The 57,671-nt window shown below is 42.1% G+C and carries 54 protein-coding genes and 1 tRNA gene (2 of these 55 cut by a window edge); 31 read left to right on the top strand and 24 right to left on the bottom strand.

What is annotated here, in order from left to right:
- From U5J89_RS07960 to U5J89_RS07935, 6 genes are all read right to left on the bottom strand, one after another.
- On the bottom strand, positions 1 to 2,183 hold the 5' portion of the coding sequence (locus tag U5J89_RS07960; protein WP_322575077.1) for a S41 family peptidase. The gene continues 1,105 nt to the left of window position 1, outside the view; the window shows 2,183 of its 3,288 coding nt (coding positions 1-2,183); the start codon lies at positions 2,181 to 2,183; its stop codon lies beyond the left edge, outside the window.
- A 113-nt stretch (positions 2,184 to 2,296) separates the two neighbouring features.
- Positions 2,297 to 2,683, bottom strand: coding sequence for a VOC family protein (locus tag U5J89_RS07955; RefSeq protein WP_322575076.1), 387 nt, complete (start codon positions 2,681 to 2,683; stop codon positions 2,297 to 2,299).
- Positions 2,684 to 2,749: 66 nt separating this feature from the next.
- Positions 2,750 to 3,307: a tetratricopeptide repeat protein gene (locus U5J89_RS07950; protein WP_322575132.1), complete on the bottom strand. Its 558-nt coding sequence runs from the start codon at positions 3,305 to 3,307 to the stop codon at positions 2,750 to 2,752.
- A gap of 120 nt (positions 3,308 to 3,427) precedes the next feature.
- Positions 3,428 to 3,682, bottom strand: coding sequence for a hypothetical protein (locus U5J89_RS07945; RefSeq protein WP_322575075.1), 255 nt, complete (start codon positions 3,680 to 3,682; stop codon positions 3,428 to 3,430).
- 158 nt (positions 3,683 to 3,840) lie between these two features.
- Positions 3,841 to 4,065, bottom strand: a complete 225-nt coding sequence (locus U5J89_RS07940) for a class I SAM-dependent methyltransferase (RefSeq protein WP_322575074.1) — start codon at positions 4,063 to 4,065, stop codon at positions 3,841 to 3,843.
- Positions 4,062 to 5,228, bottom strand: a complete 1,167-nt coding sequence (locus tag U5J89_RS07935; protein WP_322575073.1) for a BtaA family protein — start codon at positions 5,226 to 5,228, stop codon at positions 4,062 to 4,064. The genes U5J89_RS07940 and U5J89_RS07935 overlap by 4 nt, the downstream gene beginning before the upstream one ends.
- Before the next feature lie 143 nt (positions 5,229 to 5,371).
- On the opposite strand from U5J89_RS07935, the gene U5J89_RS07930 reads away from it, so the two are divergent.
- The 4 genes from U5J89_RS07930 (at position 5,372) to fbp (ending at position 8,481) form a co-directional block, all read left to right on the top strand.
- Positions 5,372 to 5,626, top strand: a complete 255-nt coding sequence (locus tag U5J89_RS07930) for a hypothetical protein (RefSeq protein ID WP_322575072.1) — start codon at positions 5,372 to 5,374, stop codon at positions 5,624 to 5,626.
- 56 nt (positions 5,627 to 5,682) lie between these two features.
- Positions 5,683 to 6,802, top strand: a protein-coding gene (gene prfB / locus U5J89_RS07925) for a peptide chain release factor 2 (RefSeq protein WP_322575131.1) whose coding sequence is annotated in 2 segments (ribosomal slippage) — positions 5,683 to 5,742 and positions 5,744 to 6,802 — 1,119 coding nt in all. Because the reading frame shifts where the segments join, the coding sequence is not laid out codon by codon here.
- Positions 6,802 to 7,392 (top strand): dephospho-CoA kinase, encoded by a 591-nt coding sequence (gene coaE / locus U5J89_RS07920; protein ID WP_322575071.1) that lies wholly within the window; start codon positions 6,802 to 6,804, stop codon positions 7,390 to 7,392. Before prfB ends, coaE begins: the two co-directional genes overlap by 1 nt.
- A gap of 57 nt (positions 7,393 to 7,449) precedes the next feature.
- Entirely contained in the window at positions 7,450 to 8,481 is a 1,032-nt protein-coding gene (fbp, locus tag U5J89_RS07915; RefSeq protein ID WP_322575070.1) for a class 1 fructose-bisphosphatase, read from the top strand.
- A 56-nt stretch (positions 8,482 to 8,537) separates the two neighbouring features.
- Here fbp and U5J89_RS07910 read toward each other — a convergent pair whose 3' ends face one another.
- Genes U5J89_RS07910 through U5J89_RS07900 form a run of 3 tightly spaced genes read right to left on the bottom strand, consistent with a single transcriptional unit; the run spans position 8,538 to position 11,812 of the window.
- Positions 8,538 to 8,993: a DUF192 domain-containing protein gene (locus U5J89_RS07910; protein ID WP_322575069.1), complete on the bottom strand. Its 456-nt coding sequence runs from the start codon at positions 8,991 to 8,993 to the stop codon at positions 8,538 to 8,540.
- Positions 8,932 to 9,309, bottom strand: a complete 378-nt coding sequence (locus U5J89_RS07905; protein ID WP_322575068.1) for a hypothetical protein — start codon at positions 9,307 to 9,309, stop codon at positions 8,932 to 8,934. The genes U5J89_RS07910 and U5J89_RS07905 overlap by 62 nt, the downstream gene beginning before the upstream one ends.
- Positions 9,275 to 11,812 carry a WD40/YVTN/BNR-like repeat-containing protein gene (locus U5J89_RS07900; protein WP_322575067.1) on the bottom strand — a complete coding sequence of 846 codons (2,538 nt, stop codon included), beginning with the start codon at positions 11,810 to 11,812 and terminating at the stop codon, positions 9,275 to 9,277. Before U5J89_RS07900 ends, U5J89_RS07905 begins: the two co-directional genes overlap by 35 nt.
- A 235-nt stretch (positions 11,813 to 12,047) precedes the next feature.
- On the opposite strand from U5J89_RS07900, the gene rimP reads away from it, so the two are divergent.
- The 13 genes from rimP to U5J89_RS07835 all read left to right on the top strand — a co-directional run bounded on the left by rimP (position 12,048) and on the right by U5J89_RS07835 (position 26,701).
- Positions 12,048 to 12,509 (top strand): ribosome maturation factor, encoded by a 462-nt coding sequence (gene rimP / locus U5J89_RS07895; protein ID WP_322575066.1) that lies wholly within the window; start codon positions 12,048 to 12,050, stop codon positions 12,507 to 12,509.
- 24 nt (positions 12,510 to 12,533) lie between these two features.
- Positions 12,534 to 13,787: a transcription termination factor NusA gene (gene nusA, locus U5J89_RS07890; protein ID WP_322575065.1), complete on the top strand. Its 1,254-nt coding sequence runs from the start codon at positions 12,534 to 12,536 to the stop codon at positions 13,785 to 13,787.
- Positions 13,788 to 13,887: 100 nt separating this feature from the next.
- Positions 13,888 to 16,785 (top strand): translation initiation factor IF-2, encoded by a 2,898-nt coding sequence (infB, locus tag U5J89_RS07885; RefSeq protein WP_322575064.1) that lies wholly within the window; start codon positions 13,888 to 13,890, stop codon positions 16,783 to 16,785.
- A 24-nt stretch (positions 16,786 to 16,809) separates the two neighbouring features.
- Positions 16,810 to 17,190, top strand: a complete 381-nt coding sequence (gene rbfA, locus U5J89_RS07880) for a 30S ribosome-binding factor RbfA (RefSeq protein ID WP_322575063.1) — start codon at positions 16,810 to 16,812, stop codon at positions 17,188 to 17,190.
- An 8-nt stretch (positions 17,191 to 17,198) separates the two neighbouring features.
- Complete coding sequence (gene truB, locus U5J89_RS07875) at positions 17,199 to 17,960, top strand: tRNA pseudouridine(55) synthase TruB (protein ID WP_322575062.1); 762 nt, start codon at positions 17,199 to 17,201, stop codon at positions 17,958 to 17,960.
- Between the two features lie 26 nt (positions 17,961 to 17,986).
- Positions 17,987 to 18,922 carry a bifunctional riboflavin kinase/FAD synthetase gene (locus tag U5J89_RS07870; RefSeq protein ID WP_322575061.1) on the top strand — a complete coding sequence of 312 codons (936 nt, stop codon included), beginning with the start codon at positions 17,987 to 17,989 and terminating at the stop codon, positions 18,920 to 18,922.
- A 96-nt stretch (positions 18,923 to 19,018) separates the two neighbouring features.
- Positions 19,019 to 19,288, top strand: coding sequence for a 30S ribosomal protein S15 (gene rpsO / locus U5J89_RS07865; RefSeq protein ID WP_322575060.1), 270 nt, complete (start codon positions 19,019 to 19,021; stop codon positions 19,286 to 19,288).
- Positions 19,289 to 19,440: 152 nt separating this feature from the next.
- Positions 19,441 to 21,561 (top strand): polyribonucleotide nucleotidyltransferase, encoded by a 2,121-nt coding sequence (gene pnp, locus U5J89_RS07860; RefSeq protein WP_322575059.1) that lies wholly within the window; start codon positions 19,441 to 19,443, stop codon positions 21,559 to 21,561.
- Between the two features lie 206 nt (positions 21,562 to 21,767).
- A complete protein-coding gene (locus U5J89_RS07855) occupies positions 21,768 to 23,027 on the top strand; it encodes a pitrilysin family protein (protein ID WP_322575058.1) in 1,260 nt (419 codons plus the stop codon).
- An 87-nt stretch (positions 23,028 to 23,114) separates the two neighbouring features.
- The gene (locus U5J89_RS07850) at positions 23,115 to 24,611 is read left to right on the top strand and encodes an asparagine--tRNA ligase (RefSeq protein WP_322575057.1); all 1,497 of its coding nucleotides are present in this window, start codon (positions 23,115 to 23,117) and stop codon (positions 24,609 to 24,611) included.
- A 67-nt stretch (positions 24,612 to 24,678) separates the two neighbouring features.
- Positions 24,679 to 25,737, top strand: coding sequence for a DNA polymerase III subunit delta (holA, locus tag U5J89_RS07845; protein WP_322575056.1), 1,059 nt, complete (start codon positions 24,679 to 24,681; stop codon positions 25,735 to 25,737).
- Positions 25,738 to 25,811: 74 nt separating this feature from the next.
- Complete coding sequence (locus tag U5J89_RS07840; RefSeq protein WP_322575055.1) at positions 25,812 to 26,426, top strand: sigma-70 family RNA polymerase sigma factor; 615 nt, start codon at positions 25,812 to 25,814, stop codon at positions 26,424 to 26,426.
- A gap of 62 nt (positions 26,427 to 26,488) precedes the next feature.
- Positions 26,489 to 26,701, top strand: a complete 213-nt coding sequence (locus U5J89_RS07835) for a hypothetical protein (protein WP_322575054.1) — start codon at positions 26,489 to 26,491, stop codon at positions 26,699 to 26,701.
- A 104-nt stretch (positions 26,702 to 26,805) separates the two neighbouring features.
- Here U5J89_RS07835 and U5J89_RS07830 read toward each other — a convergent pair whose 3' ends face one another.
- Positions 26,806 to 27,774 carry a phosphoribosylaminoimidazolesuccinocarboxamide synthase gene (locus U5J89_RS07830; protein ID WP_322575053.1) on the bottom strand — a complete coding sequence of 323 codons (969 nt, stop codon included), beginning with the start codon at positions 27,772 to 27,774 and terminating at the stop codon, positions 26,806 to 26,808.
- A gap of 172 nt (positions 27,775 to 27,946) precedes the next feature.
- On the opposite strand from U5J89_RS07830, the gene U5J89_RS07825 reads away from it, so the two are divergent.
- The 10 genes from U5J89_RS07825 to U5J89_RS07780 all read left to right on the top strand — a co-directional run bounded on the left by U5J89_RS07825 (position 27,947) and on the right by U5J89_RS07780 (position 37,135).
- Entirely contained in the window at positions 27,947 to 28,924 is a 978-nt protein-coding gene (locus tag U5J89_RS07825; protein ID WP_322575052.1) for a phytoene/squalene synthase family protein, read from the top strand.
- A 99-nt stretch (positions 28,925 to 29,023) separates the two neighbouring features.
- Complete coding sequence (locus U5J89_RS07820; protein WP_322575051.1) at positions 29,024 to 29,734, top strand: alpha/beta hydrolase-fold protein; 711 nt, start codon at positions 29,024 to 29,026, stop codon at positions 29,732 to 29,734.
- A 9-nt stretch (positions 29,735 to 29,743) separates the two neighbouring features.
- Positions 29,744 to 31,255 (top strand): acetyl-CoA carboxylase biotin carboxylase subunit, encoded by a 1,512-nt coding sequence (accC, locus tag U5J89_RS07815; RefSeq protein WP_322575050.1) that lies wholly within the window; start codon positions 29,744 to 29,746, stop codon positions 31,253 to 31,255.
- Positions 31,255 to 31,608 carry a DUF4260 domain-containing protein gene (locus tag U5J89_RS07810; protein ID WP_322575049.1) on the top strand — a complete coding sequence of 118 codons (354 nt, stop codon included), beginning with the start codon at positions 31,255 to 31,257 and terminating at the stop codon, positions 31,606 to 31,608. The genes accC and U5J89_RS07810 overlap by 1 nt, the downstream gene beginning before the upstream one ends.
- 120 nt (positions 31,609 to 31,728) lie before the next feature.
- The gene (gene murQ, locus U5J89_RS07805) at positions 31,729 to 32,658 is read left to right on the top strand and encodes an N-acetylmuramic acid 6-phosphate etherase (protein WP_322575048.1); all 930 of its coding nucleotides are present in this window, start codon (positions 31,729 to 31,731) and stop codon (positions 32,656 to 32,658) included.
- Positions 32,659 to 32,807: 149 nt separating this feature from the next.
- A complete protein-coding gene (locus U5J89_RS07800; protein ID WP_322575047.1) occupies positions 32,808 to 33,491 on the top strand; it encodes a hypothetical protein in 684 nt (227 codons plus the stop codon).
- Positions 33,492 to 33,536: 45 nt separating this feature from the next.
- A tRNA-Ser gene (locus U5J89_RS07795) sits at positions 33,537 to 33,624 on the top strand.
- Between the two features lie 266 nt (positions 33,625 to 33,890).
- Positions 33,891 to 34,580, top strand: a complete 690-nt coding sequence (locus tag U5J89_RS07790; RefSeq protein WP_322575046.1) for a hypothetical protein — start codon at positions 33,891 to 33,893, stop codon at positions 34,578 to 34,580.
- 565 nt (positions 34,581 to 35,145) lie between these two features.
- Positions 35,146 to 35,625 (top strand): hypothetical protein, encoded by a 480-nt coding sequence (locus U5J89_RS07785; RefSeq protein ID WP_322575045.1) that lies wholly within the window; start codon positions 35,146 to 35,148, stop codon positions 35,623 to 35,625.
- A 19-nt stretch (positions 35,626 to 35,644) separates the two neighbouring features.
- Positions 35,645 to 37,135 carry a DUF5723 family protein gene (locus U5J89_RS07780; protein WP_322575044.1) on the top strand — a complete coding sequence of 497 codons (1,491 nt, stop codon included), beginning with the start codon at positions 35,645 to 35,647 and terminating at the stop codon, positions 37,133 to 37,135.
- Positions 37,136 to 37,138: 3 nt separating this feature from the next.
- Here the strand turns inward: U5J89_RS07780 and U5J89_RS07775 are convergent, their stop codons facing one another.
- From U5J89_RS07775 to U5J89_RS07765, 3 genes are read right to left on the bottom strand one after another with little or no spacing between them, the layout of a single operon-like run.
- Positions 37,139 to 38,245, bottom strand: a complete 1,107-nt coding sequence (locus U5J89_RS07775; RefSeq protein ID WP_322575043.1) for an FAD-dependent oxidoreductase — start codon at positions 38,243 to 38,245, stop codon at positions 37,139 to 37,141.
- An 11-nt stretch (positions 38,246 to 38,256) separates the two neighbouring features.
- Positions 38,257 to 38,871 carry a bifunctional nicotinamidase/pyrazinamidase gene (gene pncA / locus U5J89_RS07770; RefSeq protein ID WP_322575042.1) on the bottom strand — a complete coding sequence of 205 codons (615 nt, stop codon included), beginning with the start codon at positions 38,869 to 38,871 and terminating at the stop codon, positions 38,257 to 38,259.
- 10 nt (positions 38,872 to 38,881) lie between these two features.
- The gene (locus tag U5J89_RS07765; RefSeq protein ID WP_322575041.1) at positions 38,882 to 40,318 is read right to left on the bottom strand and encodes a nicotinate phosphoribosyltransferase; all 1,437 of its coding nucleotides are present in this window, start codon (positions 40,316 to 40,318) and stop codon (positions 38,882 to 38,884) included.
- Positions 40,319 to 40,572: 254 nt separating this feature from the next.
- On the opposite strand from U5J89_RS07765, the gene U5J89_RS07760 reads away from it, so the two are divergent.
- The 4 genes from U5J89_RS07760 to U5J89_RS07745 all read left to right on the top strand — a co-directional run bounded on the left by U5J89_RS07760 (position 40,573) and on the right by U5J89_RS07745 (position 49,177).
- Positions 40,573 to 42,195, top strand: a complete 1,623-nt coding sequence (locus U5J89_RS07760) for an Ig-like domain-containing protein (protein ID WP_322575040.1) — start codon at positions 40,573 to 40,575, stop codon at positions 42,193 to 42,195.
- Positions 42,196 to 42,221: 26 nt separating this feature from the next.
- Entirely contained in the window at positions 42,222 to 44,774 is a 2,553-nt protein-coding gene (mprF, locus tag U5J89_RS07755) for a bifunctional lysylphosphatidylglycerol flippase/synthetase MprF (protein WP_322575039.1), read from the top strand.
- Positions 44,775 to 44,867: 93 nt separating this feature from the next.
- Positions 44,868 to 48,362: a methylmalonyl-CoA mutase family protein gene (locus U5J89_RS07750; RefSeq protein ID WP_322575038.1), complete on the top strand. Its 3,495-nt coding sequence runs from the start codon at positions 44,868 to 44,870 to the stop codon at positions 48,360 to 48,362.
- A 26-nt stretch (positions 48,363 to 48,388) separates the two neighbouring features.
- Positions 48,389 to 49,177 carry a prolyl oligopeptidase family serine peptidase gene (locus tag U5J89_RS07745; RefSeq protein ID WP_322575037.1) on the top strand — a complete coding sequence of 263 codons (789 nt, stop codon included), beginning with the start codon at positions 48,389 to 48,391 and terminating at the stop codon, positions 49,175 to 49,177.
- 95 nt (positions 49,178 to 49,272) lie between these two features.
- On the opposite strand, the gene U5J89_RS07740 is transcribed toward U5J89_RS07745, so the two are convergent.
- The 11 genes from U5J89_RS07740 to thrS all read right to left on the bottom strand — a co-directional run.
- Positions 49,273 to 49,962, bottom strand: a complete 690-nt coding sequence (locus U5J89_RS07740; RefSeq protein ID WP_322575036.1) for a tetratricopeptide repeat protein — start codon at positions 49,960 to 49,962, stop codon at positions 49,273 to 49,275.
- Positions 49,963 to 50,031: 69 nt separating this feature from the next.
- Positions 50,032 to 50,715, bottom strand: coding sequence for an ABC transporter ATP-binding protein (locus U5J89_RS07735; RefSeq protein WP_322575035.1), 684 nt, complete (start codon positions 50,713 to 50,715; stop codon positions 50,032 to 50,034).
- A gap of 9 nt (positions 50,716 to 50,724) precedes the next feature.
- The gene (locus U5J89_RS07730) at positions 50,725 to 51,546 is read right to left on the bottom strand and encodes a TIGR00282 family metallophosphoesterase (RefSeq protein ID WP_322575034.1); all 822 of its coding nucleotides are present in this window, start codon (positions 51,544 to 51,546) and stop codon (positions 50,725 to 50,727) included.
- Positions 51,547 to 51,635: 89 nt separating this feature from the next.
- Positions 51,636 to 51,929 carry a cell division protein ZapA gene (locus U5J89_RS07725; protein WP_322575033.1) on the bottom strand — a complete coding sequence of 98 codons (294 nt, stop codon included), beginning with the start codon at positions 51,927 to 51,929 and terminating at the stop codon, positions 51,636 to 51,638.
- Positions 51,926 to 52,183: a hypothetical protein gene (locus tag U5J89_RS07720; protein WP_322575032.1), complete on the bottom strand. Its 258-nt coding sequence runs from the start codon at positions 52,181 to 52,183 to the stop codon at positions 51,926 to 51,928. Before U5J89_RS07720 ends, U5J89_RS07725 begins: the two co-directional genes overlap by 4 nt.
- 9 nt (positions 52,184 to 52,192) lie before the next feature.
- Positions 52,193 to 54,601 (bottom strand): phenylalanine--tRNA ligase subunit beta, encoded by a 2,409-nt coding sequence (gene pheT, locus U5J89_RS07715; RefSeq protein WP_322575031.1) that lies wholly within the window; start codon positions 54,599 to 54,601, stop codon positions 52,193 to 52,195.
- Between the two features lie 115 nt (positions 54,602 to 54,716).
- Positions 54,717 to 55,727 carry a phenylalanine--tRNA ligase subunit alpha gene (pheS, locus tag U5J89_RS07710; protein ID WP_322575030.1) on the bottom strand — a complete coding sequence of 337 codons (1,011 nt, stop codon included), beginning with the start codon at positions 55,725 to 55,727 and terminating at the stop codon, positions 54,717 to 54,719.
- A 190-nt stretch (positions 55,728 to 55,917) separates the two neighbouring features.
- Positions 55,918 to 56,265 carry a 50S ribosomal protein L20 gene (gene rplT / locus U5J89_RS07705; protein ID WP_095606598.1) on the bottom strand — a complete coding sequence of 116 codons (348 nt, stop codon included), beginning with the start codon at positions 56,263 to 56,265 and terminating at the stop codon, positions 55,918 to 55,920.
- Positions 56,266 to 56,301: 36 nt separating this feature from the next.
- A complete protein-coding gene (gene rpmI, locus U5J89_RS07700; protein WP_322575029.1) occupies positions 56,302 to 56,499 on the bottom strand; it encodes a 50S ribosomal protein L35 in 198 nt (65 codons plus the stop codon).
- A gap of 231 nt (positions 56,500 to 56,730) precedes the next feature.
- Positions 56,731 to 57,294 carry a translation initiation factor IF-3 gene (gene infC, locus U5J89_RS07695; protein ID WP_322575130.1) on the bottom strand — a complete coding sequence of 188 codons (564 nt, stop codon included), beginning with the start codon at positions 57,292 to 57,294 and terminating at the stop codon, positions 56,731 to 56,733.
- A 34-nt stretch (positions 57,295 to 57,328) separates the two neighbouring features.
- Positions 57,329 to 57,671, bottom strand: the final stretch of a protein-coding gene (gene thrS / locus U5J89_RS07690; protein WP_322575028.1) for a threonine--tRNA ligase. The gene runs 1,604 nt beyond the window's last position; only the last 343 of its 1,947 coding nucleotides appear in the window; the start codon falls outside the window, past its right edge; its stop codon occupies positions 57,329 to 57,331.

Raw genomic sequence — 57,671 nt, 5'->3', positions numbered from 1 at the left:
ATATGGTCGACCCATGGGCTGTACCAATCATATATTTTTTGCCAGGGGGCACCGTGTATGTTATCCACATAAAGAAAATCACGCTGAAAACGCCATCCTTCGCGGAAGATTTGCTGCCATTCTTTTTCGGGTTCAACGCGAATGCGGATACCACTGACATCAATTTTGCCATCACCCGGCTTTTGTGGTCCACCTACAGTAGACACTATGCCCCAGGTTTCTCCACTCCGATACAGGAGATTCTTGCGATCTTGCGAAACGGTGGCTCTCTGAATGGGAGAGAGGAATGATTCAGATTTTCTCTCCTTAACATTGTATCGGTGTAAGGTAGTTCCAGGCTGATCGGGCACATTTTCTTCATAAAAGACATGATCTTCAGGCCCTTTAATTAAGCCGGTATAATTTTTCTGAGGAATATCAGCGGCTACGATTCGATCTTTAATTCCCTCCGGATCTATTGTTACATTCGAGTCATCATCTCCTGCATCAGAATCCCCATTCTTATTTTCCTCGTTTTCCTGGACGGGTTCTTCATCGCTTTCGGGCAAGAATGGAGATTTCGTATTGTCATCCAGCATTACCATATAAAGTCCTCTTGTGGTCGACATATCATACGAACTCATATCCAGCCATCCGGTATTGAGTCCAAAGTCGGTACTGGATAGGAAATAGATATATTTTCCGTTTTTATCCCACACAGGATCGATTGAATCGGCCATACCGTCGGTAATTTGATAGCTTTTGCCAGTTTCTACGTTGTATATTTTAATAACGTGATATTGGCTTTGTAACCGTTTGGAGTAGGCTATCCATTTGCTATCCGGTGACCAATTGGGATGCATCGTGCGGTTAGGATGCGCGTAACCATCGGTATCAATATGTGTAGCGTTGCCCGTTTGGGTATTCACGTACCAAAGTCGGAAGTGGGTATCGGTGTAAGCAATATATTTGCCGTTGGGAGACCATTTTGGTTCATAGAAAAATGTTGGCTCGGGCAGGTCGATTTTACGGGGTTCTTCAAGTCCTTTTTGATCAGAAATATAGAGCTGGTACTCTCCGCTTTTATCGGAAAACCAAGCAATTTTTTGTCCATCGGGAGACCAGGCAGGATATCGATTAGCAACCCCTGAACTTTGGGTAAGATTGCGCCAGCTTCCCTTTTCTTTAGGTACTGAAATCACTTCTCCGCGATGCTGAAACAGTGCTCTCTCACCGGTTGGAGAAAGCGATGCATTGTCAAGTTGTGTGGGCTGGACATCTTCCCAACGGGGTCGAGCTTGCGTCATATCACCCTTGACATGAATATCGATTTGTTTGTGATTGCCGGTAGCTGGATCCAGTTCATAAATATAACCTCCTTGTTCGTAGACGATAGCTCTACCGCCCGAATCGAGATTTTTTACATCAAACTGGGAGTGAAAAGTCTGCTGCTCACTGTTACCGGTTGCAGGGTCGTACGACCAGATGTTCATCGTATAATCTCGCTCCGACAGAAAATAGACTTTATCATTCAACCATATAGGATTTATGTGTCGTTCTTTGTTAGCGCGTGGTGTTCTTTGCAGATCATTGGTCTCGAGATTCACTACCCATATCGGTTTTGCTTGACCACCGCGATAGTTCCGCCATTCACTATCCGAAAGACTGACAGGCTGATACGCAATGTGGGTGCCATCACTGGAAAACGCTCCGGATGCAGCCCGGGGAATCTTGTGTTTCTGGGGTAGTTCGCCTTCAAGACTTACGGTGTAGAACGTAGTCTCTTGTGTAGGATGTCCTTTTCTTCCGGAAATAAAAAGTACTTTTTCCCCATTGGGCGTCCAACCAGTTACCTTGTCATCACCGGGATGCCAGGTTAATCGTTTAGCTTGACCACCTTCTGCTGACACCACATAAACATCTGTGTTACCGTCGTACTGGGCTGTAAAGGCAATTTTGGATCCATCAGGCGAAAAGTGGGGATGCGTTTCACCGCCTTTTCCGCTGGTAAGTCTACGTGCTTCGCCGCCATCGCGATCGGTTATCCATAAGTCATTGGCATAAACAAAGACGATGTGATTTTCGCTTACAGTAGGTTCCCGCAGGAGCCGGGTACCGTCATCCTGTGCAAAAATATCCCTGACTGGCGTGAGTATTAACAAGACAGTGATAATCCAAAGAAAAGTAGTGGCTATTTTTTTCATAAGATGGTAGGGTTTGGAAAAAGGATTTGCAACAACTAATTAACAAACAAGCAAAATTTCAATGTTGCCGTAAGCTTTTGAAGAGTAAATAAACTGAGTGATTCTAAGAAGTGTTATTCTTCAGCAGGCTCCCAAAGTTCAACTTTGTTTCCTTCTGGATCCATAATCCAGGCAAACAGCCCAAATTCGGTATCTTCGACATCTCCAATCAGGTTAATCCCTTCAGACTTTAATATCTCGACCAGCGCCTTTAGATCATCCACAATAAAGTTGAACATAAAGTTTTTCTTGCTGGGCTCAAGGTATTCAGTATCATTATCGAATGGACTCCAGATGGTATATCCTTTTGAAGGGCGTTCGGAGTTACTGTTCCAATTAAACGTATATCCGCCGTAACTTTCGTCGATTGGGATATGAAGATGTGTTTTGTACCAAGAGGCTAATTCTTTGGGATTTTCAGCTTTGAAAAATATTCCGCCAATGCCTATAACTTTTTTCATAGTAACCTCTTAGGTTGATTAAAATGATGTAACTATTGCGACATAGGCAAGTGTAAATGTTGCTGTTCAGGAGTTTTGCAATGCTTTTTTGCAGGCTTCTAAATCTTTCTTTGCCGGCTCATAATCGGGTTTGATTTCAAGACACTGCTCAAAATAAGAAATGGCCTCTTCGTATTGTTCCAGGTGTTTCAACAAAAAGCCGATATTATTATAGGCCTCGTGAAATTCGGGTTCCAATTCTATCGCTTTTTTGTAGCAGCGTCCCGCTTCCAGGCTATCATTGTTTCGCAGATGATGGTTACCTAAATTGAAATATCCCATGGGATCTTCGGGATTTATCTCAGTGATGTGCTCAAATAATTCTCTCGCTTTTTCATCTTCATTAGCCAACTCATAAATGTCAGCCAGATTATTTAAGGCCGGCACATAATCGGGCTTTATATCCAGTGCATTCATGTAGTGATTGATAGCCTTTTCAATATCCTTTTTTTCATAAAAGGTATTGGCTAGGTTAAAATGGATCTTGGCAGCTTTGGGTTGTTGATTGAGTGCCTGTTGATAGTATTCAATGGCTTGATCATAATCTCCGAGCATGTGATATCCAATGCCCAATTCGTTGAGCAGGTCGCCATCATTGGGCGAATTTATCCAGCTCTTCTTTTATTTGCGTGATCTGTTGTTCAATTTTTTTCATAGTTGCATAAAATAAGAAAAGCTGCAGATGAACTCATTTCTAAAAAGAACCTAATTTGGTGTCCCTATAAACTGGAAATAGTTCCAAAGTCCGAGATAGGCGTTCTGGAAATTTGTTTGTATGGATTTAAAATTCTTTTCTAAAAAGGGATACAAATCACCGGTAAAATCCACATGATTCATTCCCATCCATTTTCTGAACCAAGAAAAGGGAGAAGTATAGAAATCGACTACGGCAAGATATCCGTTTGCCCTGAGATCATTTTTTAGTCTTGTTATTATTTGTGGATATCCTGCTGCCATCATGGTAAGCGAGTAGGAGAGTAAGATCAGGTCGTAGTTATTTTTATTTAGATTGCCAGCACCATAACGAATTTCTTGTAAGGTTTATAGAAGGATCCGTGATTTTTTTCCGGGCTTTTTCGAGCATATCAGGAGAAACGTCAATGCCGGTAATGTGTGCCTCAGGAAATCTGCTTTTTTAGCTGAATTAGATTTTTGCCTGTGCCACATCCTACTTCTAAAATTTGGGCATTGGCCGGTAAGGCGGGAATTTGTTTGATTAGTTTCGTTCGTCCGAATAAGAAACTCCATCGGGTGGCGTCATAAATAGGGGCATGGAGCTGATAATATTGCGCTACATTTTTCACGTGTTCCTCGGCAACTGGAATTTCTGATAGGTTGTTCATAATACGGTGGCAAGATGTGTAGATTCGTAGGTCCCAACGCGATCTTTTTTGTGCAAGGGTTCTGTTAATTCAGGATGAAAACTAATGTTATCAAAGACAAACTCCGGCAGGAAATTGGGCTCGGGCATGGCTGATCGAAATAATATGCGAGCACCACTTTGGGCATGGTCCAATATTTGTCTCCATTGTTTGGCAAGTTGATCAGGTTGCGTAAATGCCATCCAGTCCTGATGATCCAATAATACAAAATGCGAATAGGTTGTGTCACTTTGTTGTAGGGCTTTCAACAGGGAGGAGGTTTGGGTTTCAATCCGATGAATCCGGTTTCGTAAAATCCGGAAGTTTTTTTCAAGCAGATAGTTGGGGCAGCAATCAGGAGTATAGTGTCCCGTGAGATAAACGCGCCAAAAGTAATTATCTCCGATTGGTAACTTTGTGAACACCTGTTGCAAAGATTGACGAATAAATTCCAGTAGTCCGTCTTCGTACTGCTGTTCAATCATCTTGCGTTGACTGGCCGGAACGCCAAGCATTGTCATGGTAGCGTGACGCCGAATTAGCCATTCCGAAAAGGGGTTCCAGAGCTGGGGTTCAATTTCATGGAAATAATATGCTTGTTCTTCCAAATTTTTGGCGGATAAAAGATTTTCGACAGCTGACATTAATTCTTTTCGTTGAATCTGGTTAAAAACAGTACGCGCGATCTTTCCGGAAGTACCGCTAAAGTAGAAGCTGTCATTTGTCGATCTGGGACTAAAATTGTGGATGTTTCTATCCCAGAATTGCTGGGCTGGCTTTGGTAATAATGTTCGTAATTGCTGATGATAGATGATTTCGGCTCCGGATTTTCGTCCTTCTCCAAAAAAGTCCCACAAGATGGTATAGTTGCCATTTTTAAAAATAGCTTTTTTAAGTTCCAGCAAGGCATTTTGGGCGGGATTAATATCTACACATTGAATATGTTGAACATCATCAAGCAGATAATCAAGTGCGTTATCACCGGCGCTGGTAAGCATTAAAACATTACTGCTGGAGTCCAAGTTTAGGAGTTTTCGATCGATCCGCGGGTCTTCCCAGCAGGTATTATATACCAGGTTGCCCGAGGTGATCGTATCAAAGATACGACGCTGTATCTGTTGTACAATGTCGGATATTAATTTCATGGACGGAATAAAACTAACGTTTGCATATGTAAATAATATGAATCCTCTATTGGAGTTTTAGATAGTAAAAAAATATAATTTAAAAATGTGATTCGGTGCAGAATTTGTATCTTTGAGTAACCCTAAAATAAAGAATTACAACTATGGCTGATAACAAGAATAAATCAGAAGAGAAGAGTGAAGCAAAAACCGAAGAGAAAAAACGCGAAAAAATTAAAGGTTATGAAAAGCTGATTAATCGGTTGAAGAAAGAACGAGCCGAACTCGAGGACGAAATAAACAGAGATTATCGCGAAGCACGGCGTTATGTTCGTTCTCATCCCGAAGAGGGCGTGCTTATAGGTTTTGTAGGTGGTATTGCTTTAGGGTATCTCCTGGGCAAACTGGGACGAAAGTAAAGGTAGTAAAATTTTAAATTTGAACACAAAGAAGGATTATTGTGAGTACTACGACGATCAATTCGGAACAACTTGCTGAATTATTTGAGCGCGTGGATGCGCTCAGGGGGTATCTTTGACTATGATCAGCGTAAGGTAAATATCATCGAGCTACAAGAGCAGACGCAGGATCCCAATTTCTGGAATGATCCCGACGAGGCCCGTCGAATTATGAAAAAGCTGGATCACGAAAAGAATATGGTCAAAAGCTGGGATCGTCTGGATGAACTGCGCGAAAGCATTAAAGTCTATCAGGAATTTTTGGATGAAGGTGAAGAGGTAGGAGATGAGTTGCAACAGGAGATCAAAAAACTTGAGAAAGGAGTTGAAGATCTTGAGCTGCGAAATATGTTGCGTGGCGAAGATGACCATCGTGATGCTATTCTTACGTTTAACCCGGGGGCCGGCGGTACCGAGAGCCAGGATTGGGCCGAAATGTTGTATCGCATGTATACCCGGTGGGCAAAGAAGCACGATTACGATATTTCAGTAATGGAGTATCAGGAGGGCGATGTTGCTGGATTGAAAAGTGCAACGATACAGGTTGAGGGAGAGTTCGCTTACGGATTTTTGAAAGCCGAAAGCGGTGTTCACCGGTTGGTACGTATTTCTCCCTTTGATAGCAATTCGCGTCGACATACCTCATTCTGCTCAGTATTTGTATCACCTGTAGTGGATGATACCATTGAGGTTGATATTGATGAAAGCAAAGTTGAGCTGCAGCGCTTTCGTGCCAGCGGCGCGGGTGGACAGCATGTGAATAAAACAGAAACCGCAGTTCGACTTATTTGGGAAGGAGAGCTATCCGATGGTACCGAGCAGCGGGTTGTATCGGAGTGTCAGCAGGAACGTTCCCAGAAACAAAACCGTGAAAAGGCAATGACGCTGCTTAAGTCAAAAATTTACGAGTTGGAAAAGCAGATCAAAGAGCGTAACAAGCAGAAGCTCGAAGATTCGAAGAAGGATATTGAGTGGGGATCACAAATACGTTCGTATGTATTTCATCCCTATAATATGGTGAAAGATCATCGTACGGATTACGAAACTTCTAACACCGATGCAGTCATGGATGGCGAGCTCGATGAGTTTATTAATGAGTATCTGCTTTCGATATCTTCATCAGATAAAACGGAATAATGATTACTGTAGGCATTACCGGAGGTATTGGCAGTGGCAAGTCCACGGTGTGTAATGTTTGGGCTAAAAAGGGCGCTTATGTCTTAAATGCCGATGATCTTGCCAAGCAGGTGATGGTAACTAATGCCGAGGTTAAACAGCAACTTGTTGATCATTTTGGATCAGAATCATTTTTGGACGATGGGGAACTAAATACAAAGCATTTGGCAAAAGAAGCGTTTGAAAAAGGGCGTGTTAAAGAATTGAATGCTATCGTTCATCCGAAATTGCCTGCGGCTGCATCCCAAAAGATAGAGGAAGCTGAAGCACAGGGATACGATATATTTGTCTATGAAGCCGCTTTATTACTGGAAAACTTGGAGCCCGGTTCGCTGGACTATATTGTACTGGTATTGGCTGACGAAGACCATAGAATTAAGCGGGTAAAACAGCGGGATAACAGCTCTGAGGTGGAAATAAGAGGGCGAATTGAAAAACAGCGCAACTTTGAAAAAGCGACTGACCGCGCCGATTATGTTATCCGTAACAATGGAACACTTGAGGAACTGGAAAAGAAAGCCGAAATTATATACCAGAATTTTTTAAACTAATAAGATAATGAACAAGAATTTCAATCATATAAAATTGGTTATTCACAGAGGGAAGCTATGGTAGATCGGAAAACAAATCGCGTTATAACGCTGGAAGAATATATTATTCAGGGACAGAATAAATTTCCCGGTGCTACGGGAGAACTCTCTCAGTTACTTCGCGATATTGGATTGGCCGCAAAAATAATATCAAGAGAGGTAAATAAGGCAGGTATCACCAATATTCTCGGCGAAGACGGAACGACCAATGTACATGGTGAATCAGTAAAAAAACTGGATCTTTTTGCTGATAAGCAGCTTATATCAGCCTTAAATAGATCTGAAATAACGTGTATGGTTATTTCAGAAGAAAATGATGGCATTGTTGAGTTGGATAATGATGGTGGAAAATATATTGTGTATCTCGATCCGCTGGATGGCTCTTCTAATATTGATCTGAATGTTTCGATTGGAAGTATCTTTTCTATTTATATGCGGAAGAGCTCTGCTACCGATAAGCTCAGTAAAAAGGATGCCTTGCAGTCGGGGGTAGAACAGGTTGCCGCCGGATATGTATTATATGGCTCAAGTACGTTGATGACATATACAACAGGATTGGGAGTTTCGGTATTTACCCTTGATCCAAGTATAGGTGAATTTATTCTTTCGGATGACGATGTTAAAATACCTGATCATGGTACCATTTACAGTGTGAATGAGGGTAGTTATCAATCCTGGGATGAAGGACTCAAGCAATATGTAAAGTATTGCCAAGTTGAAGACCCCGATACCAGCAGGCCTTACAAGGCGCGGTATATCGGTTCAATGGTGGCCGATGTGCATCGTACGCTTATCACAGGTGGCATTTTTATCTATCCCAATAGCAGTCAATACCCAAATGGAAAGCTTCGGCTGATGTATGAATGCAATCCGCTAAGCTTTGTGATAGAGCAGGCGGGCGGAATGGCGATTGATGGGGAAGGGCGTATTTTAGAAATTGAGCCTGAAAGTATCCATCAGAGAACGCCTATTTTCATTGGATCAAAAGAGAATGTAATGAAGGTGAAAGAGTTTCTTGAAGAGTACAAGCAAGAAACGATTGAGGCATAAGCCGCTGTACTGGATTTTGAAATTATATGATCCGGTATTAACGGTTGGGTTAATTTTTAGAAGCTTACTTTTGCCCCTTCTTGGATGTCATGAGAAACAGCAAATCCGCCATTGGTTTCTATAACGTATTTTGCCGGCTCCTCTGATTTAAAACTTTTTTCGGAAAAGGGCTGGGCACTATGGTGGATGCGTACAATTTCATAATTTTCATTAACAAACATAATATCCAGAGAGAGAGGAGTGTTGGCCATCCAGAAGCTGCGGGGTTGGTTTTCATCAAAAATAAACAGCATTCCTTTGTCGGATGGCAATTCTCGCACATCCATTAATCCTTGATTGCGTTCTTTGTTGTTATCTGCTATTGCAACGTCAATGGTAGTCAGCGTGTCTTCATCGGTATCTAAAAAGGATACCGATCGCTCATAAGTAAGCTGACGTCCGGACTGTTCCTCAGTATTCTTCGTATTCGATTCCTTCTGGGCTTGAGAACACGCGCTGCTCAGAATCGCCATTATTATCACGAGAAGTAACGTTGAAGGTAGTTTCATCAGTTGATCCATTGATTTTATAAGTTATTGAGTAACTGCCGGGACTCAAGTAGGTGCGTATTTTTTCCTCTTGATTCTCCTCGACAAGCAGATTCCAGTTAAAAGTATTAAAGCCATAAGTAGCTTTATCTGTTAGTTCTTTAACGACTTTGCCATCTTTATCTTTTACCGTAATAGTGAGTTCCTGATCGTCAATGTTCTCATCACCGATCCAGTACATCCATTCCACGCTGGGTTCATTAATCTCACGGTAGGGTGCCGGACGTTGTCCCCAGTTCATCAGAATTACGGACGTCGTCGGTTGCCAGGGCTAATATTGTTTGATCCCTGTTTTTAGCCACATCATGCAATGGCTTAATATCCATGACGTAAACGCTGCGTCCGTGGGTGCCAACGACCAACTCATGGTCACGGGGATGTACCACCATATCATAGGAAGCAACGTTTGGTATTCCGTTGATTAGGAACCATTCATTACCGTCATCAAAGCTGGCATACGTTCCATGATCAAATCCGGCGTACAGGATATCGGGATTTGCCGGATCCTGAGCGATAACATTGGCCACATCTTCAGGAAGGTTGCCTTTAACTGAGGTCCAGGTCTCCCCATAATTGGTGGTTTTGTAGACGTAGGTCTTGAATTCATCATACCGATACCCATTCAGCGAAGCGTAGGCCGTGGCCGGATCGTGTGGTGAGGCCTGCACTTCACTGACCCAGCGGCGCTCCGGCAGATTTTCGGAAACCAAATTCCAGGTTTTGCCGCCGTCCCGGGTTACCTGGATGTTGCCGTCGTCGGTACCGGCCCAAATCACGCTGAAGTCTTTGGGGGATTCTGAGATTGTTGTGAGCGTAGAGTAAGGCACATTGCCGTTGGGCAGGTCTTTGGTTAGGTCGGGGCTGATTGTGGTCCAGGTTTCGCCGCCGTCCATGGTGCGATTAATCTTCTGGGATCCGAAGTAGAGAATCTCCGGATTGTGATTACTCATTTCCACCGGTGTATTCCAGTTGAAGCGGTAGGGAGCTTCACCGATATCATGTTTTGGGGTAATCTTGCTGTAATCGCTTTTTGATTGGTCGATGCGAAAATAATTGCCAAACTGGAAACCAGTATAGATGATATCGCTGTTTTCGGGATGGACTGCTACATGCATGCCGTCACCGCCAAAGATTCGCTCCCAGTGCTCTCCGTCATTGGGCGATCCTTTGGAGGAGCCGGTAAAGACGCCGTTATCCTGAAGACCTCCATATATATTGTACGGCTTTTCCATATCCACTGCTACGGTATAAAACTGCCCAACGGGGGCTACGTTATGATGGATAAAATTGCTCCCCCCGTCATGGCTTTCGTACAGGCCACCGTCATTTCCAAGTAACAGGTGATCAGAATCGGTGGGGTCGATCCACATGGCATGGTGGTCAACGTGGACATCCTGATTTTCGGCAATGGCTTTCCAAGTTTTACCGCCATCGGTAGACTTAAGCATCGGTACGCCCATTATATAGAGGGTGTTGGGATCGCTGGGAGAGACGCGCACTTCGCCGAAATAATAGCCATAGGTGTATATCAGGTTTTCCAAGTCGTAACTGTTAACCTTTTCCCAGCTTTTTCCGCCGTTTTCCGAACGGTAAACCTCGGCCCCGGTAATGCTGGTTTTAAACAGTGCCTCGTTGGCATCGCCGAGATAGTCGGCCAGAGCTTTTGGATTGTACTTTCCTTCGCGAACATCGGCTTTAATTTTTTCAGCAGTGTATTTCTTTTGAAAATCATTACTGCGCAAAAAGTTATTCAGTTTTTCGTTCTCAAGTGCCAGAAATTTGTCTCGACTCATGTCGACAAAGTCTGCCTGTGTAAGTTTGTCCTCATCCAACTCTTTTTTGGTCTTGCTTTCTTTCTGATTGTCCAGGAAGGCATACATGATATCGGGATTGCTTTTGCTTACATCAATACCAATACGTCCCGTAAACTTCTTATCGGGAAAGCCTTCCATGGATTTCTCCCATGTTTCTCCTCCATCATTGGATACATAAATGGCTGATCCTTCACCGGATTCTTTAAAGTTCCACGCCTGCCGGTAGCGCTCCCAAGTTGTGGCCCATAGTTTATTGGGATTTTCGGGGTGGCGCACCAGGTCAATAACACCGGTACTGTCGGCAGGGCTTAGCGTTTTGTCCCATGTTTGGCCGCCATCCGTTGTTTTATATACACCTCGAAACTCATTCATCGAGTAGAGGGGGCCCATACTGGCAACCCATGCAATATCGGGGTTTTCGGGATGTGTGATAATTCGACCTATATGTTGCGATCCGCGCAATCCGGCAAATGACCATGTTTCTCCCCCGTCATCACTTTTGTAGACGCCGGTACCTGCGTAGCTCGATCGGCTGCTGTTATTTTCGCCAGTACCTACCCATAGAACATTTTTGTCTGCTTCTGATATTGCAATATCTCCAATGGTCAGTGTTCCCTGGTGATCGAATATAGGCTCCATGGAGTTGCCACTGTTCGTGGTCTTAAAAATGCCGCCTGAAGCATAAGCTACATAGAATTTCCTTGGATTATCCTCTTGGACTGCCAGATCCGTGATGCGTCCGCTCATTACAACCGGTCCAACATTACGAACAGGATACTCCTGAAATATCGATTGCTGGCGCATATCCTGCCGGTGTTCGATAGATTGTGCCCGTTCTTCTGAAGTAGTTGCGGGAACATCTATTTGTTGAGCCTGTAATGTGCTAAATCCCCAAAAGACCCCGAGAATTGTCAAAGCGTATTTTAACATGGTGGATAAGAATATTTGTTATATAAGTACTATTTGGTCGTTATAATTATAGAAAAGCTAGTGCAGAAGTTTTATAAAAAAATTTAAAATAGCGGATTCATATTCCTCATAAAGGAAGGTCGTATTATATAACTGCAACAGTTGTTTTTTAGACGTATTAACGGTATCTTTGATTGCTTAAAAGTGAGCGCCGAAAGGTCCTCACTTTTTTTTGTACCTAAAAATAAGAAAAATCGTGCAAAACGAAGTTACAAATAAGATTTCAGAACTTGCAGAATCAGTGTTATCAACCACTGATTTCTTTCTGGTTGATGTTGAGATCAAAGGCGGGAATACACCCGAAATTTGGGTGTCGATAGATGCCGAAGATCGCGGTGTAAATATGGATGAATGTGCAGAAGTAAGTAATGAACTTAGTTTTTTGATGGATGCGCACGATGTGTTTTCTGGCACATATCGCATCAATGTTTCATCACCGGGATTAAGTCGTCCGCTGGTAGATCGCCGTCAATATCCTAAAAATGTGGGACGTAAAGCAAAGTTTAAGTTTAAAAACGACGGTGAGTACACTAAGGTTGAAGGTACATTGAAAGGAGTTGACGATGATCATGTTGTTGTTGGAATGGATGATGAGTCAACAAAGAAAATTTTATTTGACGACCTGGTAGAGACAAAAATAATTCCTTCATTTAAATAATTTTAAGCAGACAGGAGCTAACTGATGTCAAACGATATTTCAAAACAAATTATTCAATCTTTCGCCGAGATTGCCAAAGACAAAGATATTGATAAGGATCTTCTTCTTTCTATCCTCGAAGATGTTTTTCGAACCATGATTCGCAAGAAATATGGTTCTGATGAAGCTTTTGAAGTTATTTTGAATGCTGATCGCGGTGAAGTCCAGATTCTCCATATTCGTGAAGTTGTGCCGGAAGAGGAGCTTACGGATGAAGTGCAGGAGATTACACTGGAAGAGGCCCAGGAGCACGATCCTGATCTTGAACTCTATGATGAGTTTGCACAAGAACTTGACATACGCGATTTCGGACGGCGCGCCGTAATGATGGCGCGACAGCAATTGGCACAGCGCATCCGCGAAATTGAAAAGGATAATGTATTTGAAGAATATTCTGACCGTGTTGGTGAAATTGTTCTGGGAGATGTTTACCAGATTCGTAATCATGAAATGCTAGTGAATCATAATGGCGTAGAACTTACTCTTCCCAAAGATGAACAGATCTACAAAGATCGTTATCACAAGGGTGACACCATCCGCGCAGTTGTAAAAGAAGTCAAGCGCCACCATGGGAATCCATCGGTAATTATTTCGCGCACTTCGCCGCTATTTTTGGAGCGTTTGTTTGAAAATGAAATTCCCGAGGTTTTTGATGGAATTATTGATCTTGAACGTATCGCCCGCGAACCTGGCGACCGGTCAAAAGTAGCCGTAATTTCACACGATGAGCGCGTGGATCCTGTTGGGGCATGTGTAGGAATGAAAGGAGTTCGTATTCATGCTATTGTGCGTGAGCTTCAAAACGAAAATATTGATGTCATCAATTACACTGATGACAAGCATGAGTTTATTAAGCGAGCACTACAGCCTGCAAAAGTGTTAAGCGTCGAATTAAGTGATGACGGCAAACATGCGAAGGTGTTAGTACCGGCTGATGAGGTTTCAAAAGCTATCGGTAAAGGAGGTGTAAATATACGCCTGGCTTCAAAACTCACCAATTGCGAAATTGATGTTTATCGCGAAGTGGAAGAGGAGGACGATATCGATCTTGGTGAATTTGAAATCGATTTTGGTCCAGAAGTGATTGAAACGCTCCACGAAATTGGCTGCGATACGGCAAGACAAGTATTAGAACTGGATGAAGAAGAAATCGTTCGGCGGACAGAAGGTAAAATTACTGAAGATCAAGCCGAGCGCATCATCGATATTATCGCATATGAATTTGATGATGAAGAATAATTGAACTTACATTTCCAAGAATCCTGTTTTACCTTATACTAAAGGTTCCCAATTAGTGTAACAGATAATAACGAACGTACTTTTTCAGAAACAAATATATATGTCCAAGAAGACAAGAAGATTATTCAAAGTAGCATCTGAATTTAATGTCTCTACCACCTCTATAGTAGATTCGTTATCGGATGAGGGCTTTGATATTGACAATAAACCAAATTCCAAGATTACGCCCGAAATGTACGAGGCGCTGGAAGAAGTTTATGGTGTTGATAAAGAAAAAAGTAAAGAGCACGAGAAAGCGAAGGAGGAGTATGAGAATCGCCGAAATCAAATTCGTGCCAGCCGTAATCAAAGTGTTTCTGTTGAAGATTATCTGGAACCTCTTGAAGATGAGGACTTACCAATTGAACCTCAGGAGGAAGAAGAAATAGAGGGGATCAAGCCAAAAGATGAGGAACAGCCTGAACCTGAAGAAGAGGTTGAAGAAGAACCTGAAAAAGTTGAAGCATCGGAAGAAGAGCCGGTTGAAGAAGTAGATGAGACTGAGGAAGAAGATGTGAAGGTTGAGGCTGAAGAGGATTCCGAGGAGGAAGATCAAGTTGATGAAGAAGTTGAAGAACCTCAGGAAACGGTAGAAGCCAAAGAAAAGGAAGATGCTGAAGAAGAAAAGGAAGTTACTGAAGAAACGGATGAAGAAGAGGATACTTCTGTAGAGGAGCCCGAAGATGAAGATACTGACGAGGAAGAAGAAGACTCCGAAGAGGATGAAGAAGTAGAAGAGATAGAAGATGAGGATGAAGAAGATGATGAGGATGAAGAGGATGAAGAGGATGAAGAAAAAGAGCATGGTGTAATTCGGGGACATGCCGGTCGATTAAAGGGAACAAAAGTCGTTGGAAAGGTTAAAATTGATGAAAGTAAGCCTAAGCGGCGTAAGAAGCGTAAGCGTAAAAAAGATCGTCAGGAAGAAGAGGAGCAAGGATCAAATAGTAAATCAGCCAAGCGCGATAAGAAGAAGAGTAAAAAGAAGGGAGATAAGAAGAAGCGACGTAAGCGTGGAAGCCGTGTTGATGAAGAAGATGTAGAACAAAAAATGAAAGAGACGCTGCAGAAAATGCAGTCGTCTGAAACAGTTGGTAGTAAGCGTCAGAAGCGACGCCGCCAACGAAAAGAAGAACGCGAGGAAGAAGAGCAGCTGCAGCAAGAGCTCGAAGAACTTGAAGATCAGATCATTGAAGCTACTGAATTTATTACAGTCAGTGATTTGGCTGAACTAATGGATGTAAAAGCCAATGATGTGATTACGACCTGTATGGACCTCGGTATGATGGTGTCTATCAACCAGCGATTAGACGCCAGCACTATTGAGCTTGTTGCTGAAGAATATGGCTATGAAGTTGAGTTTGTTGATGCTGATGATGCTATTGAAGAAATTGAATTAGAAGAGGATGATCCCGAAGATCTTGAACCGCGTGCTCCTATTATTACGGTAATGGGACATGTTGATCACGGTAAAACTTCTCTGCTTGATTATATTCGTAAATCACAGGTTGCTGAAGGTGAGGCCGGTGGTATTACCCAGCACGTTGGTGCTTATGAGGTAACAACTGATGATGGGCGACCGATTACGTTCCTTGATACCCCGGGTCACGAAGCCTTTACCGCAATGCGTTCGCGTGGTGCGCAGGCTACGGATATTGTAATTCTTGTAGTTGCAGCCGATGATGCGGTGATGCCGCAGACGATTGAGGCGATTAATCACGCGAAGGCTGCCGGAGTTCCAATTATTGTAGCCATCAACAAGATGGACTTGCCTGATGCAAATCCCGATAAAATTAAGCAGCAGCTTGCCGAGCACGATGTAATTGTCGAAGAGTATGGCGGGACGAACCAGGTTGCAGAAGTTTCTGCAGAGACGGGTAATGGAATTCCCGAACTGCTTGAGAAGGTTCTTATTGAGGCCGAATTGATGGAGTTGAAAGCTAATCCCAATCGAAATGCTGATGGCGTTGTTCTTGAGGCTAGGGTTGATAAAGGAAAGGGTATTGTTTCAAATATCCTTGTACAGAATGGTACGCTCGAAATTGGTGATCCATTTGTAGCGGGGCCTTGCTTTGGTAGAGTGCGTGCGATGGAAAACGAACTCGGAGAACGAATTGAATCTGCAGGTCCTTCTACACCACTGCAGTTAACAGGATTTGATGATATTCCACAGGCTGGTGATAAGCTTGTGGCCCTCGATAATGAGAAAAAGGCGAAAGAGATTGCTAATCAGCGACAGCAGATTAAGCGCGAGCAAGACCTGCGTCAGTCCAAGCATATGAGTCTTGATGACCTTTCACGTCGCCTTGCACTGGGTGAGATTGAAGATCTCAATCTTATTATCAAGGCCGATGTTGATGGCTCGATTGAAGCACTTTCCGGCGCACTGCAGAAACTAAGTAACGAGGAGGTTTCTGTGAACATTATTCATACCGGTGCCGGAGCAATTACCGAATCTGATGTACTGCTTGCATCTGCTTCGGAAGCAATTATTATTGGTTTCCAAGTGCGTCCGACTTCCAATGCGCGTAAATTAGCTGAAGAGGAAGAGATTGATATTCGACTCTTTAGCGTTATTTATGATGCTGTTGATGAAGTTAAGGATGCAATGGAAGGTATGCTCTCACCCGAAATTAGCGAACGACTTTATGGTAATGCAGAGGTAAGAGAGATCTTCAAAGTTTCCAAAGTAGGAACTATTGCTGGATGTTATGTGACTGACGGTAAAATAAATCGCAATAATCCGGTCCGTGTAGTACGCGACGGAGTTGTGATCTATGACGGGGAAATCGATGCTCTGAAACGCTTTAAAGATGATGTTAAAGAAGTGAAAAGCGGATACGAATGCGGTATCAGTATTGTGAATTATAATGATATCAAAGTTGGTGACGTTATCGAGAATTATGAGGTTGTTGAGGAACGCCGAAGTCTCGAAGATGTAAAAAGCGACGATAGCTAAGGCATTAATCTTAATTTTTGGATTATGAGTATTCGTACAGAACGCCTGGGAGCAATAATAAAGCGTGATCTTGGTAAAATTATACAGAAGAGTTACCAACAAAGCGGTTCCTTTATTACGGTCACAAAAGTGGATGTTACTCCTGATCTCCTTATTGCCAAGGTATTGCTGAGTGTGTATGCTCCCGGTAAAGATGAGGATGCTATTTTTGCTTATCTGGAAGAACAGAATGCGGCTATCCGCAAAGAGCTGGCATCAAAAATTCGTCACCAGGTACGTCGAATTCCTGAATTGCATTTCATCAATGATAAAACAGCTGAACATGTCGAGAAGATGGAAAAGCTGTTCCAGAAAATTCGAAAAGAGCGAAAGCAGCGCCAAACTAACGAAGACGATGAAGAGTAGGTTTGCTCATGGCAAAAGCGATACCGCTCGAAGAACTGCCAATATTTTCCAATCAAAATTTGCCTGACCCCGATTTTGATTATAACCAAGGGGCCGCCTTTCTTATTAATAAGCCTAAAAGATGGAGCAGTTTCCAGGTTGTCAAATTTTTACGTAAATGCACAAATATTCGAAAAATCGGGCATACCGGTACGCTAGATCCGATGGCTACAGGTCTGCTTATTTTGTGTTGTGGGAAAGGAACACGGACCGTTTCAGCTTTTCAGGAAGCAGATAAAGAGTATATCGCTGAGCTTACTTTCGGCTCATCAACGCCCAGCCTTGATGCAGAAACAACACCGAAAAAACGAGCTCCTTTTGATCACATCACAAGAAATGAAATTGAGCAAGTTTTGAGTGAGGAATTCTCAGGTTTGATAGTCCAAATTCCGCCCATGTATTCAGCACTCAAACATGAAGGTGACCCGCTTTACAAACTGGCGCGAAAAGGAAAAGAGGTCAAGCGGAAGCCGAGGCAGGTAATAATCGAAGAGACAAGAATATTGGAATGTAATTTGCCGCGGCTTGAGTTATATATAAAGTGTAGCAAAGGGACTTATATTCGAACTCTTGCTGATGACTTGGCAACCTCATTGGATACAGCTGGACACTTAACCGCCTTGCAGCGAACAGCTATCGGAAGATATAAGAATGAATACGCATTAACGGTTGAAAAGATGGAAGAGATTTTTTCGATTAAAAACTATGCATCAAATATTGATCTGCATTAATTCAGGACATCAAATTTTAAATACCAATGTCTGAACTTGTTTTTTTAGATAACGTTAAGCGGGAAGACAATACTGTTTTAACAGTAGGAACATTTGACGGAGTTCATGCCGGCCACCGGGCTATTATAGATACTGTTGTAGCCAAGGCTGAGGAGAAGAAAGCCCGAAGCGTTTTAGTTACCTTTGATCCCCATCCAAGAAATATTATAAATCCCGGTGACGATGGTATCAAACTATTGACCACTTTAGAGGAACGTTGCGAAATACTGGAAGAGTTAGGCATCGATCGAATGATTGTTATTCCGTTCGATCGCGACTTTTCCTTATTGAGTTCTGAGGAGTTTATTCGCGATATCATCCACCAAAAAATTGGTGTTAGTGAATTTGTTATCGGTTATGATCATCATTTTGGGCGCAACAGGGAGGGGACCATCGAAACCATTGAAAAACTTGGTGCCGAGCTTAATTTTGATTCATATGTAGTATCCAAACGTGAAGTAGGAGAAAAAACAGTAAGCAGTACAGCTATCAGAAAAGCAATCAGTGAAGATGGAAATATTGAACAGGCCACGAAATTTTTACAACGGCCGTATCGTCTTAACGGAACAGTAGTGCATGGTGACAAAAGGGGGAAAGAAATTGGTTTTCCTACCGCGAACATAAAGCCGGATCATGTAAATAAGATTATTCCCAAAGATGGAGTGTATGCTGTAAGGATTCGTATTAGTGGTAACTGGTTTGATGGTATGATGAATATTGGTACACGTCCGACATTTGATGGAGAAAAGCAGACGTTGGAAGTGCATCTGTTTGATTTTGATGACGATATTTATGGCAAAGAAGTGCAAGTGCGATTTTTTAATCGCATAAGAGATGAGAAAAAATTTAGCGGCAAAGAAGAATTAATTGAGCAGCTAAAAAGTGATAAAAAGCAGGCACAGCAACTGCTTGGCGAGCATTAAAATATTGCAAAATACGGTTTGAACGCTTATCTTTGCTTGCTAATATAAGAACGTTATACATAGTTGTAGAAAAGACAAAAAGAATTTAATTAACACATGGCGATAACAAAAGAGCGAAAAGAGGAACTTGTAGAAAAATATGGTGGGTCAAAGGAGAATACCGGATCTACTGAAGCTCAGATTGCAATATTAACTGAGCGTATTAATGATCTTACGGAGCACATTCAGGAAAACACCCAAGATCATCACTCTCGAAGAGGATTGTTAAAACTGGTAGGGAAACGACGAAAGCTACTCGACTACCTCAAAGATAGCGATATTGAAAAATATCGAGAACTCATTAGTGATTTAGGAATTCGCAAGTAATTTTTTAAAAGGCACGTTTTTAATGACGTGCCTTTTTTTATACTGCACTTTTTGCAGTATTTCCCTTCCTAAGTGATCAAATACAAAGTTTTAAAATCGTTATGTAAAGCTTTGTCCATTTATTTTAAATTTGAATAGAATACAGTATTACGATGAAAGAAGATTTTAAAAGTGTAGAATTTGCACCAGGTAAAACATTATCAATAGAAACCGGCCGTATAGCTAAACAGGCCGATGGTGCAGTTGTGGTTCGCATGGGCGATACCATGGTATTATGTACAGCAGTAAGCTCAAAGGAACCGTCTGGAAAACCCTTTTTCCCAATGACGGTTGACCTCCGCGAAAGTTTTTCGGCGGGTGGTAAGTTTCCTGGTGGATTTATAAAGCGTGAAGGTCGTCCAAATGACAAAGAAATTTTATCCAGTAGACTAATTGATCGTTGTCTCCGACCGTTATTCCCGGACGGCTATACAAACGAAACACAAATTATCTGTTCGGTACTTTCATCCGATGGCGAAAATGACGGAGATGTACTTGGTGCTGTAGGAGCATCTGCCGCCCTGCACATTTCAGACGTTCCATTTGCGGGACCTATCGCAGAAGTTCGTGTTGGACGTATTGATGGAGAATTTGTTGTTAATCCTACCATCAGCGAGATGGAAAACAGTGACATCGATATGATTATTGGTGGAACTGCTGAGAGTGTTTCTATGATGGAAGGTGAAATGGATGAGATTTCTGAAGACGAAATGCTTGAGGCTATTAAAATTGGTCATGAAGCCATCCAAAAGCTGTGTGCTTTTCAGGAAGAGCTTCGTGATGAATTTGGAGTAGAAAAGCGTGAATATGAGCCTGAACCTGTTGATGAAGATCTTAAAAATAAGGTTTACGAACTTGCTGAAGAGCGAATTCGTGAGCATGTAAATATCGGTCTTGGCAAAGAGAAGTATAGCGAAGGTCTTCAGGAAATTAAAGATAGTGTAATTGAAGAACTGATCGAGACGGAAGAATACGCTGAAGAAGAGGATACGATTAATGATATCCTGAGTAAGATTGAGAAGGAAGAGCTCCGCAATATGATTCTTGAGAAAAAGAAACGTATTGACGGTCGTTCTCCGGAAGATATCCGTGATATTTGGACTCAAGTTGGATATCTCGCTCGCACACATGGTTCTGCAATCTTTACTCGTGGTGAAACGCAGGCACTGGTGTCAGTAACGTTGGGTACACAAAAAGATGCGCAGTCTGTGGATACCCTGCTTACGGAAGAAGACAAGAAGTTCTTCCTTCATTACAACTTCCCGAACTACAGTGTGGGAGAAGCCGGATTTATGCGCGGTCCCGGGCGTCGTGAAATTGGTCACGGGCACTTGGCTGAACGGGCTATTGAGCAACTGATGCCCACGTTTGATGAATTTGGGTATGTAATCCGAGTAATTTCAGATATAACAGAATCCAACGGCTCGTCTTCCATGGCTTCTGTATGTGGAGGTTCAATGGCACTTATGGATGCGGGTGTTCCTCTGAAAAAACCTGTTGCCGGTATTGCAATGGGAATGATTGTCGGTGATGATGATCAAGTAGTTCTTTCTGATATCCGCGGTGAAGAAGACTTCATGGGCGATATGGACTTTAAGACAGCCGGTAGCCGCGATGGAATTACGGCTTGTCAGATGGATATGAAAGTAAGCGGTATTTCCTTTGAGAAGCTTGAGGAAGCTCTTGAGCAAGCTCGTCAGGGACGCATGCATATTCTTAACAAGATGGAAGAGACGATTTCTGAGCCACGTGATCAGATTTCTGAATTTGCTCCACAGTTTGTTAAAATGGAGATCGAAGCAGATGATATCGGGTCCGTTATTGGACCTGGTGGTAAAGTTATTCAGACGCTTCAGAAAGAAACCAATACAGAGATCTGGGTTGAAGAAGATGAAGAGCGCGGCAAAGGTAAAATTACTATTAGCGCTGATCAGCTTTCCAATGCCGAAGAAGCGAAAAAACGCATCCAAGGTATTGTTGGTCATCTCGAAGAAGGGGCGACATATCAAGGTACAGTGAAAGCAATTAAAGATTACGGTGCTTTTGTTGAGATCGTGCCTGGTAAAGATGGTCTACTCCACGTTTCAGAAATTAATCACTCCCATGTTGATAATGTGAGTGATGTGCTTTCTGTAGGGGATGAGCTCGAAGTGAAGCTGCTCAAAGTTGAGCATGGCGGAAAGCTTCGTCTCTCTCGCAAGGCGCTGATTCCTAAGGACGGAGACGATAACTAAGCTTATCAGATCTTTATAAAAAAAGAAATACATTTGCGCCATCTCGATTGTTCGGGATGGCGTTTTGTTTTAAATCAGGTATGTCATTTCGAACCGAGCGTAGCGAGGAGAGAAATCTATGTTATATCAAATTGCTAAAAGACGAATACAAAGAACTCTCGTTACACTTGAGATGACGGGTTAGTTTGAAAAGTGGATAATATTTTATGAGTACAACAAAGGATATGAAAGAAATTGATTTTGTAAATAAAACGACACTCGATAATGGTCTCAAGATTGTTACCGAACATGTTGAAAGCGTAAAAAGTGTGGCCGTTGGCATTTGGGCTAAAACCGGAAGCCGTAACGAAGCGCATGAGATGGCGGGCGTCACGCATTTTCTTGAGCACATGCTTTTTAAGGGTACTGATAGCCGCTCTTCGTTCGATATCGCTATGAGTATGGAATCAGTCGGTGGATATTTGAATGCGTTTACGTCATCCGAATATACCTGCTACTATTCCCGATGCTTACACACACAACTCGAGCGGGCGCTGGATGTGCTTTCGGATATGGTGCTGCATCCATCTTTTCCAGAAGATGAGATTGAAAAGGAAAAGAAGGTGGTCATCGAGGAGATGAAAATGTATCGCGATAGCCCTAATGATTACCTGTTTGAGCAGTTTAGTGAACAGGTGTTTAAGGGACATCCACTGGGAAATTCAACGCTTGGTTTTGAGGATACGGTTTCGGCATTTGAGCGTCAGGATCTGTACGATTATATGGATGATCGTTATCAGCCTGGCAATCTATTGGTATCTGTGGCCGGGAATGTAGATCATGAAAAAGTAGTGAAGCTGGTCAGCCAATATTTTAGTGATGTTAAACCGCAAGAAACGGTGGATCAAAATCCGTCGTTGCCGGATTATGAAGTAAGTGATAAGGAACTTATAAAACCAATTGAGCAAACACATTTGATAACAGGGCGTCGAGGTTTGCACTATGATCACGACGATAAATTTAGGTTGTTATTGGCCAATACGGTCTTGGGTGGAGGAATGAGCTCTCGATTGCATCAAAATGTGCGGGAGAAATACGGCTACTGTTATACCATCACTTCCTTTAACCAGTCTTACAGTGATACAGGTTTATATGGCATTTATGTAGGTACGGATAAGGATTATGTGGATCACGTTCGGGAGCTTATTGAGGCTGAATTAGATAAATTAAAGCAGGATCCCATCCCCGAGAAAGAGTTGGCTGAAGCGAAGGCCCAGCTCAAAGGGAAGTTGATGCTCTCGGTTGAAAGTATGAGCAATCGAATGTCGCGATTGGCTAAGAGTGAAATGTATTTTGATCGCTTTGTTACGCTCGATGAACTTCAGGAAAAAATTGATGCTGTGAAAGCCGATCAGGTTCAGACTTTTGCCCAGGATTTCTTTGATAATGAATTGTTTTCTGAAGCTTTGTTGTTGCCTGAAGCATAGGAATTTTCGTTTCGAGTCTGATCAGAAATGATTAGTTTCGAGGGCAATATTTGATCTAAAAGTATTAACAAAATTATTCGTTGAAGCATGGTTTATATCAGTAATTTGTCTGATCACGTTGAAGAAGAAGTAACGCTCAAAGGATGGGTTTATAACTACCGAAGCAGTGGAAGTCTCTATTTTATTGAAATGCGTGACGGTTCGGGTATTTGTCAGTGCGTGGTGGCCCAAGATGCCGTAAGTGATGATACCTGGGAGCAAACGGAAGCGCTTCGTCAGGAAACTTCTCTTGAGATTACTGGAAAAGTAGTTGAGGATGAGCGAAGCATTGGTGGGTATGAGTTGCAGGTAACTGATCTCAATATTTACCAGGTGGCCGAAGATTATCCCATTACACCCAAAGAGCATGGCGTTGAATTTCTGATGGAAAATCGTCACCTGTGGCTCCGTAGTCAGAAACAGTGGGCGGCCATGCGCGTGCGAAACGAAATTATTTATGCCATTCATACTTTTTTCCAGGAACGGGGTTTTGTACAGATGGATGCTCCAATCTTTACTGGGAATGCTGCTGAGGGCACGACCAATCTTTTTGAAACCGAATATTTTGATGATCAGGCTTATCTTACACAATCCGGTCAGCTGTATGGAGAAGCGATGGCCATGGCTCATGGATTAATTTATACTTTTGGTCCGACATTTAGAGCTGAAAAAAGTAAGACGCGTCGCCACTTGACCGAGTTCTGGATGATCGAGCCCGAGATGGCATTTTATGACTTGGATATGAATATGGATCTGGCCGAGGATTTTGTGAAGTTTGTTGTTGAGCGCGTGCTTAATCGACGTCCCAAAGAGCTGGAGATACTCGAGCGTGATACGTCTAAGCTTCGTAAGACCGTGGAAGAGGGATTTCCGCGAATATCCTACACCGAAGCCGTTGAGGAGCTTAAGAGCGACGATATGGCCGCTATGCTCGATCAGATGGTCAAAGATCGTAAGCAGGAGGCAGCGGATCTCAAAGAAGAACGAGAAGAAATAGAAAAAGAACGCGGTCAAGCCAAGAAATGGCGCAAAGCTCAGATTGATGAGCGAGTGATTGAGATCGGAAAACGACTGGATGAGATTGAGGAAGATTTGCGAAACATACCTGACTGGCGTGAGTCTGCTCTCAATTTTGAATGGGGGGAAGACTTTGGGGGCAGCGACGAAACGCTGCTAACGATGAAATATGATACCCCAATTTTAGTGCATCGATTTCCCGCTGCAATTAAAGCCTTTTATATGAAGCGAGATCCCGAAGACGAGAAATTAGCGTTGGCTTGTGATATGCTGGCCCCTGAGGGATATGGTGAAATTATTGGCGGCAGCGAACGCGAAGACGATCTTGAAACGCTTCGTAAACGCATCAATGAGCACGACTTAGACGAGGATGTATTTAGTTGGTACATGGATCTTCGTCAATATGGATCGGTGCCGCACTCTGGTTTTGGCTTGGGATTAGAGCGAACCGTGGCCTGGCTGTGCGGCTTGGATCACGTTCGCGAAACCATACCATTCCCGCGTATGATGGGACGACTTACTCCATAGTGATTTGTTAATCGTTATTGGTTATTGGCTTTTGCCTGATAACCATTAACAAATAACTAATAACCAATTGGCCAAAAAGACCAGCATAGAAATCTATTCCGAAGTCCTTCAGGAGTTAAAATCTGAGGACAGAAAACCGGTATACTTTTTCTATGGGGAAGAGGAGTTCTTTCTGGATAAGCTGCAGGAAGTGGTCGAGGGATTAATTCCCGATGATCAAAAGGATTTTAACTTTGATCTGCTTTATGGCAGAGATGTTACACCTGAGAAGGTACTTTCGATTATTCGCAGCTATCCCATGATGGCCGAGCAACGCGTAGTCATTTTGCGTGATTTTAAAGAGCTTAGCGGTTATGGAGTACAAGCAGAAGGGTACCAGGGAGAGATCAATGATCTAATTCCGTATTTGGAGCAGCCCAATCCCACTACGCTGTTTGTTTGTATTGATTCCAAAAAGCCTTCCGGTCGGTCAAAAATTGGCAAGGCTTTTAAAAAACACTCAGGATTCTACGAATTTGAAGAAGTGCCAGACTACCGCCTACCTGATTGGATTATGAGTTGGGCAAAAAAGCATCACAATAAAAAGATAGAACCGCCGGCCGCCCAGATGCTGTCGCAGTATGTGGGCAATAGCTTGCAGTTACTGTCCACAGAAATAGATAAAGTGTGCACTTTTGTGGACACTTCTGATACTATTACGGAGAGCGAAATAAAAAAAATAATCGGCCTTTATCGTGAATATTCGGTGTTTGAGCTCAAGGACGCCGTATTTGATCGAAACTTGGAAGAGGCCCTGTTTATCGCGGAACAGATGTTGCAACACTCTAAAGCGAACACGGGAGAAATTATTCGTTCCGTGGGGTTCTTTTACAATGTGTTTTCAAACATTTGGCAAATACGCCGGTTAGCTGGACAGGGTAATTCCAAAAAACAAGTTCAAAATACCTTAGGTATCAATAACAATTGGTACTTCAACAAGCTTTGGAAAGACGCTTCAGCATTTCAACTGGCTGATATGCCCAGAATATTTGAAGCACTTCTTGATGCCGATCGAGCATCCAAAGGTTTTACTAAAATGGACCCCTCTACGATACTTCTCCTGATGATCAAACGGATCATTGGTTAGTACTTTTACTATTTCGATTATCGGAAGACTGATGATCCCCGCAATTATTAACTGCAATCAAATAAGGGGTCATTATGCAAGCTGTTTCACGAGCCGAACTTCAGAAGATGTCGGATGAAGACTTGATGGAAAAGTTTCAATCCGGATACGAGCAAGCGTTTAATATTTTGGTAGATCGGTATCAGGATCGATTGCATAATTTCTTATATCGTTATACTCACGATCACCAAGATTGTGAAGATCTGGTGCAGGAGACTTTCTTCCGCGTATTTCGCAGTCGTCACTCCTATGAACGTATTGCAAAGTTTTCTACTTGGATGTATACTATCGCTATTAACCTGGCTAAGAGCTTGTACAAAAAGAAAAAGCGTATGACCAAGGTTACCATTCACAAAGATCCCGATGATTCTGAGGATCGTCCCATGAAGTTGGAAGATTCAGGAATTTTACCAGATGATTCACTCCATGAAAAGATGTGCATGGATCAGCTCGAAAAAGCGTTAGAAGAGCTCAGTGATGATTTTCGTGAGGTGGTCATATTGCGTGATATCCAGCAGTTGTCGTACGAAGAGATCTCTGAAATTGCGGATCTGCCCATGGGTACGGTAAAGTCACGTATTAACCGCGGACGGGCCCAACTGCAGGAATTATTAGAAAATTACGTCTATCCTGAAACAATTTCTGCATAGCACAGTAAGAGGGTAATAGATAAGGTATTGAACTTGTACAATAATCTATTACCCTTTTTACTATGAAACCTACAGCATTTGATAGTGATCGTGTGCTCACTGATTTTTTAACTGATTATTTGGATGGTAACCTGGATCAAGCTGAGCGACAGTCTTTCGAGGAATATTTGTCCCAAAACGAAGACGAGAGAGTATTTGCTGATAAAGCAATGAAAGGTAAAAAAGCCTTGGCTCGTTTTGCGGATAAAATTAATGTACCCTCAGTAACAGCGTAGCCCCGGAAGGACATTTTCAACGGCTTAAAACGATTCAGAACCTAAAGTATACCTGTCATCTTGAATTTGCCGCGTCCCAACTCTTAGGGGTTTCAGGATCTCAATTAATACCAATCAAAAATCTCCTTTAGCTCATTATTGAATGAATCCATATCAATAGGGGTGGGTTCAAATGATTTTCCGGTCAGCTTTTCGTACAGTTCCGTGTATCGATTATAGACCTTAATGCGAAATTCATCAGGAAGATCCGGTAGTGTTTGTCCATCTCTTCCCTGGAAGTCGTGATCCATGAGCCATTCGCGAAGAAACTCTTTAGAAAGTTGTTTTTGTGGTTTTCCTTTTTCAAGTCTCTTTTCGTATTCATTTGCATAAAAATAGCGCGAAGAATCGGCTGTGTGGACTTCATCAATGAGGGTTACCTCTCCGTTATGTAACCCGAATTCGTACTTGGTATCCACGAGGATAAGTCCCTGCTCATTTGCAATCTGTTGTCCACGTTCAAAAACTTTGAAGGCCTTTTCTTTGATTTCCTGCCAAATCTTTTCATCAACAATGCCTTGTTTTAAGATCTCTTCTTCAGAAATATCTTCGTCGTGACCTTCTTCAGCTTTGGTAGCTGGAGTTAAAATTGGTTCATTAAACTTTTCATTTTCCACCATTCCATCCGGCAAAACTACACCGCATAGTGTTCTTTTGCCCGATTTATAAACACGAGCCGCGTGTCCCGTAAGGCAAGCACGAATAACCACTTCAATAGGAATAGGTTCACATTTTTTTGCGATTGTTATATTGGGATGGGGTACGTCAATCACGTGTGTGGCAACCAGGTCATTCACTTTCTCAAAAGAAAAGGCGGCCAGTGAGTTTAAAATTTGTCCCTTGTACGGTATGGCTTGTTTCATGATATGATCGAAAGCCGATATGCGATCGCTGGCTACAATACCGAGTTTTCCATTCCCGAGGTCATATACGTCACGTACTTTTCCCCGATAGGGTTCAGGATAAGTTGGGACATCGGTTTGAGTAATGCAGTTTTTTAAAGCCTTAGCATTATTTAGAGAAGAATTATCCACAAGAGTAATAATTATTTTGATAATAGAGATCAGTGGAAAATCATAAAAACTTACCAGGAATAGAAATGAATTTATTAGATCGTTCTCATTCTATTGTACATTAAATATTTAAAGGAACTATTTTATACCTGTTTAGCATTTAATATAATGCATGTGAAAATAATACGTATTAATGACAGATTTTTTCCGAATACCATACGCGTTGCTGAAGCCTATTTACCAGCGCACTTCTTTTCATCGTTCGGTTATTGAAGAATTGAATGATGAACGTCTTAAAGAGGCCTATGCTGAGTGTCGGGCGATAACTCGGTACCATGCCAAGACATTTTATATGGCGACGCGCTTTTTACCCAATCATAAACAGCGGGGGATCTTTGCTATTTATAGCTTGTGTCGATATATCGATGATCTGGTGGATGAGGCCGAGGATTTATTAGAAAAGCGTGAACTTACCGAAGAAGATATCCGTCTAAAACTGGAATCTTGGAAACAGAAACTTCGAGATACGTACGATGGGAAAGCTCATGATAATGATATTCTTATTGCATTTTCCGATGTATTAAGACAGTATCATATCCCTATTGAAATGCCATTTGAGCTTATGGAGGGTGTTTGTATGGATCTGTTTAAAAATAGATACGAGACCTTTGATGAGCTATATGATTATTCCTTTAAGGTGGCATCGATAGTGGGATTGATGACCAGCCAGGTGTTTGGATATCAATCCCAGGATGCTTTGGGATATGCGGTAGATTTGGGGATCGCCATGCAGTTGACGAATATTTTGCGGGATGTTGGGGAAGACCTGCAACGCAATAGAATATATCTGCCGCAAGAAGATTTGGCTTGTTTCAATGTCTCAGAACAAGAGCTGTTCACTCACCAGCGGACAGAAAACGTTATTGATTTATTAGAATTTCAGATCCAGCGAACGCGCAGATATTATCAGAGATCTGACAAGGGTATAGCTCTGCTGAGCAGTGACAGTCGCTTACCGGTGTATTTGGCTCGGCAAAATTACGGTCGTATTCTCGATAAAATTGAAGAGAATAACTACAATGTATTTGATAAACGGGCATATCTGAATGCCACAGAAAAATTTTCCATTCTTCCCAGAGCATATTATCAGATGAAGGTAGCGCAGTCCTAATTCTATTTTGAAATAGGTGAGATCCGCGTTTACACTAATCAATATGAACTGTTATATTCCATTCAAATTTTATTGCCGACCAAATCAAAATAGAGACTAATGGAAGCTAAAATCGAGAAATGGAGGAGTCCCAGTTTGGGAAAAGACATGGAGCTGGCTATTTATGGAGAGTCAGGAACTCCGGTAATAGGGATTCCGACAAGAGGTGCTACTTGTAAGCAGTGGGATGAGTTTGGAATGACGGATTCCATCTCGTATCAGTTGGAGAATGGATTCAATCAGCTCTTTGTATTATCATCAATTGATGATGAGGCACTGCTGAATAAAAATGCATCTCCCGAACAACGTATTATTCGCCAGCAACAGTACGAATCGTATATTGTTGAGGAGGTTGCGCCGTATATTAAGGATCAAAATAGCATAAAATTTATAATAATCGCCGGAGTTGATTTTGGGGGATATCATGCGATTACAACTGCGCTTAAGTATCCTGATGTATTTGGGAAAGCGATTGGGATAAGCGGTATTTATGATATCAGACCATTTATGGATGATTATTATGATGACGATGTTTACTACAATAATCCTATGGACTTTGTACCCAATCTGAATAAAAAATCTCTACTTGATAAGGTACAGGATATCGATTTTCGGTTGGTAAGTTATGAAGGAGATAAGCGAATTGACGATGCCGTACGAATGGATAACGTAATGCGGATGAAATTTTTAGATCATGACCTCGATATTTGGTCTGATGGAGGTGACGAATGGGATTTGTGGCCACAAATGTTAAAAACGCACATCATTTAAAGAATAGTTATGCCAGATATTAATAAGATATTGGTCGCTAATCGCGGCGAAATTGCTTTACGTGTAATTCGAACATGTAAGGAGTTAGGTAAAAAAACGGTGGCGGTCTATTCAACGCCTGATGCCGATGCGCCACACGTATTACAGGCTGACGAATCGGTGCATATCGGACCTGCTTCGTCTTCAGAAAGTTATTTGGTAATCGATAAAATAATTCAGGCTGCCAAAGATACCGGAGCTGATGCCATCCATCCCGGATATGGATTTTTGAGTGAAAACGGTGATTTCTCTGAGCGTTGCCAAGAGGAGGGAATTATTTTTATTGGTCCCAAGCCTAAGGCGATTCGTCTGATGGGAGACAAGACTGAGGCTCGTGAACTTATGAGCAAGGCCAATGTACCCTTTCCACCCGGAACCAAAAAAGAGCTTGAAGATGTTGAGGAAGCCGAGAAAATAGCCGATGAAATCGGGTACCCAGTGTTGGTTAAAGCCGCGGCCGGTGGTGGTGGAAAAGGAATGCGTATTGTGAACAATAAAGACGAATTCAGATCGGGTATTAAAGCGGCAAAGTCCGAGGCACGTAATTCTTTTGGTGATGATCGGGTATATATCGAAAAGTATTTGGTTGAACCCCGTCATGTCGAGTTCCAAATTATTGCCGATGAGCACGGAAATACCCTCCATGTATATGATCGGGAGTGTTCTATTCAGCGACGCCATCAAAAAGTAATTGAGGAAGCGCCGTGCTCTATAATGACACCCGAATTGCGATCAGAAATGGCCGATGCAGCTATTGCTGCTGCCGAAGCAGTAGACTATGTTGGAGCGGGAACGATTGAGTTTCTGGTAGATGCCGATCGCAATTTCTATTTCCTCGAGATGAATACGCGCCTACAGGTAGAGCACCCGGTAACCGAGTTAATTACGGGATTGGATTTAGTAGAACTACAGATATTAGTGGCTGAAGGTAAAGAACTGCCCATGACGCAGGATGATATCCAAATGAAAGGTCATGCCGTGGAATGTCGAATTTATGCCGAAGATCCGAGGGATAACTTTCTGCCAAGCACAGGGACGTTGACGAAACACCGCATTCCTTCGGGTAGTGGAGTGCGTGTTGATTCCGGAGTGGAGGAAGGGCAGAAGATAACTATTAATTATGATCCCATGATTTCAAAACTATGTTCTTATGGCAAAAACAGAGAGCATGCCATCCAAAGAATGCTTAGGGCACTAGATGAGTACGAAATAGCGGGATGTCGAACCACCATACCATTTTGCAAGTATGTATTAAATCACGAGTCATTTACCTCAGGGAATTACGATACCCATTTTGTTCCCGATCACTTTAGCAGGGAAAAAATTGATGCGGTAATGGCGGATGAAGATAATGTTAAAGCCCTGGCAGCAGCACTGTTCAAAATGGAAGACAGTGGACAGGAAGAGGAGCAGAAGCTCAAAAATAATTCCCAAAATGGGGCATACTCAAAGTGGTGGAAACACCGCAGTAAGAAGAAATAATGAAATCACTTATTAAGATTGAGGAGCTGGCGATGTTTCTATTCGCCGGCTTTTTATTTTGGAAGACTGAATTTGCTTGGTGGTGGTTTCCGGCTTTGCTGCTGTTACCCGATGTAAGCATGATCGGATATGCAATTAATAACAAAACAGGAGCATATCTCTACAATTTGGTTCATCATAAAGGATTAGCTCTTCTGGTTTATGTAATAGGATTCTTTATGGGATCTGCAGCTCTAGAATTAGCAGGGATTATACTATTTGCACACTCTTCAGTGGATCGCCTCTTCGGATATGGATTAAAGCATATTGATTCTTTTCAAAATACGCATCTCGGAAAAATAGGGGAGTCATAAATAATTTTTATCCATATTGGTATTTGTTGAAAGCCTTATTTGAATAGCTTTTTCTGTTATCCCTAAAACCGCTTAACTTAAGCGAGTCGAAGAAATCATATTAATAACAGTGATTATAGCGTGAAGGAAGAAGACCAAGAGCTTTTTGATCAGTTAAAAAAATTGGATACAGAGCAGCGAAATCCCAATACCAAGAAAATAGATGTTGCAGATTCGCTGGAAATAGCACGTCTTATTAATGCCGAGGATAAGAAAGTTGCTGATGAGGTTGAAAAGAAGCTTCCGCAAATAGCACAGGCTATTGATTTAGTGAAGCAAGCATTTGATGAGGGGGGACGCTTGATCTATGCAGGAGCCGGTACCAGCGGAAGATTGGGAATACTTGATGCAGCCGAATGTCCACCTACTTTTGGTTCTGATCCGGAGCAGGTTGTAGGATTGATAGCAGGAGGCAAGGATGCTGTTTTTGAGGCCCAGGAGGGGGCCGAAGATTATGAGAAAAATGGTCGGGAGGCTTTGGCAGATATTGATTTATCATCTTCTGATATTGTTTGTGGATTGGCTGCAAGCGGACGTACGCCTTATGTGCATGGTGCGCTCAAAGCAGCTCGTGAAAAGGGCTGTCATACAATTTTTGTAACGACTGTTCCGGGCTCTCAGATTACACTTGAAGTGGATGTGTTGATTGATATTCCTGTAGGACCTGAAGTAATTATGGGAAGCACCCGCATGAAAAGTGCTACTGCTCAAAAAATGGTGCTAAACATGATTACAACGGGAGCAAATATCCGGAGAGGAAAAGTCTATGAAAATGTGATGGTTGATCTGCAGTTATCCAATCAGAAATTACATGAGCGTTCAAAGCGAATTATTATGATGTTTACGGACCTTGATTATAAGGAGACGGAAAAGTTGTTGCATTCGGCCGATGGTCATGTTAAAACAGCTTTGGTTATGGCACTGGGAGGACTGAACAAAAAGGAAGCAAAAAAAAGATTAGAAGAGCATGATGGTTTTATCCGTAAGGCGCTGAAAGACATAAGGACGTGACTGAGTTAATTCAGTACTGATAATTCCAAGTATTAGCGTTTTTGGTAATTGCTTGTATTCCAATAATTAATTGAATGATAACCCACTATTTATTCGTTAATACAAAGAATTTTAACCCTTACCATTCATTTAGATATCCGTAAATAATTTTGTCTGATCTTAATAAATATATCGAGGGCAATGAAAGCGGATATCGAATTCGTGTTTTGACGGCTATTGCTGTTATAGAATTATTTGCTATTGCTATCTTTAATCTTTGGCCTGTCAGCAAATCAACCTCATCGGGTCAGCAAATTGATTTTTCGGAGGACGCCATTGCCCTTGAGGATGTTGTGCGAACTGAACAGCAAAACAGCCCGCCGCCTCCACCTAAACCACAAGTCCCCATACCCGAACCTACTGATGAAGTGATAGAAGAAGATCCTATTGTGCTCGATGATTTAAACGTCAGTGAATATTCCGACTCCCTTTCTGTTGAAATGATTGGCAGTGAGGGAGATGCTGATGAACCGGTATCAAGTCCACAGGTAGCTCCACAAGTCATCCATATTGTTGAACCCACGGTTCCCGATGCCGCAAAAAAAGCAGATATCAAAGCTGAAATATGGGTGAACTTTTTAGTGGACACAGAGGGAAAGGTTGAAGAAGCCAGTATTACTGAAATTGTGTTGTATGATCAAGAGTCGGGAGAAAAAAGAAAGGTGGATCGTATTAACTATGGACTTACAGAAGCTACACTTACCGCTGCTTTACAGTGGAGATTTCGTCCGGCCAGGAATAATGGAAAACCCGTTAAGGCTTATTCCAGACAAATCTTCACCTATGGATTTTAACGTTGAAATCAGATAGAAATTAACCTATATTTGCGACTCTTTATTGGAGAGGTGGCCGAGCGGTCGAAGGCGCACGCTTGGAAAGCGTGTGTGCGTCTAGCGCGTACCGAGGGTTCGAATCCCTCCCTCTCCGCACAACTATGTTTAGGCTTTGTTGGGCAGGCTAATAAAGGCTTGCCGGACAAAGCCTTTTCGTTTTTGCGGAATTTTCCTTAGCATTAATCAAGAGTGAAAAAAGTCAAAAAAATATTGGCTTTGTCTTTAGCATTCCTGATTTTATCAGTGGACTTTCTTTGAGTTGAACTACATCATTCAGTGTCACAGCGAAGGTATTGGGATATCTCTATTGAATAAGATGACACTTAATAAATTATATTATTAAAAAGACGGTTAGGAAAGATGAAGAATTCGCTTCCCAATATTCTTGTGTTACTCTTGGTAATTTCCAGTTGGTCCTGCGAACAACCAGAATCTCCTGATTTTAAGGTAACTAATCAGTTTGAGATTCCATTAACGATGGAAAAGACGTATCAGTTTCTGGGTGCTAATAATGCGCTTATTGACACTACGAAAGAGAACTTTGAAGACATATTTGATACGGATGGAGAAGGGTTGGTACGAGTAGTTAAAGAACAGGGTTTTAACTTTGGTGATTTGAACGATGCCATTCCGGTAGTAGGTGCATTGACAGATACTGTTGATTTAGCTGTTCCCCCATCCACAGGATCCCAAACGGTCACTGCCAGTGGAAGTTCCAGTATTGATAATAACAGCTTTGAATTCCGGAATGATTCAGACCATTTTGTTGAAATGGGGAGGGGAGAGTTAGCAATAAATGTTACGAACGGTACTGATGTTGCTATCGATCTGGAAATATCTTTTCCTGAGATTCAAGATCCCAATGGATCTCCTTTAATTATTACTCTTAATGATATTTCAGCAAATGAAAGCATTTCCAACTCTTATGATTTAGCAGAGCATCGTATTTATGCGGGAGAAGATAATGAGATTGATTTTGACATAACGGTAACAACGAAAAGTTCCTCGTCGCAAGGGGGTCAGAAACTCGTACGATTTCGAAACCGATGAGTAGGTGTTTAAATAGATATTGGTAACGTCCAAATCGCTAGAGCTGAGGGGTATATCGTTCCTAAAAATGTACTGCTTAATGAAGATGTCACCGGCGAAGGTGAACTGGATGTATTTAACGATAACGAAGCGGAAGTTACAGATATCGATGGTATAAGTGATATTTCTAATCGCATTTCCGATATTACTTTTACCAATCCTATTTTACGCACGCTTTATAATTCAAATCTGGGAGTAAATACTACGGTTTATGCTGTTATTGTTGGGACCAAATCGAATGGGGACCCCGTTTATTTATATGGGGATGAAAATTCGCAGTATCAGGTAACAGATTCAGAAATTCCGGATGCACTTACGGTTAACGGAGCTCCCGCTGATAAAGAGCAGGTAATTAAGTTTCCGCTCAATGTTGTGGATAATCCAAGTCCGGATGAGGGAGAGGACGGAGCCAATGAATTTAACGCGGACAATTCGAACAGCCCCGCTTTCTTTAGTAACCTGCCTACCAATATTCGATTTGTCGGAGTAGCGTGAGGTTAATGAATCAGGAAGAAACCGGTGACATGTGGTAAATCCGGTTATTTTTGATCAGTCGTTAAATGTAGAGCTGCCCTTTAATTTTTCGGCTGAAAACGCCACGTATCAAGATACCGTAGATGCCAACTTTAGTGATATTCCCGAGGAGAATGAAGATCGCAAGCTTTCCGAGGCAACGATGACTATCAACTATACAAATGGACTGCCGCTTGAATTGAGTTTAAATGTGATCATGCTTGATGGAGATGGAAATGAAATTACCAATAAAAGTGATATCGTCATAAATGGAGCTTCGACTAATGAGGATGGTTTTGCTTCCGATGCCGCACAAAGCGAATATGAGATTAGCTTCTCTGAGAATGAGATGAGTGAATTACACCGCACCAGAGCTGTGGTAATGGAAATCACAATTAATACGCCACAACAGCAGTCCGTGAGTTTAAGAGAGGACGACGCTGTTACCTTTAATGTGAAAGTGAGAGCTGGAATAACCTCAACAATTAACTAAAGGGATAAAGGATTAGGTTATGAATTTTTTAAAGCAATTAGCTTCATTTTTGATAGTGGCAGGATTAATTATTGGTTGCGGATCGGCAGCTCAGGCGCAATCGGGTCATTACTCGGCGCAAAGCTTAGGGTTGGGGGGATCCGGCACCGCATATCTTGATACGTATCATGCAAACTTTGTTAATCCCGCGAACCTTATGCTCAATGCAGATACCAAACCTTCAACTTCTATTGGCTTGTTGGGAGGTCTTTCGGCCATGGCCGGGGGACCATTGATGAACATTTCGGTGTATAACCGGCACTTTACCAGCGGTGACGTAGTAGGTCCAGGAGCACTTGATGAATGGTTTGGTACAGCAATGGGAAATAGTCGGGCAATGGGTATGGAGGTTGATGTGATACCGCTTGCGGGAGCATGGCGGGGAGAAAAAATGGCTTTTAGCCTTGCCTTTAGAAACCGAGCACTTTTATCCGGATCTACAAATAGAGGATTTTCTGAAGTACTGCTTACAGGTATAAGGCAGGAACGTTTTTCTGAGCCGGAACCCGTTAATTTTAGCAGTAAAGGAATAGCATTTAGTGAAATTTCAGCCGGCTTTTCTTATCGGCTGTTGGAAATTCCGACGCTTTTGGGGTTTGGTGAGAATATAAAAGTATTTGCAGGTGTTGCCCCGAAATTTCTTATAGCCCATTATACATCGAGCATTGATTTTAATTCTACATTGCAAGTCACGGATAATGAAGTAATTCACGATTTTGCCTATACATTTACCTCCGTTGGAGAGCTGACCAATCAATTTGAGGATTACTACCAAGCCCGGCAAGATCCTAACTTTGATGGAGAACTCAGTGATTTTGTTGATCCGGATGGAGCAAGTTTTACAGAAGCACAGGGTTCAGGTTTTGGGCTTGATATGGGCGGAACTGTAGAAATGGATTTGGCCGGACCCTTAAAAGAGGCTTTTTCTTGGATTGAAGGGGAGAAAAAGTTGCGGGTCGGTCTTTCAATAACAGATATCGGAAGTATTACTTACGACAGTAATGCCGGTCAATTTTCAGCTGATGAAACGTTTACCTGGGAGGGCATTGACATCGAAAATGGGTTGTCTGACAATTTCGCTGATAGTGTGCGACAAGAGATCTATCAGAATTATGAGCCATCTGATGATAAAGAAATTACTGAAAAGCTACCTACAAAGCTCAATTTTGGAGCTCAGTTACAAGCCGGAAAACTTGGTTTTGCTTTTGATTTGCAGAAAGGGTTGTACGAAACAGGTATGAATAGTCCTCGTTTAGCTTTAGGATTGGGAGCTGAATACAAATTGTTTAATATTGTCCCGCTTCGAGTAGGATACAGAACGGGGGGATTAACTTCTTCGAGTATTACCTTTGGTACGGGAATAGAGCTTCGCAATTTCGAATTTACCGTCGCCGGTTTAACGGTGCCAAATTCTGAAAACAGGGGATCGGGTATGGGAGGTGCTTGGAGCGGTCTGGTGATACGCTTCTAACACCTAAGGATTGTAATCAAAACGGGAGAGTGTAACTTTTGGATACAATGGAACTTGTTCAGTAAGATGGGTGACGTAGTGGTTGGCTAAAAATTTTCCGTAAAGTAATCCCTTGGAACCTAATCCGGTAAATACATGTAGATTTTTATACTCCGGATGTTCCCCCAATATTGGTTTGTAGTTGGGGGTAGAGGTGCGAACGCCGGCCCATTGATCAACAACTGTAGATTGGTCTTCAAGTAGTGGTAGCGTTCGTCTCAGGCGTTTTCTAAGATAGGATTCACCTTCATCATCAGGTTTTACATCCAGAAAGTCATGTTCGTAGGTGCTTCCCTGAATGAATGTATCTTCTTCATCAAGTCGAGCAATATATCCAAGGCTTGAAATCGAGTGAGAGAAAGAAAGGGAATCATTTTCTTTCTTAAATTTTGCTACCTGTCCTTTAATGAGGTTTATAGGCAGCCAATCCCAGTACTTGGTTTCTTTGGTGAAGTGTCCCGTGGCATAAATCAGGTGCTTGGCTATAATTATTTCACCTTCGATGACAATTTTCCACTTATCTGTAGTTTGTTGATGAATTTCTTTGGGATCATTGTTCGTGATTATTTCTATACCAGCTTCTTCCAAGTATTTGGCATATGCTACCATGTAGCTTCCTACATCTACGGTTAAACCAACAGGTAACCATAACCCACCATCCACGCAGGTAATGCCCGGATGGATCTCTTGAATTTGATCCTTGGTTTTCCATTCACACCAGCCATCAGGCCAGGATGTGTTTTCGTACTGATCTTTCATCTTGCGCGCCATTTTTTCATAGAGGGCAGGGCGCAAGAGACCGTTTTTTTTATAAAAAGATTGGTTAGAGTAGAATTGTACTTTTTCCAGGTTCTCTGCGATAGCTACATAACCTTGTTCGGCTTTCCACGATTTTTTTGCGCGTCTGCCCGTAGCGGGATTAACCAATCCACCGGGGGTACCTGATGCGCCAGATCCAATGTCATTCTTTTCAACGACTAAACATTCAATATCGCGTTCAGATAAGGCATCTGCTATAGATAGGCCTGCAATACCACCACCCAGGATGCAAAAATCAATATGTCGATTCATGAATCAAGAAACTAAGATAAAAGGTCTGCTGATGAGACTTTTTGAGCTCCTTTTTCTAACATCTCTTCCCAAGCCTGATCTACAGATCCTTCAATATCAATTCCCTTAACGGCATCCTCGACTACAAAAACATTGAAGCCTTCTTTGATGCCATCAACGACTGACCATTTAACGCAAAAGTCGGTTGCTAATCCCACGGCATAGAGCGTATCAATATTACGTTCTCTCAGGTAACCGGTGAGGCCGGTTGTGGTACTGTCATCATTCTCGTAGAATGCCGAGTAAGAATCGATATCTTTTCTAAATCCTTTACGAATGATTAATTGAGAACGAGTGGTTTCAAGATCAGCGTGAAAATCAGCTCCCTGGCTACCCTGCACGCAGTGATCGGGCCAGAGGACCTGTTCCCCGTAAGGCATTTCAATAGTTTCAAATGGTTCTTTTCCTTGGTGAGATGAGGCAAAGGAGGAGTGACCCTCTGGATGCCAGTCCTGTGTTTGTATGACGACATCAAATTGTGCAGAAAGTTTGTTAATAGTTGGAATAATTTGATCACCGTTTGGAACTTCAAGCGCTCCACCCGGACAAAAGTCGTTCTGAACATCAACAATTAAAAGAGCTTTCATAATACTATCGTTAACTTTTATTCTTCATTTGTTTTGTTAGATCATCACGTAAATTCATCAACTTTTTGCTAATACCCACTTTATAAATATGTGGATTGTCAAAACGTTTATGTTCGGGAATTAATTTAGTTAGCCTCTGTCTAGCATATGAAGCACTTTCTTTGGGGGTAGGGATATCGATAGTCGGCTTCCCATCACGCATCACATTATGTAATAAATCTTCTTTGTTAAAGGTGGTTACCGTAGCATGCTTGGCAGGATAGTGGGGGTGATAAATTGTTTCAACGTTTTCCTCTTGATTAAGAACAATGCCATCACCATAAAAAGTACCATCATCGCCGCTGTACCGTATCACTTTCTTGCGACCGGGTAGCGTAATTTTCTCAATATTTTCAGAGATTTTCAGCTTTGGTTCATTATTGACGGATGCCAGTTTATAAACACCGTCCAAGGCGGGACTATCCTGTCCCGTAACAAGACGAGTGCCAACGCCAAAGAGATCAATAGGAGCATCCTGACTTAATAAACTTTTTATAAGTCGCTCGTCAAGTTGGTTGGATGCTGCAATTTTAACGTATTCCAATCCGGCTTCATCAAGCTGTTTGCGTGACTGGCGGGAGAAATAAGCCAAGTCGCCACTATCTAATCGGATACCTTTTAGTTTATATCCCTCTTTCTCTAGCTCTTTAGCCACTTTTATCGCATTGGGTACTCCACTGTTAAGAGTATCATAGGTATCGACCAGTAGAATACAATTATCCGGATAGTATTCGGCATATTTCCGAAAAGCGGTAAGTTCATCGTCAAACGATTGTATCCAAGAGTGAGCCATGGTACCACTGGCAGGAATATCATCTTGAAAAGAGCTGTATACGTTTGAGGTAGCCTCAACGCCACCAATGTAGGCCGCCTTGCTCGCTTGAATACCGCCATATCCCTGAGCACGCCGCAACCCGAAATCGAGTACTTTCCGATCACCTGCAGCATATTTCATCCGCGACGCTTTTGTGGCAATTAGAGACTCGAAGTTCAGAATATTTAACAGTAAGGTCTCCAAAATTTGAGCTTCAATAATATTTCCCTCAACACGGACAATTGGCTCACGGGGAAAAACGATTTCTCCTTCTTTCGCAGCAAAAATATCGGCTGAAAATTCGAAATTACGTAAGTAATTGAGAAACTCTTTTTGAAATCCCTGTTTGGCCAGATATGCAATTTCATCCTCGTAGAAACGAAAATCTTTCAAGATTTTGAGAAGATCTCCAAGACCGGCAAAAATAACATATCCTCCATCAAAGGGTAGGTCGCGAAAGAAGTAATCGAAGGTGGCTTCATCATCTTGTCGTCCTGCCAAAAAATACCCCTGAGCCATTGTGAGCTCATAATAATCAGTATATAATGCAGGGCGCTCAAGTAATGTTGATTGGTCGGATTGGACTAAACTCATAATATATTTGCTGTTATAAATTAAAACCAAGGGAAGATAACCAATACAATATAGAAGCTGTAACTATTTTGCTGACTAATAGGTTAGAAAGAGTACAATTGTAAATCTCTTATTTTGTGAAAGTATTGCGTAAATATTTTTGTCTAAATTACGTAAGTTCTGATTTTGGGTGGAAGCGAGTTTTTATATCTGTAAAGGTGTCTATAATTTGTATCTTTGCACCAAAATTTTACTAACTGTAAGTACTGATATTTGTGAATTATAACAGCGTTTGGCTTATCGCCATATTGATTTTAGTGGGACTAGTGCTGACAAGTTGCGCTACTCCTACATCGCCAACAGGGGGTCCTGCTGATGAACAGGGTCCAGAGATTATCCGTACCCAGCCTAAAACCGGCACTACTAATTTTAGTGGACAAAGTGTTACGCTTCATTTTTCCGAATTTGTGGAGCGATCGTCTCTCAATCAGGCTATCGTTCTCGAACCTGATATCGGCATTTCATATAGTATTGACTGGGGACGAAAATCTGCGGAAGTAGCATTTGATCGTCAAATCCCTGACTCAACAACCCTAATTTTAACTGTGGGAACTGATTTGAAGGATACGAATAATAACGGGATGTCCTCTCCTAAAAAGATTGCCGTTTCTACTGGTTCTGAAATTGACGAGGGGGAGATTATCGGAAAAGTTATTGATGCAGCCACGGGAGAAGGATCAGAAGGTAAGCGCGTTTTGCTCTATCGAGAACCTTATGATTTAACAAAAAAAGCCGATTATATAGCTTCTACTGATACATCGGGACAATTCCAATTCTCTTATCTTCCACAGGGAAAGTTTAAACTTTTTTGGGTCGATGATCGCAACAGAAATAAAGTTTGGGATCCCCAACAGGAAAGAGCTCAGCCTTTCAAAAAAGAGTTTGTAACGTTGAAGAAAGGAGGTAAAGATACACTGGGAACGTTATTTTCAACCTCTGTAGATACAACCCAACCGACCTTGCAAGGGGTAGGATTGTTTTCATCAAACCGTCTGCGAATGCGGTTTAGTGAAGATATTGTATTGTCTGATAGTGCCAATATTGTTATAACGGATACGCTGGGAAATGAGTACAGTACGGCTTGGCCGCTGTATATTCCGCCGAATGAACCCTACATCTTGTTTGCTCACAGTAGGGATTCGTTGGCTCCCGAAACGAGTTACAACCTTAGCACCACTGGTATTTTTGATGGATCTGAAAATCCGGTTGCAGATTATACGGATTCATTTACCGGATCAGCACAAGAAGACACAACGCAACAACGAATCATAAAAAGAAATACCGTGTCGGGATATTATCCTGACGAGCCATTTGAAATTACCTATGCCAAGCCCATCGATGACCCCGCAATTACAGATTCGCTAAAGATTGTAGAAGCAGATTCTCTTATCGATTCGTGGCCAAATGTTGATACAGAACAAAATATATTACGGATTAGACCCAACGAGCAATGGAAAGATGGGGTATCGTATGAGGTACGAGTTTGGGATCCAAAGGTGGAGGATTATCGTAAATTTGATCCGAAAATCTGGCACTCTTCCCAAATGGGATCGTTGAACATCATGATGGAAGATTCTACCCTGAATAACCTACGATTGCGTATTGAAAATAAGGAATCTGGTTTTGAAAGGGATACCTTGTTTACAGATCAGATAGAAATCGATAATTTACCACCACTCAGTTATAAGCTGACGGTTTATCATGATGAAAATAATAACGGCCGCTGGGATTATGGACAAATAGATCCATATATAAAGCCCGAACCTTACTATATAAGAAAGCAAGTGCCGGTAGAAAAAGGACTAACCGGTGATCTTACTATCGAATTCCCCAATTAGATAAGAATTTGTAGTCTCCCTGTTTGATGAAGAAGAAGCTCAAAAAACTTACGCCATTCATAAGCATCATTTTCTTTGCTTTTGCGTTGTGGTTCCTTGATCAGGAGCTACAGCAGTATGACATGTCGGAAGTGATGACCCAGCTATCGGAAATTCCCAATCAATATATTCTGTTTTCGCTGGTACTCTCATTTTTAAGCTACCTTTTGTTAACGGGATATGATGCACTGGGCGTGCGATATATTGGAGAAAATCTCGAGGCGGGTAAAATTATACGCGCGGGATATGTGGGATATGCCTTTAGCCATAATATCGGACTGGCTTTAATAACAGGGGGTTCTATCCGATATCGTATTTATTCGGTTTGGGGATTTACGGGCATGCAGGTAACGCAAATTGTAGCATTCAGCGCATTTACCCTCTGGATCGGTTTTTGTGCTGTGGCAGGTCTTGCTTTGCTTTTTGCTACTCCCGACTTGCCGAATGATGTTGTGCTTCCATTTGTATCGCTTCGGATTTTGGGAGTAATTTTATTAGTGATGGTGGTGGTTTATGTATGGGCAAGTTATAAGTTCAAAAAGGAGATTACTTTTAAAGGTTGGTCATTTCGATTTCCAGATACGAGATTAGCATTACAACAAGTTCTCATAGCATCAGTAGACTGGTTGTTAATGGCTTCGGTATTATTCGTTTTACTACCAGAGGGAGGCATTAATTTCTTTAGCTTTGTAGGGGCCTTTATGCTGGCACAGATTGTGGGCTTATTTAGCCAGGTTCCGGGCGGACTTGGTGTTTTTGAATCAATTATGCTAATGTTCTTGACTAACTTTATGCCCGGCTCACAAGTGTTGGGCATTCTGGTGGTATATCGCATTATCTATTATATACTGCCACTTTTGGGAGCCTTAATTGTATTAGGGTATCAAGAGTATATCGTCAATCGACGCAAAGTAAAAGTATTACAACGTAAAGCCGCCAATTGGGTACCCAGAGTTGTCCCACAGGTTATGAGTTTTTCTGTCTTTATCGGCGGATCCATACTGCTTTTTTCTGGAGCTGTTCCCTCAGAGGTACCCCGTATGGAATGGCTTCAGCATTTTATACCATTGCCGGTTATCGAGATGTCGCACTTTTTTGCCAGCTTGGTAGGGGCTGCGTTATTGGTATTGGCCAGCGGATTGCAGCGTCGTAGTGATGGGGCCTATCACTTAACCGTTGGATTGCTCATTTTCGGTATTTTATTTTCACTACTAAAAGGAGCTGACTACGAAGAGGCTTCAATGTTGTCAGTGATGCTTGTTGCGTTGATTCCATGCCGTGATGAATTTCACCGCAAAGCATCGTTAATGGATCAGTTCTTTTCCGCTCGCTGGTTCACCTTGATTTTGATGGTATTAGCCAGTGCTATCTGGCTTGGCATGTTTTCTTATGGACACGTTGAATATCAGAAAGAACTTTGGTGGCAGTTTACTTTGATGGGGGATGCCCCCCGATATATGCGGGCCATGGTTGCAGTATTGGGTTTTGCTATTATTATAGGGCTTTTAAAATTAATTCGTCCTAAACATAAAGAGACGAAGGAACCCGGTAAAAAGGAACTACTGATTGCAAAAGATATCAGTAGCCAATCTCTACATTCGATTTCCAATCTTGTATTGTTGGGAGACAAAGAGATATTACTAAATGAATCCAATTCTTCATTTATAATGTTCGCCAGAGAGGCACAAAATTGGGTCACCTTAGGAGATCCCGTTGGACCTGCCAATGAAGCTGAAGAGTTAATATGGGAGTTTTATGATGAGTGTTCTAATCAGGGATATAGTCCAATATTCTATCAGGTAGGAGAGGAGTATTTAGAAGAATATGTGGATTTAGGGCTTACTCTTTACAAGTTGGGAGAGGAAGCGCATATCGGTTTGTCCGGTTTTGATCCAGAGAAATCTATCCATAACAAAGTTTGGTCGGGCTATCAAGAGCTGGAGCAGCGAGATTACAGCTTTGAGATCATTCCGCAGGAATCAGTAGCATCATATTTGCCCGAGCTTAAGTCCATTTCAGATGCCAGTCTTCGGGCAAGGAATAAGAGAGAACGAGGCTTTTCTGTGGGCTATTTTGATGAAGGATATTTAAGCCAGTTTCCTATAGCGGTAGTCAAAAAAGGAGAAGACCTACTGGCATTTGCCAATATTCTACAAGGAGCTGGTAAATACGAGTTGACTACCGATTTACTCCGATACAGACCGGAATCACCGGCAGGCATTATTGATTATATGTTAATTCATACGATGCTTTGGGGAAAGCAGGAAGGGTTTAGGCAATTTAATTTGGGGATGGCACCACTTTCGGGAATGGGTGAACACGACTTTTCTCCGGGATGGAATAAGTTGGCAGATTTTGTGTATACCTACGGTGAAAATATCTATGGCTTTAAAAAGGTCAGGAGATATAAAAGTCAGTTTAATCCAACTTGGGAGCCTAAATTTATAGTTGGTCCCGGGGGATGGTCGATGCCACGAGCACTATCAAATCTTACTAACATCGTTTCTGGTGGTTTTGATAGCATTATGACCAGGAAGTAAGTTGTTTTTTTGAGGTCACAGCCAATAAATAATGTCCCTTAAATTTCTTACCTTTTGTTCTAAACACATCCAACAGAAAATGAGAAGAATATTATGTCTGAAGACACCATGACCTCTGATCAAGCAACAGAAGCCGCTGCCAAAGAAGATTCAAAAACAAAGAATAGCAGCCAGCCGGAAGTATATGAGGCCGATCATAAGATCCGTTTTGTAACGGCTGCCAGTCTCTTTGATGGTCATGATGCCAGTATCAACATCATGCGCCGTATTTTACAGAGTAGTGGAGCAGAGGTTATCCATTTGGGGCATAACAGGTCCGTGCAAGAAATTGTCGATTGTGCCATCCAAGAAGACGTACAGGGTATTGCTGTGAGCTCGTATCAGGGCGGACATATGGAATATTTCAAATATATGGTGGAGCTGCTTGAAGAGCGTGGAGCTTCGCATATTAAGGTCTTTGGCGGGGGCGGCGGTGTTATTGTGGGTGATGAGATTGAAGAACTGCATGAAGCGGGGGTCTGTCGCATTTTCTCTGTTGAGGATGGTAGCGAAATGGGGCTACAGGGCATGATTAATTATATGCTCGAAAAATGTGACTTTGATACCGCTGAAATTGAAGAAGTGGATGCCCAGGATATTACTGAAAGAGATACTATAACGATTGCGCGTTGTATCTCAGCGTTGGAGAATAACCACGAAGATATCATTACGTTTAAAGATGATAAGCTATTTGATGGAAAGGGAAATTTGATTCCGTCACAAAAAAATGGAAATCCCATTCCGTTGATAGGGATTACCGGAACTGGAGGGGCAGGAAAAAGTTCGCTCACAGATGAGCTTATCAGACGATTTTTATCGGAGTTTGAGGATATCAATATTGCTGTTATTTCTATTGATCCCTCAAAAATACGTACCGGGGGAGCTCTATTGGGTGACCGAATCCGTATGAACAGCCTCGATCCTGAGCGTGTATATATGCGCAGTCTTGCAACGCGAGCGACTAATCGAACTACTAGTGAAGCTATTAAAGGAACCATCGAAGTTTGTAAGACAGCCGGCTTTGATCTGGTAATTGTTGAAACCAGTGGAATTGGTCAGAGTGATACTGAAATTGTTAATATCTCGGATATCCCGCTGTATGTAATGACCAGTGAGTACGGAGCGGCAACACAGCTGGAAAAAATAAATATGCTGGATTTGGCCGAATTGGTGGTGCTTAATAAGTTCGAAAAGAAAGGTTCGCAGGATGCGCTTCGTGATGTCCGCAAGCAAATGAAACGCAACAGGGGCGCCTGGGATCTTGATCCCGAAGCAATGCCGGTATATCCAACGATAGCGGCTCAGTTTAACGATGAGGGGGTAAATCGGTTGTTCAAGGCCATCGTTGATAAAGTAAATGATTATTACAGTATAAACTGGGAGACTAAGCTACATACAAATGCGGAACCTGCCGAAGATATTCAGGCACAGTCTATTATTCCTGGAAAACGTCAGCGTTATCTGTCCGATATTTCTGATACCATTCGGGATTATCACAGTTGGGCTGAACAACAGGTTGAGATTGCTAGTAAACTGGAAAATGTAACCGGTACCATCGAACAGATTGACCGTTGGGATCCTGATGAGAAAGATGAGCTGAAGGTAAAACTGCAGTCAATGCGGGAGCACTGGCTCAGTAAGTTGGATGCACATTGTAAGAAGATCCTTGAGCAATGGGATGATTTGTACGAAGAGTATCAGCAAGAATATGTAGAAGTGCAGGTTCGTGACAAAACCTTCAAAAATAAAATGTATCGTGAGTCGCTCAGCGGACTTAAAATTCCGCGTGTTGCTCTTCCCAAAACCAAGCACAAAGGAGAACAACTCAAATTTGCGCTCAAAGAAAACCTGCCGGGATATTATCCTTTTACGGCCGGGGTCTTTGAATTCAAGCGAGAAGGAGAAGATCCCACACGGATGTTTGCCGGTGAGGGAACGCCCGAGCGGACTAACAAGCGATTTCACTATCTGAGTGAGGGCATGCCGGCCGCTCGGCTTTCTACTGCATTTGATTCGGTAACCTTATATGGCGAAGACCCTGATCACCGTCCGGATATATATGGCAAAGTTGGAAATTCGGGTGTGAGCATTTGTACGATTGATGATATGAAGAAGCTGTATTCCGGTTTTGAGCTTACCTCTCCCAAAACATCGGTTTCTATGACCATTAATGGCCCGGCTCCGATGATTCTGGCGATGTTTATGAATACGGCCATTGATCAGGAAGTAGAGCGTTATCTCAAAGAAAATGGAAAGTGGGAAGATGCCCAGCAAAAAATTAAAGAATACTTTGATGAACGCGATGTAGAAGCTCCTGAATACAATGATGAATTACCTGATATTAGTGATGGGTTTGGATTAGGCCTGTTGGGAATTAGCGGTGATAAGTTAATAGATGATGAAACGTATGAGGAAATAAAAGAAGAAGTACTTTCGGTTGTTCGGGGAACTGTTCAGGCGGATATCCTGAAAGAAGATCAGGCACAAAATACCTGTATTTTCTCTACCGAATTTGCACTAAAAATGATGGGCGATATCCAGCAGTATTTTACTGATCATGACGTTCGAAACTATTATTCGGTGTCGATTTCGGGCTACCATATTGCAGAGGCCGGGGCTAATCCAATCACGCAGGCGGCCTTTACACTGGCTAATGGATTTACATATGTAGAATACTATTTGTCCCGGGGTATGGATGTGGATCAGTTTGCTCATAACCTTTCGTTCTTTTTCAGTAATGGGCTCGATCCCGAATATGCGGTAATCGGTCGTGTGGCGCGACGCATTTGGGCGGTAGCCATGCGGGAGAAGTATGGTGCTAATGAACGATCGCAGAAGTTGAAGTATCACATACAAACCAGTGGACGTTCATTGCATGCTCAGGAAATTCAGTTTAACGACATTCGCACTACGTTACAGGCGCTGTTGGCTATTTATGACAACTGTAACTCATTGCATACCAATGCTTACGATGAGGCGATTACTACACCAACCGAAGAGTCGGTCCGTCGGGCACTGGCTATACAGCTGATTATCAATAAAGAAATGGGACCTGCCAAGAACGAAAATATTAATCAAGGTTCTTACTTTATTGAAGAATTAACCGACTTGGTAGAAGAGGCGATCCTTTCCGAGTTTGATCGCCTAACGGAACGAGGCGGCGTACTCGGTGCAATGGAGAACATGTATCAGCGGGGCAAGATTCAGGATGAGAGTCTGCATTATGAATCCAAAAAGCATAGTGGCGAGCTTCCGATTATTGGCGTCAATACTTTTAAAAATGAAGATGCTGAAAGTGCAGAGGACGAAAAAGAAGTTGATTTAATCCGTTCTACCAAAGAAGAAAAAGAACAGCAAATTCAAGGGGTAGAAGCCTTCTGGGAGCGTAATGAGGATGAAGCTGAGGAATCGATTGAACGCCTGAAAGAAGTGGCTCGAAATAATGGTAATATCTTTGAAGAGCTGATGGAAACCGTGAAAGTGGCTTCACTGGGTCAAATTTCTCAGGCGTTGTATGAGGTAGGCGGACAGTATCGTCGGAATATGTAATTGATCTCTAACCATCAATTGGTAATATGAGGAAGATATTCGTTACGATAGGATTACTATTTCTGTTTTTTGGCATTGCAGAAGCTCAAATAACAGATTTTGAACCAAAGGTATATACTGACAGTGATGGAGAAGAATTACAATATCGGATATTGAAGCCTGCCAATTACGACAGCACTAAAAGCTATCCGCTCGTTTTATTTTTACATGGCGCCGGTGAACGAGGGAATGATAACTACAGCCAATTAAAGTGGGGCGTTTCTCATTTTGCGGAACCTAAGTTTAGAGAGCGATATCCTGCTTTTGTTATTGCACCACAGATGGGAGAGGGAGAATTTTGGTCTCAGCTTATCACATCACGTGATACTACCGCTTTTACAGCTTCAATGGGTGAAACTCCCACTCGACCAATGAGATTAACGATTGAATTGCTGGAAGAACTTCAGGATAAGTACTCGGTGGATTCTAATCGTCTTTATGTAACCGGTATTTCGATGGGCGGATTTGGTACCTTTGATCTAATTCAGCGCTTTCCCAATAAATTTGCAGCGGCTGTTCCTGTCTGCGGAGGAGGTGATGTAACGCGTGCTTTTATGCTTACAGATATACCCATTTGGGCATTTCATGGAACCAATGATGAAGTGGTACAGCCTGAATTTTCACGATCGATGATTGAAGCTATACGTATTGCAGGCGGCAGCCCGGGCTATACCGAATATCCTGATGAGGGCCATATTGGTGCATGGGTTCAGGCGTATCGCAATCCGCATCTGTATGAGTGGATGTTTAGCAAAGAATTATCGTCAGCAAATTAATCTTCTTCCCACTTTTAGGTATTATAACCAAATAAGAGAAGCCCGAACTTGTATTAACTAAGTTCGGGCTTTGTAAAAAGAGGAAGAAATATTTGCTACTCTTCAGCTACAGCAAGCATACCCAATAGTCGTTCTGCCTCTGTGACTTGATCGCTGTTATCATATTCATTGATAATTTTCTGGGCATACTGTTGGGCTTTTTCAGTATTGCCGGCATCATGATAAGCATTTGCTGCTTCCAAGTAATTATAGGGTGTTGTAGAATCATTGACATCCCATTCGGCCGCTTTTACATACATTTTAGCTGCTTCAGCATGATTGCCAAGCTCAGTATGTATTACAGCATGAAAGGAGAGTGGACCTACGCCCATAATGCCTTCTGGTACTTCATAATTTTCAATATACTGCAGGGCTTCTTGGTAATTGCCTAATTTGAATTCACTAACTGCTGCATAGTATCGAGCTAAATTTGCAGCATCCGTCATCCCGTAATTATTGATGATTTGTTCAAATCCCACCGTAAAGTCGGCGTCAGATCCTGTAAGGGCTTTTTCGTAATTTCCTTGTAAATAAGCTTCTGAAGCCTGTCCCATAAGTTGCTGCGCTTCATTTTCTTGAGCTTCAGCGTAGTAATAGTATCCTACCGAGCCACCGATCAGAATAATTACTGCAATAGCTGCCCCAATTACAGTGTTTTTATTTTGGTCATAAAAACTTTGGGCCTTTGAAAAAGTTTCAAGGAGTACGTCTTGTTCTAATTCTTCTTTTACTTGTTTCTTGCTCATAGTTTAAACTTATTGTCGGTTGATTTCAGGAGTAGCTGAAAATATGATTGTTTTCTTTGATAGTAAAATTTAAAGAGTTTCTAGCTTACCTTTCGAAAGTTGATAAATGGTATCAGATCTGTTGGCAATTTCTTTTTCATGGGTGATTAGTAGAATGCTGACATCCTCAATTTCCCTGAGATTAAACAGATAGTCCAAAATAACTGAGGTGTTATCTTCATCAAGGTTTCCGGTTGGCTCGTCGGCAAGTATTAAATCGGGATTGTTCATCAGCGCCCGCGCCATGGCTACACGTTGCTGCTCACCACCTGATAGCTGTGTAGGGCGATGTTCGGCCCGGTCGGGGATGCCGAACTCCTTTAATAGATAGTTAGCTCTTTGTCCGGCATTCTCGGGTGTTTGTCCCTGTATAAGGGCAGGCATCATAATGTTTTCGAGCGCAGTAAATTCAGGCAATAGGTGATGAAACTGAAAAACAAAACCTAACTTGTTGTTTCTAAAACTTGCCAGTGATTCCTGATCCATATCATAAATTGATTGTTCCTCCCAGAGCACTGTGCCGGTATTGGGTTTATCAAGTCCACCGAGAATATGAAGCAGCGTGCTTTTTCCACTGCCACTGACGCCAATTACTGTTGATATAGAACCTTTTTCTATTCTTATTGAGGTGTCATCAAGAACGGTTAAGGTACCGTTGCCGGACTCGGTCTTATACTGCTTGGTAATATTTTTTCCTTCTAAAATAATCGCCATTGGAAGATACTACTCTTCAAGATTACTTCTGTTAAATCCTGGGTAAATAATAGGTTCAATATGTTCGCAATTAGCTGTATTGGTATTTACTTTGGCAAGAACAGCACAAAGCTGGTTGTTGCCGTTTGCCAACCGGTAACGATGAGGCGTAGCTAACTTAAAACGATTCATAGAAACATTTTTATCCATGCCTAGTACCGAGTCAAAGGAACCGGTCATACCTGCATCACTGATGTAGCCAGTTCCCTGCGGAAAAATTCGGGCGTCATTAGTAGGTACATGGGTATGTGTTCCAACCATGACTGAAATATTACCATCTAAATCCCAGGCTAAGGCAAGTTTTTCAGCCGTAGCTTCTGCATGAAAATCCACAAAAATGATATCCGTTTCTTCTTGGATTCGTTCGATAACCCAATCTGCAGTATTAAAAGGGCAATCAATATCCTGCATAAAAGTTCGTCCTTGCAGATTAATTACACCAATCTTTTTATCGGTATTGGGGATCTCATATGTTCCAAATCCATAGCCGGGATTCCCTCTGGGATAGTTCATGGGACGTAAAATATTGCCATCCTCTTTCATGTAATCAAAAACCTTCCATTTGGCGAAGGAGTGATTTCCACCTGTTATCACATGCACGCCCAAATCATAAAGACGCTTAATAATAGATCGGTTGATGCCCTTACCTTCGTGGGAATTTTCCCCATTCGCGATAACAAAGTCGGCATCATACTTGTCAATAAAACCGGGTAGTACCGTTTCGAGTAAGCTTAAACCCGGCTCACCTACAATATCACCTACGAAAAGTATATTAATCAGATTTTTAGACATGCTGTTGATTATTTAAACAAAAAATAGCTTCTGAAATGAAGCTGTAAAAGTAAGGAAAATAATGGCCTTATCAGAATTGAATTAAGAGACTATTGGCGTATCTCTTCAATGAAATTTTCGAGAGACTCATTGACATTTTTCAGCGTTTTATCCCCTTGCTGATTGAGTTCACGGTTTCTTTTTCGTTCTTCGAATAGCTCCTCGGCAATACTGAGGGCTGCAAGGGTCATGATAGTGGTATCGGGCTGCTTGTTAAGCTCCTTTTTATATTGACGAAATTTATCATCAACATATCCGGCAATGCGTTTCATTGCCTCCTCTTCAGATTCTTCAACCTTAAGAGGGTACTGCTTGCCAAGTATGGTGATTTTTATGGATTTCATTGATTATCCTCCAGGTGATTATCAATTTTTGATATTAAGCCCAATACTTGGTGACGAAGGGAAAGCCGCTCCGATTCGGAGATAGCAGAATAGATATCAGTTTGTCCATCCTGAATTTCTTTTAATTTAGAGCGCAGATCACTGTTCTCTTTTTTAAGCTCCTTGATTTCATCATTCAGAGATTGAACCTCCTCACGAATCTCATCAAGTAGCTCATGAAACTGCTCCTGATATGGACTTTCGTTTGATAACACTATTCGAAATTATTGTCGAAGTTTTGCTGAATACTGGTTTTCAAGAACCTTTAGAACTTTATTAATTATAGGTTCTACATCCTTGATAGTCAATGTCTTTTCTTTGTCGAGGAAAGAAAGTCTAAAAGCGATACTTTTTTTGTTTTCTCCGAGTGATTCTCCTTCGAAAACATCGAATACATCCAGCTCTTTAAGGGAATCTCCGGCTGTTTCTTCGATGGTTTGCAACAGGTCACCAGCTTTGATATGAGAATCAACAACAACCCCAAAATCGAAGTCAAAAGCAGGGAATTTGGAAACTTCTTCGTATTGCTTGGATCCCAATTGCTTATGTACTTCTTGAATTTTTGTAAGCGAAAATTCTGCGGCAAAGGCGGGAAGTTCAATATCGTAATTATCTGTTAACTCTTTGGGGATTTTAAAGATTCGTCCTATTTCTTCATCCTCAAAGGTATACAGTAACCTATTTTGTTCATCAGCTTGTTGGGAGAGGGCATTCAAAAGGTCAAACTGTTGTAAAAAGTTTTCTACCGGTGCTTTAAGATCGAAAACATCATAATGCTCAGGATCCGTTTTCCAGTGCTCGATGGTTTTAAATCCTGCCAGACCAAAAAGAATATTAGTTTCTTCTTTGATATTGGAGTGATAGGTTCCTTCTTTGGCTTTTTCGAAAACATTGCCCACTTCAAAAAATCGAACTTGCTTAGCTTTGCGATTGAAGTTGTAAGCCACTGATGTCAAAAATCCATAAAGCAGGGAAGGCCGAAGGGTGGTCATATCCGTGGATATGGGATTGAGGGTGTGAATCATGTTATCCAGATTGCCCAGCAACTCAGCATCTTCTTCTGGCATCAGCGAGTTGGAGTATATCTCCCGAAACTGCATGCCTTTGGCTGTTTCTTTGGCTTTACTCAACAGTTGTTCCCAGTCGGTTAGTGGCTCGGGAGATGTAAACTTACCGTGCTTAGGCGTGGGAATGTTATTGTAATCGAACAGGCGTCCAACCTCCTCGATTAAATCAACTTCGCGTTCCAAGTCCGGACGGAATGTAGGGATAGAATAGGTAAGGGTTTTTTCGTTCTTGTCAAGCAATTCAAACTCCAGTCCCTGCAATATGCTTTTAATCTTATCAGTGCTGAAGTCGGTACCCAGCAAACGATTAACGTACGATTTTCGAAGGGTGATTTTTTTGGCTTCCGTTTTAATTGGATGGGTATCCGTGCAGGCATCAACGATATTGCCGTCGGCAATATCAGCCATCAGTTCAGCCGCTCGTTCTGCAGCAATACGTTGCAACTGTGGATCTACGCCGCGCTCGAATCGGTACGAAGCGTCTGATTGCAGCATTTGCTCTTTAGCTGTTTTACGGATGGTAGCGGGATCAAAATAGGCACTTTCTATTAGTACGTTTTTTGTGTTATCGCTTACCTCAGAATCGACTCCACCCATTACACCGGCAATAGCTACGGGTTCTTTTCCATCACAAATAAAAAGCGTACCGGCAGAGCACGTTCGCTTTACATGATCCAGCGTTTCAAACTCGATCTCCTCATCAAAATCCTTAACGATAATTTTATCGCCTTTGATGGTATCGGCATCAAAGCCATGGAGGGGCTGTCCCAGCTCGAACATTACATAGTTTGTGATATCAACAATGTTGTTTACCGGACGAACACCAATGGCTTTAAGACGATTCTGGAGCCAATTGGGAGATTCCTCGATGGTTACATCTTTTACCAACTTTCCAACATAGCGATGACATTTTTCAGGAGATTCAATTTTTATATCAATTTCATCTAGAGGTTTTACCTCTTCAAAATCATTATCAAAAGGTTTTTTGAGCTCCAGATTGAGGGCTGCAGCTAAATCGCGAGCGACACCAACATGACAAGTAGCATCGGGACGATTGGGAGTGAGTTCAATATCGATAATAAAATCCTGATATAAGTCGATGGCTTTGTGCAGCGGCGTGCCGGGTTCCAGACTTTTGTCGAGCACCATAATACCGCTGTGATCATCACCGAGTCCAAGTTCGTCTTCAGCGCAGATCATACCGTTCGACTTTTCTCCGCGCAATTTGGCTTTACGGATGGTGAATGGTTCACCATTATCCGTTTCAACCGGCAGGGTAGTGCCAACGGTGGCAACAGGCACTTTTTGTCCTGCGGCTACATTGTCTGCACCGCAGATAATTTGATGTTGATCAGAGCCGATATCAACCCGGCAAATATATAGACGATCGGCATTGGGATGGTCTTTTACTTCTAAAACTTCACCAACTACGACGCCATCCAGTTTGCTTCCATACTGCGTCACTTCTTCTACCTCTAAGCCAATAAGCGTAAGCTTTTCGGCCGTTTCTTCCGGTGAGAGGTCAAGATCAATTAATTCTTTTAGCCAGTTGTAAGAAATCTTCATTTAGTACAAATAATTATTTTAATTGAACACGGATAAAAAGGATCAGGCAGGTGGCTGCAGATAATAATTAGTGTATATCAGTTTTATCTGCGACATCTGCGTTCTATTAAAAGTATTAATGAAATTGTTCTAAAAATCTGAAGTCATTATTGTAGAATATGCGTATATCATCAATTTGATGCCGAAGCATGGCAATGCGCTCAACGCCCATTCCCCAGGCAAAGCCAGTATATTCTTCCGGATCTATATCGACGGCTTTTAACACGTTAGGATCGACCATTCCGGATCCCAAAATTTCCAGCCATTTTCCATCGTCGTTTGGATTATTTGTTTCCCACCATACATCCATTTCCAGGCTGGGCTCCGTAAAAGGGAAATATCCCGGACGCAGTCGATATTTAACATCAGAGCCAAACATTAGCTTAGCAAAGCTAATGAGCGTTTCCTTGAGTTCAGCAATACTTACATCCGTATCAATATAGAGCGCTTCTACCTGGTGAAACAGAAAGTATGATTTGGGAGATACAGCTTCATTGCGATATACACGTCCCGGCATGATGGCACGAATGGGAGGTTCCTGTTCTTGCATCAGGCGAATTTGGACAGGAGATGTGTGCGTGCGCAGTACCAAATCTTGATCGTCCTCCTTTTTTTGAATAAAAAAGGTGTCCTGTTCGTCACGAGCAGGATGATTCGGCGGAAAATTCAACGCTGTGAAATTATGGAAGTCATCCTCAATTTCCGGTCCGTCAGCTATAGAAAACCCTAAACGGTAGAAGATATTTTTCATCTCCTCCATCGTTTGAGTAAGCGGATGATAGGAGCCTGACGAATAGGGAGGGGCCGGAAGAGTAATATCATCGGTTGCTTTTAAGTCGGCCGCTTCTTTTCGCTCCAATCGTGTTTCAGCCTCTTCAAATGTTTGTTCAGCAAGATTTTTCACCTCATTCATGGCGCGGCCCACTTCGGCTTTCTTCTCATTGGGCACTTCGCTCATTCTCGAAAACATCGATTGTACTTTACCGTTTCGGGATAGAAACTCCAGACGGAATTCCTCAAGTTCTTCCTCGTTTGTTATACGGTAGTCGGTAACTTCTTGCTTTAATTTTTTAATATCGTCGAGCATAAAAAGATCTGTCGAAATGATTTCATCTATATGTGAAATACGCAATACACATTTACAGTAACACAGAGTGTATGACGTATTGCGTGAATAAGTGGAATCTATTTAATTCGGAGGAACCCATCAATGAAAATAAAAAACCGATCCTCCCGAAGATACGAGGGGACCGGCTTTTTAACATCTTTACACGCTATTAGCTCTGCGCTTCTTCAACAATAGCGGTGAATGTCTCCGGATCATTGACGGCAAGATCGGCCAAGACCTTGCGGTTGATCTGAATATCTTTTTGTCCTAAGGCTCCCATCAGTCGCGAGTAGGTAGTACCGTTTTGACGGGCAGCAGCATTAATGCGTGTAATCCAGAGCTTTCTGAATTCACGTTTGCGAACTTTACGATCGCGATACTGATACAGCATCCCTTTCTCAATCGTGTTCTTCGCAAACTTGTAAACATTTTTTCGCTTGCCCCAGTAACCTTTCGCCTGTTTTAAAATCTTGCGGCGACGGCGACGGGAAGCCACCTTATTTCTTGATCGTGGCATTTTGTCTAATGTTTAAGAGTTAATATTAAATATTAATTAGCTGTAGGGAAGCATTTGTTCGACATCTTTCTTCTGAGTTTCATTAACCTCAGTAAATTTGCCGAGCTTACGCTTCTTTCTGCTTTTTTTCTTTGTGAGGAGATGAGCCTTTCCGGCCTTTTTGCGCATATACTTACCGGAACCGGTTTTCTTAAAGCGCTTTTTAGCCCCACTGTGTGATTTCATCTTTGGCATAATAATATACCTTTTAAATTTCTTGGAATTATGGCTTGGAAGATAAGCAATTAAGGGTACAGATTAAACTGTTAATTGAAAGTTATTCTCTAAATAATTTGGTTAACTACTTCAATTAATAAGCTTAGCACCTGGTATATTAAAAAACCCTGTTGAAGATGTACTTCAACAGGGTAATCCTAAAAATAATATCTGGATATAATTATTGGCAGCTTAGATAAAAAGGGCCACCTATGAACCGCCCTTACCGGTAGGTGCCAACATCATAATCATTCGGCGACCTTCCATATTTGGCTTGGATTCAACCTCACTAACATCATCTAATTCTTCAGCCAAATCATGAAGTAATTCTTTTCCCTTTTCGGTATAAAGCATATCACGGCCTCGGAACTGTACCGTAGCTTTTACCTTGTCTCCACCTTCAAGGAATTGCCGAGCATGACGCGTTTTAAATTCCAGGTCATGATCATCGGTATTGGGTCGAAAACGAAGCTCTTTAACCTGAACAGTGTGCTGCTTCTTTTTAGCTTCTTTTTCTTTCTTTTTCTTCTTGTACATGTACTTACCGAAATCCAGCACCTTGCAAACCGGAGGTTTGGCATCAGGGGCTACTTCTACAAGATCCATCCCATACGATTCTGCAATCTCTAATGCACGATCGATGGGTACAATCTCGTGTTCTTTTTCGACATCTTCGGGGTGCACTACCCGTACTTTTGATGCACGGATTTCTTCATTAGCATTGGGACGATCATCATTGCCCCGTGGTCGTCGTCTTCGTGTTCTTCTTGCGATAAGTTACCTCTATTATTTTTATTAGAATTTAAAACTAATGTTTTGGTACTTCTTTGTTGTTAATCTCAGTAGTGAGATTAGAAAGAAATTCAGAAAAATCAAAAGTTCCAATGTCACCTTCTTTGTGGCGGCGAACCGAGACCGTTCCATCCGATTCTTCATCACCACCTACTATTAACATATATGGAATCTTACTCGTTTCAGCATCGCGAATTTTTCCGCCAATCGGCTCACTTCGAGTATTAACTTCTACTCGTACATCTTCTTCTTTTAATTTAGATGCACATTTAAAGGCGTATTCATTAAAGTCATCAGAAACAGGTATTATTTGAACCTGTTTGGGAGCCAGCCAGACGGGAAAATCACCCGCAAAATGT

Origin of the sequence: Fodinibius sp. (assembly GCF_034521915.1) — a bacterium.
In the GTDB taxonomy this organism is placed as follows: domain Bacteria; phylum Bacteroidota; class Rhodothermia; order Balneolales; family Balneolaceae; genus Fodinibius.
This window is presented reverse-complemented; position numbering and strand designations above follow the sequence as displayed.

Coding starts and splice junctions, on each gene's coding strand:
- U5J89_RS07955 (WP_322575076.1), bottom strand. CDS start 2,683: ATGAAAAAAGTTATAGGCATTGGCGGAATATTTTTCAAAGCTGAAAAT.
- U5J89_RS07945 (WP_322575075.1), bottom strand. CDS start 3,682: ATGATGGCAGCAGGATATCCACAAATAATAACAAGACTAAAAAATGAT.
- U5J89_RS07940 (WP_322575074.1), bottom strand. CDS start 4,065: ATGAACAACCTATCAGAAATTCCAGTTGCCGAGGAACACGTGAAAAAT.
- U5J89_RS07935 (WP_322575073.1), bottom strand. CDS start 5,228: ATGAAATTAATATCCGACATTGTACAACAGATACAGCGTCGTATCTTT.
- U5J89_RS07930 (WP_322575072.1), top strand. CDS start 5,372: ATGGCTGATAACAAGAATAAATCAGAAGAGAAGAGTGAAGCAAAAACC.
- coaE (WP_322575071.1), top strand. CDS start 6,802: ATGATTACTGTAGGCATTACCGGAGGTATTGGCAGTGGCAAGTCCACG.
- fbp (WP_322575070.1), top strand. CDS start 7,450: ATGGTAGATCGGAAAACAAATCGCGTTATAACGCTGGAAGAATATATT.
- U5J89_RS07910 (WP_322575069.1), bottom strand. CDS start 8,993: ATGGCGATTCTGAGCAGCGCGTGTTCTCAAGCCCAGAAGGAATCGAAT.
- U5J89_RS07905 (WP_322575068.1), bottom strand. CDS start 9,309: ATGAACTGGGGACAACGTCCGGCACCCTACCGTGAGATTAATGAACCC.
- U5J89_RS07900 (WP_322575067.1), bottom strand. CDS start 11,812: ATGTTAAAATACGCTTTGACAATTCTCGGGGTCTTTTGGGGATTTAGC.
- nusA (WP_322575065.1), top strand. CDS start 12,534: ATGTCAAACGATATTTCAAAACAAATTATTCAATCTTTCGCCGAGATT.
- infB (WP_322575064.1), top strand. CDS start 13,888: ATGTCCAAGAAGACAAGAAGATTATTCAAAGTAGCATCTGAATTTAAT.
- rbfA (WP_322575063.1), top strand. CDS start 16,810: ATGAGTATTCGTACAGAACGCCTGGGAGCAATAATAAAGCGTGATCTT.
- truB (WP_322575062.1), top strand. CDS start 17,199: ATGGCAAAAGCGATACCGCTCGAAGAACTGCCAATATTTTCCAATCAA.
- U5J89_RS07870 (WP_322575061.1), top strand. CDS start 17,987: ATGTCTGAACTTGTTTTTTTAGATAACGTTAAGCGGGAAGACAATACT.
- rpsO (WP_322575060.1), top strand. CDS start 19,019: ATGGCGATAACAAAAGAGCGAAAAGAGGAACTTGTAGAAAAATATGGT.
- pnp (WP_322575059.1), top strand. CDS start 19,441: ATGAAAGAAGATTTTAAAAGTGTAGAATTTGCACCAGGTAAAACATTA.
- U5J89_RS07855 (WP_322575058.1), top strand. CDS start 21,768: ATGAGTACAACAAAGGATATGAAAGAAATTGATTTTGTAAATAAAACG.
- U5J89_RS07850 (WP_322575057.1), top strand. CDS start 23,115: ATGGTTTATATCAGTAATTTGTCTGATCACGTTGAAGAAGAAGTAACG.
- U5J89_RS07840 (WP_322575055.1), top strand. CDS start 25,812: ATGCAAGCTGTTTCACGAGCCGAACTTCAGAAGATGTCGGATGAAGAC.
- U5J89_RS07835 (WP_322575054.1), top strand. CDS start 26,489: ATGAAACCTACAGCATTTGATAGTGATCGTGTGCTCACTGATTTTTTA.
- U5J89_RS07825 (WP_322575052.1), top strand. CDS start 27,947: ATGACAGATTTTTTCCGAATACCATACGCGTTGCTGAAGCCTATTTAC.
- U5J89_RS07820 (WP_322575051.1), top strand. CDS start 29,024: ATGGAAGCTAAAATCGAGAAATGGAGGAGTCCCAGTTTGGGAAAAGAC.
- accC (WP_322575050.1), top strand. CDS start 29,744: ATGCCAGATATTAATAAGATATTGGTCGCTAATCGCGGCGAAATTGCT.
- U5J89_RS07810 (WP_322575049.1), top strand. CDS start 31,255: ATGAAATCACTTATTAAGATTGAGGAGCTGGCGATGTTTCTATTCGCC.
- U5J89_RS07790 (WP_322575046.1), top strand. CDS start 33,891: ATGAAGAATTCGCTTCCCAATATTCTTGTGTTACTCTTGGTAATTTCC.
- U5J89_RS07780 (WP_322575044.1), top strand. CDS start 35,645: ATGAATTTTTTAAAGCAATTAGCTTCATTTTTGATAGTGGCAGGATTA.
- U5J89_RS07775 (WP_322575043.1), bottom strand. CDS start 38,245: ATGAATCGACATATTGATTTTTGCATCCTGGGTGGTGGTATTGCAGGC.
- pncA (WP_322575042.1), bottom strand. CDS start 38,871: ATGAAAGCTCTTTTAATTGTTGATGTTCAGAACGACTTTTGTCCGGGT.
- U5J89_RS07765 (WP_322575041.1), bottom strand. CDS start 40,318: ATGAGTTTAGTCCAATCCGACCAATCAACATTACTTGAGCGCCCTGCA.
- mprF (WP_322575039.1), top strand. CDS start 42,222: ATGAAGAAGAAGCTCAAAAAACTTACGCCATTCATAAGCATCATTTTC.
- U5J89_RS07750 (WP_322575038.1), top strand. CDS start 44,868: ATGTCTGAAGACACCATGACCTCTGATCAAGCAACAGAAGCCGCTGCC.
- U5J89_RS07745 (WP_322575037.1), top strand. CDS start 48,389: ATGAGGAAGATATTCGTTACGATAGGATTACTATTTCTGTTTTTTGGC.
- U5J89_RS07740 (WP_322575036.1), bottom strand. CDS start 49,962: ATGAGCAAGAAACAAGTAAAAGAAGAATTAGAACAAGACGTACTCCTT.
- U5J89_RS07735 (WP_322575035.1), bottom strand. CDS start 50,715: ATGGCGATTATTTTAGAAGGAAAAAATATTACCAAGCAGTATAAGACC.
- U5J89_RS07730 (WP_322575034.1), bottom strand. CDS start 51,546: ATGTCTAAAAATCTGATTAATATACTTTTCGTAGGTGATATTGTAGGT.
- U5J89_RS07725 (WP_322575033.1), bottom strand. CDS start 51,929: ATGAAATCCATAAAAATCACCATACTTGGCAAGCAGTACCCTCTTAAG.
- pheT (WP_322575031.1), bottom strand. CDS start 54,601: ATGAAGATTTCTTACAACTGGCTAAAAGAATTAATTGATCTTGACCTC.
- pheS (WP_322575030.1), bottom strand. CDS start 55,727: ATGCTCGACGATATTAAAAAATTAAAGCAAGAAGTTACCGACTACCGT.
- rplT (WP_095606598.1), bottom strand. CDS start 56,265: ATGCCACGATCAAGAAATAAGGTGGCTTCCCGTCGCCGTCGCCGCAAG.
- rpmI (WP_322575029.1), bottom strand. CDS start 56,499: ATGCCAAAGATGAAATCACACAGTGGGGCTAAAAAGCGCTTTAAGAAA.